The sequence below is a fragment of the Streptomyces hokutonensis genome (assembly GCF_042751305.1).
In the GTDB taxonomy this organism is placed as follows: Bacteria; Actinomycetota; Actinomycetes; order Streptomycetales; family Streptomycetaceae; genus Streptomyces; species Streptomyces hokutonensis_A.
This window is the reverse complement of sequence record NZ_JBHYWD010000008.1, coordinates 185,438-226,026: the sequence shown is the minus strand read 5'-3', so window position 1 is coordinate 226,026 and position 40,589 is coordinate 185,438. Positions and strand designations below refer to the sequence as shown.

Annotated in this window: 30 protein-coding genes; 17 read left to right on the top strand and 13 right to left on the bottom strand. The window is 67.4% G+C overall.

Annotation, left to right across the window (positions count from 1 at the left end; all coding sequences use genetic code 11):
- The first annotated feature begins 156 nt into the window (after window positions 1-156).
- The gene (locus ACFXC1_RS22805) at window positions 157-4,887 is read left to right on the top strand and encodes a DNA repair ATPase (protein ID WP_381245270.1); all 4,731 of its coding nucleotides are present in this window, start codon (window positions 157-159) and stop codon (window positions 4,885-4,887) included.
- On the opposite strand, the gene ACFXC1_RS22800 is transcribed toward ACFXC1_RS22805, so the two are convergent.
- Both ACFXC1_RS22800 and ACFXC1_RS22795 read right to left on the bottom strand, forming a co-directional pair.
- Entirely contained in the window at window positions 4,862-5,236 is a 375-nt protein-coding gene (locus tag ACFXC1_RS22800) for a hypothetical protein (RefSeq protein WP_381245269.1), read from the bottom strand. The genes ACFXC1_RS22805 and ACFXC1_RS22800 overlap by 26 nt on opposite strands.
- A 183-nt stretch (window positions 5,237-5,419) precedes the next feature.
- Window positions 5,420-6,739, bottom strand: coding sequence for a helix-turn-helix domain-containing protein (locus ACFXC1_RS22795; protein ID WP_381245536.1), 1,320 nt, complete (start codon window positions 6,737-6,739; stop codon window positions 5,420-5,422).
- A gap of 209 nt (window positions 6,740-6,948) precedes the next feature.
- Here ACFXC1_RS22795 and ACFXC1_RS22790 point away from each other — a divergent pair, with 209 nt between their 5' ends.
- Together ACFXC1_RS22790 and ACFXC1_RS22785 are read left to right on the top strand one after the other, a co-directional pair.
- Window positions 6,949-7,740, top strand: coding sequence for a DUF4232 domain-containing protein (locus tag ACFXC1_RS22790; RefSeq protein ID WP_381245267.1), 792 nt, complete (start codon window positions 6,949-6,951; stop codon window positions 7,738-7,740).
- A gap of 717 nt (window positions 7,741-8,457) precedes the next feature.
- Window positions 8,458-9,696, top strand: coding sequence for a hypothetical protein (locus ACFXC1_RS22785; protein WP_381245265.1), 1,239 nt, complete (start codon window positions 8,458-8,460; stop codon window positions 9,694-9,696).
- 324 nt (window positions 9,697-10,020) lie between these two features.
- Here ACFXC1_RS22785 and ACFXC1_RS22780 read toward each other — a convergent pair whose 3' ends face one another.
- The 3 genes from ACFXC1_RS22780 to ACFXC1_RS22770 form a co-directional block, all read right to left on the bottom strand.
- Window positions 10,021-10,320, bottom strand: a complete 300-nt coding sequence (locus tag ACFXC1_RS22780; RefSeq protein WP_381245263.1) for a hypothetical protein — start codon at window positions 10,318-10,320, stop codon at window positions 10,021-10,023.
- Window positions 10,321-10,389: 69 nt separating this feature from the next.
- Entirely contained in the window at window positions 10,390-11,379 is a 990-nt protein-coding gene (locus tag ACFXC1_RS22775; RefSeq protein WP_381245261.1) for a hypothetical protein, read from the bottom strand.
- A gap of 8 nt (window positions 11,380-11,387) precedes the next feature.
- Window positions 11,388-11,744, bottom strand: coding sequence for a nucleotide pyrophosphohydrolase (locus tag ACFXC1_RS22770; protein ID WP_381245260.1), 357 nt, complete (start codon window positions 11,742-11,744; stop codon window positions 11,388-11,390).
- A gap of 130 nt (window positions 11,745-11,874) precedes the next feature.
- Between ACFXC1_RS22770 and ACFXC1_RS22765 the strand changes: the two genes are divergently transcribed.
- Window positions 11,875-13,716, top strand: coding sequence for a DNA/RNA helicase domain-containing protein (locus ACFXC1_RS22765; protein ID WP_381245258.1), 1,842 nt, complete (start codon window positions 11,875-11,877; stop codon window positions 13,714-13,716).
- Between the two features lie 175 nt (window positions 13,717-13,891).
- Here the strand turns inward: ACFXC1_RS22765 and ACFXC1_RS22760 are convergent, their stop codons facing one another.
- The 6 genes from ACFXC1_RS22760 to ACFXC1_RS22735 all read right to left on the bottom strand — a co-directional run bounded on the left by ACFXC1_RS22760 (window position 13,892) and on the right by ACFXC1_RS22735 (window position 26,010).
- Window positions 13,892-19,045, bottom strand: a complete 5,154-nt coding sequence (locus ACFXC1_RS22760) for an FtsK/SpoIIIE domain-containing protein (protein WP_381245256.1) — start codon at window positions 19,043-19,045, stop codon at window positions 13,892-13,894.
- Entirely contained in the window at window positions 19,042-20,724 is a 1,683-nt protein-coding gene (locus tag ACFXC1_RS22755) for a hypothetical protein (protein WP_381245255.1), read from the bottom strand. The genes ACFXC1_RS22760 and ACFXC1_RS22755 overlap by 4 nt, the downstream gene beginning before the upstream one ends.
- 1 nt (window position 20,725) lies before the next feature.
- On the bottom strand, window positions 20,726-22,480 hold the full coding sequence (locus ACFXC1_RS22750; protein ID WP_381245253.1) for a hypothetical protein: 1,755 nt from the start codon (window positions 22,478-22,480) through the stop codon (window positions 20,726-20,728).
- The gene (locus ACFXC1_RS22745; RefSeq protein ID WP_381245252.1) at window positions 22,477-23,301 is read right to left on the bottom strand and encodes a helix-turn-helix domain-containing protein; all 825 of its coding nucleotides are present in this window, start codon (window positions 23,299-23,301) and stop codon (window positions 22,477-22,479) included. The genes ACFXC1_RS22750 and ACFXC1_RS22745 overlap by 4 nt, the downstream gene beginning before the upstream one ends.
- 230 nt (window positions 23,302-23,531) lie before the next feature.
- Complete coding sequence (locus tag ACFXC1_RS22740; protein ID WP_381245250.1) at window positions 23,532-24,566, bottom strand: protein NO VEIN domain-containing protein; 1,035 nt, start codon at window positions 24,564-24,566, stop codon at window positions 23,532-23,534.
- A 229-nt stretch (window positions 24,567-24,795) separates the two neighbouring features.
- On the bottom strand, window positions 24,796-26,010 hold the full coding sequence (locus ACFXC1_RS22735; RefSeq protein ID WP_381245248.1) for a restriction endonuclease: 1,215 nt from the start codon (window positions 26,008-26,010) through the stop codon (window positions 24,796-24,798).
- Between the two features lie 752 nt (window positions 26,011-26,762).
- Here ACFXC1_RS22735 and ACFXC1_RS22730 point away from each other — a divergent pair.
- Complete coding sequence (locus ACFXC1_RS22730; RefSeq protein ID WP_381245247.1) at window positions 26,763-27,380, top strand: hypothetical protein; 618 nt, start codon at window positions 26,763-26,765, stop codon at window positions 27,378-27,380.
- Window positions 27,381-27,527: 147 nt separating this feature from the next.
- A complete protein-coding gene (locus ACFXC1_RS22725; RefSeq protein ID WP_381245245.1) occupies window positions 27,528-28,436 on the top strand; it encodes a hypothetical protein in 909 nt (302 codons plus the stop codon).
- Between the two features lie 171 nt (window positions 28,437-28,607).
- Here the strand turns inward: ACFXC1_RS22725 and ACFXC1_RS22720 are convergent, their stop codons facing one another.
- A complete protein-coding gene (locus ACFXC1_RS22720) occupies window positions 28,608-29,375 on the bottom strand; it encodes a GntR family transcriptional regulator (protein ID WP_381245243.1) in 768 nt (255 codons plus the stop codon).
- 1 nt (window position 29,376) lies between these two features.
- Complete coding sequence (locus ACFXC1_RS22715) at window positions 29,377-29,922, bottom strand: GntR family transcriptional regulator (RefSeq protein ID WP_381245241.1); 546 nt, start codon at window positions 29,920-29,922, stop codon at window positions 29,377-29,379.
- Between the two features lie 612 nt (window positions 29,923-30,534).
- On the opposite strand from ACFXC1_RS22715, the gene ACFXC1_RS22710 reads away from it, so the two are divergent.
- The 11 genes from ACFXC1_RS22710 to ACFXC1_RS22660 all read left to right on the top strand — a co-directional run bounded on the left by ACFXC1_RS22710 (window position 30,535) and on the right by ACFXC1_RS22660 (window position 39,675).
- On the top strand, window positions 30,535-30,825 hold the full coding sequence (locus ACFXC1_RS22710; protein ID WP_381245239.1) for a hypothetical protein: 291 nt from the start codon (window positions 30,535-30,537) through the stop codon (window positions 30,823-30,825).
- Window positions 30,822-31,151, top strand: coding sequence for a hypothetical protein (locus tag ACFXC1_RS22705; RefSeq protein WP_381245237.1), 330 nt, complete (start codon window positions 30,822-30,824; stop codon window positions 31,149-31,151). Before ACFXC1_RS22710 ends, ACFXC1_RS22705 begins: the two co-directional genes overlap by 4 nt.
- Window positions 31,148-32,038, top strand: coding sequence for a DUF2637 domain-containing protein (locus ACFXC1_RS22700; protein WP_381245236.1), 891 nt, complete (start codon window positions 31,148-31,150; stop codon window positions 32,036-32,038). The genes ACFXC1_RS22705 and ACFXC1_RS22700 overlap by 4 nt, the downstream gene beginning before the upstream one ends.
- A 14-nt stretch (window positions 32,039-32,052) precedes the next feature.
- A complete protein-coding gene (locus tag ACFXC1_RS22695) occupies window positions 32,053-32,436 on the top strand; it encodes an RRQRL motif-containing zinc-binding protein (RefSeq protein ID WP_381245234.1) in 384 nt (127 codons plus the stop codon).
- A gap of 29 nt (window positions 32,437-32,465) precedes the next feature.
- A complete protein-coding gene (locus ACFXC1_RS22690; protein WP_381245232.1) occupies window positions 32,466-32,957 on the top strand; it encodes a hypothetical protein in 492 nt (163 codons plus the stop codon).
- Between the two features lie 18 nt (window positions 32,958-32,975).
- A complete protein-coding gene (gene traA, locus ACFXC1_RS22685) occupies window positions 32,976-33,521 on the top strand; it encodes a plasmid transfer protein TraA (protein ID WP_381245230.1) in 546 nt (181 codons plus the stop codon).
- A 14-nt stretch (window positions 33,522-33,535) separates the two neighbouring features.
- Window positions 33,536-35,587: a plasmid transfer protein TraB gene (traB, locus tag ACFXC1_RS22680; RefSeq protein ID WP_381245229.1), complete on the top strand. Its 2,052-nt coding sequence runs from the start codon at window positions 33,536-33,538 to the stop codon at window positions 35,585-35,587.
- Between the two features lie 171 nt (window positions 35,588-35,758).
- Window positions 35,759-36,064, top strand: a complete 306-nt coding sequence (locus ACFXC1_RS22675) for a hypothetical protein (protein WP_381245227.1) — start codon at window positions 35,759-35,761, stop codon at window positions 36,062-36,064.
- A 157-nt stretch (window positions 36,065-36,221) separates the two neighbouring features.
- Window positions 36,222-37,364, top strand: a complete 1,143-nt coding sequence (locus ACFXC1_RS22670; protein ID WP_381245225.1) for a DNA cytosine methyltransferase — start codon at window positions 36,222-36,224, stop codon at window positions 37,362-37,364.
- Window positions 37,361-38,200 (top strand): bifunctional DNA primase/polymerase, encoded by an 840-nt coding sequence (locus ACFXC1_RS22665; RefSeq protein ID WP_381245223.1) that lies wholly within the window; start codon window positions 37,361-37,363, stop codon window positions 38,198-38,200. The genes ACFXC1_RS22670 and ACFXC1_RS22665 overlap by 4 nt, the downstream gene beginning before the upstream one ends.
- 2 nt (window positions 38,201-38,202) lie before the next feature.
- Window positions 38,203-39,675 carry an ATP-binding protein gene (locus ACFXC1_RS22660; RefSeq protein ID WP_381245221.1) on the top strand — a complete coding sequence of 491 codons (1,473 nt, stop codon included), beginning with the start codon at window positions 38,203-38,205 and terminating at the stop codon, window positions 39,673-39,675.
- The last annotated feature ends 914 nt before the right edge of the window (window positions 39,676-40,589 follow it).

Sequence of the window (40,589 nt, the reverse complement as noted above, 5' to 3'; positions counted from 1 at the left end):
GCGCCCGTCTGGCGCTCTCTCTCGCTCTGCGCGGCGGCCGGCCTCCGGGCGGCCCGCCCCCCCCCCCCGCCGGCGCCCCCCCCCCCCCGGGGGGGGGGCCCCCGCGCCCCCCCCCCACCACTCCTGATCACCCCGCCCCAGATCCTGAGAGGCCCCATGACCACCGGCCTGGACACCGGCACCTACGAGGTCCTGCGCGACCGCCTCGCCGCACAGGCCGCCGAACTCGCCCGCCGCGCGGAGGCCCTCAACGCCCGCCGCACCGAGGAGTTCGGCTCGACCCGGCTGGAACTCACCGGCACCGGACGCCTCACCACCGAGCACCCGGCCACACCGAGGGACATCGTCGCCGTAGGAGACACGCTGCTCTTCGGCCACCGGACCTCCCTCGGCGCCACCCGGGAGACGGCGGTGGCCGACGTCCTCGCCCTGTACGACCGCCAGGACTTGCGCGGGCTGCCCGAGAACGCCGTACCCGGACTCCTCGACGACCCGGAGTTCGTACGGGAGTTCACCGCCCTGCACCGCTACTACCGGCAGGCGCGGCTCCTCCAACTTCGCCACGTCGACGGCAAGTTGCTGGCCGTCTTCCGCACCGGCGAGAAGACCGAGGACATCCGGGTACTGCGCTGGGCGCTCACGGACGACGGCCGGGCGGCGACCTTCCTGGACGCGCACGGCGAACGCGACCACGTCTTCCCGCCGCCGTACGACTTCGACTGGACGGGGACGGGCCGCGAGGACCTCGTCCCAGGCCGCCACCCCCACGTCCGGATCCAGGACGGGCTGTACGTCGACACGCTGGGCGGCACCCTCACCGTGAAGGTGGAGGACAACACCGAGACGGGGGAGGGGATCTACTCCGAACCGGTGGACGAGCCGCTGCAGTCGCCGGCCGACGCGGAGATCGCGTACGCGCGGGTGGGTGCGCTGGTGCTGCTCCGGGTGCTCCCCTACAAGGAGGAGGCCCACCGCTACCTGGTCTTCAACACCCTCACCAAGGGTGTCGTACGGCTGGACGGGATCGGGCGGTCGTGCCGGCGGCTGCCGGAGGAACAAGGGATCGTGTTCCCGGGCGGGTACTGCCTGGTCACGGGGGAGTGCAAGACCTTCGAAACGGACGTCACCGGGCTGGAGTCGGAGCGGATCGTCCACTCGCCCAACGGGGAGGACGTGCTGTTCGGGTACCGGGCGCGTGGGTCGGGGCGGAGCCTGCTGCTGCCGTACAACATGATCCGCAAGGAGGTCGCGGCGCCGCTGCCCGGTCAGGGGTGGGCGCTCTTCGACGACGGCATGGTGGTGGTACTGGGCGCTGGGGCGGGGGAGGCGGCTCGGGTTCATCCTGTGCGGAGCTGGCGTACCCCGTTCGTCTCCGACACCCATGCCGCCGCACAACTCACCGGCTCCGGGCCGCTGTTCCGGGTCGGGAACGCCGATCTCGTGCGCGGGATCTCCGACTGTCTGTCCCTGACGGGCGCGGTCGCCGGGATGGAGCCGACGGCGGAGGTGTACGAGGCGCTGGTCGCCGCGTGTGTCCGGGCTGCCGATACCCATCACTGGCTGGGGGATGCCGAACTCGGCGATCTGCGGGGGCCGTTGGAGGAGGTGCGGGGTACGGCGGAGCAGGTCCTGACCGAGTTCGAGACGGTCCGGACTCTCACCGGGCGGGCCGCCGACGCCCTTGCCGAGGCTACGGCCCGTCTCGCCTCCCTCGTCCGGCGGTTGCGGGGCGAGGCGCCCCGGGACGCGGCGGGCTGGGTCGTCGGGCTCACCGAACTCCGCCGGGCGCAGGGGCACTTGCTGACGCTGAAGGAGATGCGGTACGCCGACACCGCGCGGATCGAGGAGGCGGCGGCCGAAGTCGGGGCGGATCTGCGGTTGTTCGGGCAGCGGGCGGTGTCGTTCCTGGCGCGGGAGGACGCGTTCGCAGGGCACCACGAGCTGATCGACACCCTGGTCACGGAGGCCGGGGCGCTGGCCAAGGTCGCCGAGGCGGCCCCGGTCGCGGCCCGCCTGGACGAACTGACCGCAGGGCTGCGAACGGTGACCGAGGTAGTCGCCGGACTCGACATCGGTGACGCCACGGTCCGTACGTCGATCCTGGAACGGGTCGCCGAGGTACTGGGCGGCGTCAACCGGGCGCGCGCCACCCTGGACGCCCGGCGGACGGAACTCCGGGACCGGGAGGGCCGGGCGGAGTTCGCGGCCGAGTTCGCGCTGCTGGCCCAGTCGGTGACGGGAGCGCTCGCGGACGCGGCGACCCCGGAGGCCTGCGACACCCAACTCGCCCTGCTGCTGGTGCGGTTGGAGAACCTGGAGGCCCGATTCGGGGACTTCGACGACTTCCTCGCCGAACTGGCCGCCAAACGCACCGAGATCCACGAGTCCCTCTCGGCCCGCAAGCAGACCCTGGTGGACGAACGCGCCCGCAGGGCCGAGCAGTTGGCGCGGTCGGCGGTCCAGGTGCTGGAGACCGTGGGGCGGCGGGCGGTCGCGCTCGCCGGCGCCGACGCGGTGAACACGTACTTCGCCTCCGACCCGATGGTGACGAGGATCCGCCGCACCGCCGACCGACTCCGCGAACTCGGCGACCTGACAAGGGCGGAGGAGCTGACCGGCCGGCTCGCGGCCGCCCACGCGGAGGCGGTCCGCGCCCTGCGCGACCGCGCCGAACTCTCCACGGACGGCGGCCGGACCCTCCGCCTTGGCCGCCACCGCTTCGCCGTGCACACCGAGCCCCTCGACCTCACCCTGGTCCCCTCCGGCGACGGCCTGGCCTTCGCCCTGACCGGCACGGACTACCGATCCCCGGTCAGGGACCCGGAGTTCGCGGCCACCCGCCCGTACTGGGACCGCCCGCTGCCCTCCGAGTCACCCCGGGTCTACAGCGCCGAACACCTCGCCGCCCGCCTCCTCGACGAACACGGCGCGCAGGCCCTCGCCCAGGAACCCGACCTCGCCGCCCTGGTCCGCCGGGCCGCGCAGGAGTCGTACGACGAAGGCTACGAACGCGGTGTGCACGACCACGACGCCACCGCGATCCTCACGGTCCTGCTCCGCCGGTACGAGGACGCGGGCCTGCTGCGCCACGAACCGGCGGCCCGGGCAAGCGCGTTGCTCTTCTGGACGCACGGCACGAACCCGCGGGCGCGCGAGAACTGGACCCGCCGCGCGAGGTCCCTGGCCCGCGCCCGCGACCTGTTCGGACCCACCCCCGCCGACGCCGAACTCCGCGCGGAACTGGCGAAAGAGCTGGGCGGCGAGCCCGCCGCGGCCTACCTCCTCGACGAACTCACCACCGCCCCCGAGGGCTTCGTGATCAGCGCGAGCGCTCGCACCCTGCTCGACAAGTTCCGGCAAGCGGTGGGCAGTTCGGCGTACGACGACGATCTGATCGCCCTCGACGACGACCTGCCCGCGCGCCGCCAGCTGGTGGAGGCGTGGCTGACCGCGTACACGACGGCCTCCGGGACACGGGTCGACCCGGGGGACCTGGCGGAGGCGGTGGCGGCCGAACTCTGCTCCGGCGCACCGCGCTACGAGTCGGACGCGCGGCTGACCGAGACGGTGGGCGGACTGCTGGGCAGCCATCCCCGGCTTGTGGCTGGTGAGTTGCGTATCAGGGTCGACGAACTCATCGCGCGCACGCAGGAGTTCCGTGCTACGGACGTTCCTGGCCACCGCGCCTACCAGCGCCGCCGTACCGCCCTCGTGGCGGCGGAACGCGCCCGGCTGCGGCTCGACGAGTACCGTCCGCGTGTCCTGTCGTCTTTCGTCCGGGGCCGGCTCGTCGACGAGGTGTACCTCCCGCTGATCGGCGACAACCTGGCCCGGCAGCTCGGCACGGCGGGGGTGGACGGACAGCCGGGCACCGGCGGGCTGCTCCTGCTGATCTCCCCGCCGGGCTACGGCAAGACGACCCTCATGGAGTACGTCGCCGACCGGCTCGGACTGGTCCTGGTCAAGGTCAGCGGCCCGGCCCTCGGGCACGGTGTCACCTCCCTCGACCCGGCCGAGGCGCCGAACGCTACCGGCCGCCAGGAGGTGGAGAAGGTCAACTTCGCGCTCGCGGCGGGCAGCAACGTGCTGCTCCACCTGGACGACATCCAGCACACGTCACCCGAACTCCTGCAGAAATTCATCACGTTGTGCGACGCGACCCGGCGGATGGAGGGCGTGTGGGACGGCGTGCCGCGCACCTACGACCTGCGGGGCAAGCGGTTCGCCGTCTGTATGACCGGCAACCCGTACACCGAGTCCGGCAGCCGGTTCCGGGTGCCCGACATGCTGGCCAACCGTGCCGACGTCTGGAACCTCGGCGACGTACTGACCGGCAAGGAGGCGTTGTTCGCCCTCAGTTTCGTCGAGAACGCGCTGACCTCCAACCCGGTACTGGCCCCGCTCGCCGGCCGCGACCTCGCCGACCTGGACCTGCTGATCCGGCTGGCGAGGGGCGACGCGACGGCCCGCGCGGACCGCCTCTCCTACGCCTGCGACCCCGCCGAACTCGTCCGTGTCGTCGCCGTGTTGAGGCATCTGCTCGCCGCCAGGGACACCGTCCTCGCGGTCAACTCCGCGTACATGGCGTCGGCGGCGACCACGGAGGCGGCCCGCACCGAACCGCCGTTCCGGCTCCAGGGGTCGTACCGCACGATGAACCGGATCGCGCGGCGCATCGAGCCGGTGATGAACTCCCGTGAACTGTCAGCGGTGTTGGACGACCACTACACGGCCGAGGCACAGACCCTGGGGACGGAGGCGGAGGCGAACCTGCTGAAACTGGCGGAGCTGCGGGGCACGCTGACCGATGAACAGGCCGCTCGCTGGGGCGAGTTGAAGGCGGCGTACCGGCGGGAGGGGGCTAGAGCTGGAGCAGCCGCTGGGTGATCTCGCGGTACTGGCGGAGCGCGTTGCGGTGTTCGTCGGACTGGGACGTGAGGTCCGCGGGTTCCGCGCCTTCCGCGGCGGTGTCCTGTTCGGCCCAGGCGGTGCGGAGGAGTTCCCGCCGTGCCGCGAGGGCGCTCACCAGCCGGGCGGTGGCCTCGTCGTAGGCGCTCTCCGCCTCCGCCAGGGCGTCGCGCGGGGTGTCGGCGAAGGTGTTGAGGGCGTGCCGCAGCCGCTGGAGGACCTGCTCCCGCTCGGCCGACGGGAGCAGTGGCTCCGGGCCCGGTGTGCGGCGTTCGGTGGGGGTCCGGTTCTGGCCGGCGGGCTGCTGGGCGCGTGTCTGGTCGTACATCAGGATGCTGTTTCCGTTCCGCCTGAAGGCGTTCGTGCCTCGTCGGTCTTCTCGACGGCCTGTTCCAGGCTCCCGGAGACCCGGTCGGTCGTACCCTTCAACGACTGCGCAGTACTGCCAGTCAACGTCCGGCGCGAGTCGGTGTCAACGCGGGGTCGGGCGGGGCACGCGGTTGCCCGTGGCTCAGTCGGCCTGGTGGGGCACCCACTCGCTGTCGTCCAGGGAGTAGCCGTACTGCGGACGTCCGCTCATGCCGCTGGTGCGGAACGGCTTCCCCTGGTCGTCGATGCGCAGCACGCCCTTGCGGTCGCCGCTGGACCACCCCAGCTCCAGATACCAGCGCACGTCGTGGGAGGCCGCGGCTGCCGTGATGTACAGGACCTCGGGGTCGCTCTCGCTCACCTTGTACGGCAGACCCGTCTGCCCTGCCTTCGGCGTGGCCACCGGGCGGACCGCGTCCAGCCCGATGCCGAAGGAGTGCGTGGGCACCCCGCCGCCGCAGCCGACCCCGATGTACCCCATCGCGTACGCGTTCCAGGCCAGTGGCGCACCGCTGCCGACGACACGCACGTTCAGGGTCTGCAGCACCACGGTCTCCTGGCCGGTGCCCTGCACGGTGAGTTCGAGGTACTGGCTGTCGGCCGAGACGGCCCCCAGCGCGCTCACCCAGCCCGGCGCGTCCTGTTCGGTCGGCGGCGGCGGCACCTTGGCCGCGTCCCGGTCCACCAGATAGGTCTGGCTGCACGGACTCTCCCAGGCATACGGCCGGGTCGTCACCGTCAGCGGAACGGCCGCCGCCCCCACGTCCGCGGCCCCACCGGCCTTCGCGCCCGGGGAGGCGGACGCCCGGCTCTTCGCCGTAGCGGACCCGGAAGGACTCACGGAGCCGGAGGGCGAGGCGGACGCGGACGGAGACCGACTCGACTTCGCGGACGCGGACGAGGAGGGGGTGCCGCGCCCGGTGGAGGTCACGGATCCGGCCTCCTGCTTACGGTCGCTGCCGCCGCCGTCGCCGGACACGAGCCGGGGGACGAGGGCGGTCGCCGCGAGTACTACGGCTACTGCGGCGGCGGCGAAGAGGGCGGTGCGGCGGCGGTTGCGGGGGGTGGGCGCGGTCACCGGTACGGCGGGTTCGTGCGAGGGGGCGGGGAGGTCTGTTTCAGGGGTGGGGGTGGTGGCCGCCGCGGTGGCTACTTCTGGGGCCGTGGCCGTGGCCGAGGTCGCGGTCGCGGTTGTCGTGGCGGCCTTCCGCTCGCGCTGGCGGGCGCCGTCGGCCAGGATCCAGCGGCGGTGGGCCTCGACGAGTTCGTCGGGGGTCGCCTTGCAGAGGCGCGCGAACCGCTCCACGGGGGCGTACTCGGTGGGGACGGCGTCGCCGTTGCAGTAGCGGTGCAGCGTCGACGTGCTCATGTGCAGCCGCTTCGCGAGCACGCCGTAACTCAGCCCCGAACGGTCCTTGAGCTCCCGTATCAGCGCCGCGAAATCGGCCGTCTCGTCCACCACTGCCACCGAGCCCCCATTCCAGTCCAGCGTTCCAGGGGAACCCTGTTCCCCCAGGTAAGAGCCGGTGCGAACGTTCCAGGTTCCCGTAACTCCCGGCTGCCGTGGCGGGTGGGACGGAAAGCGGCACAAGCTCTGGTCATCAAAGCACGCCGCCCGCCGACCGGTTGGCCGGCTGCCGACTTCCCGCCTCTCCGAAAGGGATCACAGCCATGTCCGCGTTCACCGCCCGTCCCCGTACCCGCCTCTTCGCCGCCGCGACCGTCGCACTCGCCGCGCTCTCGCTCACCGCCTGCAACGACAAGCTGGGAGTACAGGACGCCGGCGCGGTCTCCCCGAACTCCTCCACGGTGACAACCCCGGCACCGTCCGGCACGAAGACGGGCCAGAGCGGCGGCAGCACGTCGGGCGGCTCCTCGACGGGGGGCTCCTCCACGGGCGGTTCCTCGACGGGCGGCGGCACGGGGTCGGGCAGCGGCAAGACGAGTGGCGGTTCGGGCTCGACGAAGGGCTCGACGTCGGGTTCGGGCTCCGGCTCGGGCTCCGGCTCGGGCTCCGGTTCGAGCAGCTCCACGAAGAGCGTCACCTGCAGCGGCGCCAACACCAAGGTGACCGCACAGCCGGTCAGCCGCCCCATCAACCACATGCTGCTCACCGTCACCAACACCGGCTCCAAGACCTGCGACCTCTACTACTACCCGGCCGTCAACTTCGACGACGCCCAGTCCGTACCGCCGGTCATGGAGGACTCCCAGCCGCAGGCCGTGACCACGCTCGCACCGGGCGAGTCGGGCTACGCCGGTGTAGCCCTCTCCGGCGGCGACGACGGCACCGGCACCAACGGCCGCACCGCCAAGTCCCTCTCCGTCTACTTCTTCGACCGCAACGAGAACAGCATCAGCCCGGCGGCGACTCCCGCTCTCCCCACCAAGGGCGTCTACATCGACGACTCGCTCCGGGTGACGTACTGGCTGACCAGCGCGCAGGATGCGTTGACTTACTGAGACGGGGGCGCGGGGCTGGACACGCAGCAACGCCAGAGGGCCCTCACCAATCCGGTGAGGGCCATCTGAACTGCTATTTGGCTGTCGGGGTGGCGGGATTTGAACCCACGACCTCTTCGTCCCGAATTAGGCTCTGGAAGATCGTCGGCCTGGGGGACAGGCCAAAGGCGCAGGTCAGGCTATCGGTCTGTGTCGGTCTCTGGCGGTGCTTTGGAGCTGCCATCTCAAGATCGTCTCCAGGATTTCTCCAGGGAGCCGTGGCAAAGGTGCGTGTGGGCTCGCCGAATCTGCGCTTTGGGCGCCGACATTCGAGGAGCGAAGAGAGGGTAGGAGCGTGGCCTACGAAGTGTGCGTCAGTGCTCTCCGGGGGAACAGGCGTCTGCCTTCTGCCCGCGTGAACCCGTGAGGTGGTGGCGAGCTGGCTTGAGAGCTATCGGCAAGATCCCCTCCACCGACTAAGCCGGGGGTGGCCGGGCGACCGCGCACCAGGTCGTCACGCGCCTCGCATTGATTGGAGTTGGCCTGCAACGGGGCGCCAGCGGATGAGCTAGCGGGTCGGCTGCTCGGCCTCCCGATCGAAACCCCTACGACAGCCCGGCCGTATTCGGTGGCGTCCCACCCGAATGAAACGAGACGATGGTGTAGATCATGCGACGTCGAGGTCGTGGCAGCGGTGGCCAACCAGCATCGGCGTAGTCGAAGTGGCAGGAGGCCATCGTGTGGGAACAGGACATTGGCACCTTCCCAGTCGCGTTCACTGAAGACGGTAATGAATGGGCCCACCACCTTGAGAAGGCCATGGGTGGCACCGGATTTCGTAGCGTCAGCGGAACTGACGGCGCCGGGGGGCCCGTAGAGATGGGGCCACCCCTCGATGGATCTGTGACGAGCATGCTGCGAGTTCACCCGCACCCCGACGGCATCACCTGCACTGTCGTCGGCGACGGAGGCAGATCCTCACCGGACCAGGTGGAGCCCTGGCGGGCTGGCGTACAGACCGCAGTGGGCGAGGTCGGGCGCCACCAGCAGTCTTACGTGTGGGATGCGCTGGTAGGTGTCACCCCGTCGGTCATCTGTGGACCGGAGCTCATGGGACAGCTCAGCGCGAAGAAGGTAGGGCCCCTAGCCCTAGCCCCGAGTGGCGTCTACATGCGCGAGTTCCGAGGGCCGGAGCGAGTCGATTCGGGCTTCACCACGATCAGTCGCACTTTCCCAGTGATGGTCACCGGCCAGGTTTCGACTTACGACTGGGATCATGTCATCCCAGTCGCCCAGGCCCAGTTGCACCGTGCGTGCGCTCTGCTGACGCTGAGTCGGGCCCTGCTCTGGGAGCCTCGGTCGCATCCATGGCCCCGGGACGCCACGGGTCCGACCTTGAAGATCCCGATCTCAGTCGGCCCTGAGTTTCCGAGCCCGGGAGGCCAGGAATGGACCGGTGAAGTCCCTCCAGGAACAGCGAACTGGAGCTTGCCGCGGTGGGTGGACCAGGCATGGAAGCGGCTTGAGAACGACTCCGAACTGAACACCGCGCTCAACGCGTACTACGAAGCCATGCGCCTACGGAGACGTCATCCCTCGCTCGCGCTGCTCACCTTTGTCGCGGCAATTGAGGGCGTCGGTATGAGGTTCGTCCCCGACGCCCTCTGTGAGTGCCATCCTGAGTGCAGCCATTACAAGGGAGTTGCCGAGAAACGGTTCCGGAAGGCACTCAAGACGGTGCTGACCCAGCGTGAGGTGAAGGAGCTCGCTGCCCCGTTGTATGACAAGCGCTCGCACACGGGACACCGTGGAACGCTGTTCGGCTCGGAAGAGGTCTTCGGATACGCCCCCACTGGGCCGTTTCAGGTCGATCCGTACTTCAAATTCGAAGCGGTGCTGCTTGGCCAACTAGCTCTGGTTGCCAACGCCGTTCTGGTCAAGGCGTTGAGTGGGCCAAGCAACGAAGAAGGGGAATGACTGGCTAGTTACTCTGCCCGCTGGCGCCGCTTCTCATGGCTGTAGGCTTCCGCGCACCGACAGCAGGAACAGGAGACCAGCCGTGTTCGAGAAGATTCGGCGGGCGCTCAAGACTGCTGTGTCGCAGCCGGGCACCGCGTCCGGCGGCCCACGCAGTCGGACGCGCTATCACTGGCGCTGTGTGTGCGGCGCTCACTCCCGGCCTCCCGGCAGTCTCATCCCGTCCGACGCGGAGCACCTTGCCCAACGGCAGAGGCTGAATCAGCGCGCGGGACATCCGACGCCCGAGCTCTACTCCACCGAAGAGCTCGAAGAGGATTTTGTCTAGGCCAGCTCGGCCTCCGGGCCTCTGTGCAGCTCCTGTCGTACGAGTGTGAGATCAGGCGATGTGTCCTTGAGCCCTGTCCATCGCTCCATCACGGCGGCCTGGGTGTCGCACTGTTCGACGGCGGTGCGGTGGCCGGCGGCCGAGTAGGGGTCCGGCGCGGCCAGTTCGTGGAGCAGCGGGGCAGCCTTGTCCTGCACCGCGGCCGGGGTGGCCGCGGTCAGCAGGCGGTGAGTTGGTCGGGTCGTCGCGCAGCGCGTGCAGCCGGGGTGCGCAGCGGCCGCCCGCACGTCGCGCACCCAAGGCTCTCGCTCCTCGTGATGGGGCGGCTCTTGACGGAGGCGCGTGATAAAGCGACGGATGAATCGTTATTGCGGTGGAACATTCTTGAAGGTGTGGGTGCGGTGCCACAGGTAGTACGGCTCTCGGCTTGGCGTCCACCAAGTGACTGTTCGGCCAACTAGCCTTTCCTCGATATAGGCCTCGACTTCCGGGATTCCTACGACCAACGGACTGACCTGGATCGCTCCGGCGGCGATGGTCACGTAGCCGTGCTCGTACACGGCGTCGCATCCGAGAGTGCAGGCCAGCATGGCGATGTTGGCCAGGTCTCGTTTCTCGTCGTCGCTGCACATCGCACGCTTTTTGATGTGGGCGGCGATCAGGAAGGTGCCGGGTAGGGTACGTCCGCACAGGGCGCACTGGCCCGTCGAGCCCTTGAGGAGGCGCCGTTTCAGCGCGGCCTGTTCGCCTCGCTGGGCGCGCTGTGCCTTGCGTTCCAGTTCTCCGTCGAAGGCCGCCACGGCGGCCTCCTCCTCGGCCGTGTCGACCGGTTCGATGGAGGCTGTTGCAGCGTCGAGGGTCAGCAGGGTTTGGAGGGTATCGCTCTCCTCGTCGCTGAGCACGGTGATGCCCATGATGTTGCGGTTGGGGTTCCAGCCCAGCAGGCTCCGGACCTCCTCAACAGGTATGTCGAAGCCGCGGGTGCCGGAGAGGGCATACATGTACTCCCAGGTGCTGTCGTTGTGGTCCGTGCCCCACAGCCTTGTGGCCAGCTCCTTGTTACGCCACATCAGGGCGATGGTCCCGCCGAGGTAGACGCGCTTATCGCCGCTGAAGAACACCCAGTCGCCCGGCCGCATCTTGTTGATCTTGGAGACGTTGACGTTCTTCTTGCCCGGGACAATGCCCCACATCTGGGCCTGGCCCTCGGGGAAGAGCTCCTTGAGCTGGGCGACGGTCGAGGTGTCGAGGAGGTCCGCGTGGTCGTCGAAGACCACGGGATTCACGATGGTGTCCTGGTAATGCTGGTCGACGTCCTTCTCTGACCGGCGAGCCGGCTGCATCACGATCCGCATGTCGTGGATCATCCCCCCAACTGCGTGTACTTGTCGGCCTTGCCCCGTGCCAGGTGCACCGGGTACTTGCGACGGTTCTTCTCGATCTTCTCAGCCAACGCCTGCTCCAGGTCGACGTCCAGCACGTCCGACAGTCTCAGCAGGTAGGCCAGGACGTCCGCCATCTCCTCGCGGACCTGCACCGCGCGCTCGTCGTCCTGCATCACCTGGGTGGACTGTTCCGGCGTCAACCACTGGAAGATCTCCAGTAGTTCGCCGCTCTCACCGGCCAGCGCCATCGCGAGGTTCTTCGGGGTGTGGAACTGCTCCCAGTCGCGTTCAGCGGCGAACTGGGCGAGGGCACGTTGCAGGGACGAAAGCGTCATGACAACAGCTCTATCAGACGCCACCGACACCACCTATTCCGGCAATGCCCATGGATCGCTTGTCAGTTGGGGTTGATATAGATCAGGTATGCATCTCTACGGGGGAACGTTGGCCGAGGCGGCCCCACGCGTGAGCGATGAGGCATTCCTCGCAGCGATGGAACGACGCTTCACGACCATGTTCGGCCTGGCGCCCAGCCCGGAAGAGGTACGCAGCTGGCGCCGCAGTTGGCCGGCCCTCGTCGACATTCTTTGCTCCGCGGGCCTGGATGCCCTGCACCTGCTGCTGGAATACTCCCTGCCTGCCACGGGAGAACGTGTCGACGCCCTGCTCCTGGGCCGGGACGCCGGAGGGCGTCTGTGTGCCGTTGCCATCGAGCTGAAGCAGTGGACCTACGCCTACCTCAGCCCCTTGCGGCCAGGGATGGTCCGCATCAACGAGCGCGTCGTCCCGCACCCTGCCCGGCAGGTCGGCGGATATGTGCACTACCTGCAGCAATGGGTCAGCCGGGACGAGTTCCCACTGACAGTTCGCGGCACTGCCGTACTCCACGACGCTCCCCCCGACCTGATCGCCGCCCTCCGAGCTCCCGTCGAACATGGACCGGCCAGCGCCTACCCCGTGCTGGGGCGGGACGACCTCACCCCGCAGCCGTCTCCAAAAGCTCTGGCCCAGCGGCTCGGCTGCGCCGAACTGAGCTCCGCTGGCCGGGACGACATCGAACGTTTTCTCCAGGTCAAGCACCGCCCCTCATCGGCGCTCCTGGCGCGAGCTGGGAAAGTCATCGAGGGCCGAGACGCCTTCGTCCTCATCGGCGACCAGGACCTGGCCCGGCAGGAAGTCCGGCACGCCGTGACGGCCGCACGCGAGCGGAGCAACAAGAGCATCGTCGTTGTGACCGGCGGACCCGGCACCGGCAAGACCGCCATCGCCTGCCGTCTGTTGGGCGACCTGTGCCAACAACCCCACGGCAACCCGCGCCTGTTGTCCCCGTCCGGAACTCTCACGCGGCAGCTGCGCAGGACGGTGGGTGAAGACTCCCGAGGCCTCATCACCACGTTCCTCGACAAAATCCCGGCTGGCATCACCGACACCAGCGTGGTCCTCCTGGACGAGGCCCACCGCGCTCGTACCTACCCCGACCACCAGCGGGACGCGTTCCCAGTGACCCTCGGGAATCTGCTGAAACGAGCTGCCGTGACGGTCCTCTTCCTCGACGAACGACAGATCGTGCGACCGACGGAAGGCCTCACACTCCAGCAGCTCCGACAGCACGCACAGGCCAGCGGACTCTCATTCGCCCACATCGACCTGGTCAGTCAGTTCCGCTGCAACGGCTCACACGCCTACCAGCAGTGGGTCGATGACCTCTTCCAACCCGAGGGCCCCGTCTCGGTCTGGGAGGGCAGCGACTACGACCTGGCCGTCGCAGACGATCCCGAACAGCTTGAGCAGTGGGTTGCCGACCACGTCCGCGGCGGCCGCACCGCGAGGATGACCGCCGGCTTCTGCTGGCCATGGGACTCTCCACCGACTCCACCGCTGCTGGCCGAAGTAGAGATTCCCTGGAGGGGCCCTGCAGGACCGCGCATCTGGGCCCGTCCGTGGAACTCCCGCGCTGATGAGCCCGCATTCGACCACCCCGACGTGCCTGCCCGCCCCTTCTGGGCCACCGACACCGGCGGGCACGACCAGGTCGGCTGCATCTACACAGCCCAGGGGATGGAGTACGCCTACAACGCCGTCATCATGGGCGGAGACCTCGTCCGGAGGGGCGAGCAGTGGATCGCTCGTCCCGAGGAAAGCCAGGACCCCCAGCTTCGCGGACTCCCGTCGCATCGCTACCTGCGATATGCACTGAACACGTACCGCGTGCTCGCCACCAGGGGCAGTCAAGGCACACGGTTCTACTCAACGGACGCGATCACGCAGGACTTTCTCCAGACGCTGATCCGCCCATACGGCCGTTAGAAGATGTCCCTTGACGGCCGTCAGGCAGTCGGACTTGCTACGCGAGGGCGAGAGAGCAAGCGAAGGGCAGACCCTCTTGTATCGGCGCGCGCTGAAGTCTGGCAGCAGGCATTCAGTCGGCAAGTAGGACGTGGCCCCGGCGCCGATGTTCCAGCCGGGGCCTCGTCAACGGGTTCTACCTCCACAGGGCCGTGACTGCGCGAACGTCGTTCAGAGTTGTGAAGAAGGCTTGGAGGCGCTGAGTGGTCCCACCGTGATCGAACAGGAGGTCTCCACGGTCTCGAAGAGACTCCGCTCCGCCGCGGCCGAGAATGGTGGTGCTGTCCACAGCAGATTGCATCTTCAGCGCGACGCGGGCAGTCAAGTTTGCTTTGATATCGCCGGTGATGACCTGGACGCTCGGCCGTTGCGTCGCCAGGACGAGGTAGATGCCAAAGGCACGTGTGAGCTGCCCGAACCGCTGGATGAGCTCCATGAACGACTGTCGATCTTTTCGCTTGAGGCTGCCTGCGAGGTCGGCAAACTCGTCGACAAGGATCACCATTTGCGGGAGCTCTTCGAGTGAATGGCCCATCTCGTAGTACTCGAGGACGCTCGTCGCCCCGACCGCCTTGAGCTTGGCGCGTCGCACGGCCACTTCACGTTCCAGGGTCTCCGTGAGGATGGCGATTGCCTCGGCGGGATCGGTGACGATACGTCGGTCCACCAAGTGGGCCAGATCCTCGAAGGGCATGAAGTCGACCTGCTTGGGGTCAACGATCATGATCTGCAGCTGTTGCGGACTGCGGACGCGCGCCAGGCAGCAGAGCAGCCCGCGAAGCAGAACGCTCTTGCCGGAACCCGTTGCGCCGGCCACCAGCAGGTGCGGCAAACGGGCCAGGTCTTCTACACGAATCTCGCCGCTGGGCGCAACGCCGAGCAGGAAGGGCAGCGCGCCCGGTGCCGTTACGCTCTGGAGCCTGTTCAGCGAATCTGACAGTGGTACCACCACCCGTTCGCGGCGCGGTACATCTACCGTCAGGTAGTAGGGCTCCTGATCAACCAGGACACCCTCCGCCACGCCGATTTCGCGGCCGAGGTCGAGGGCCTTGCTGCGTACACCAGCGATCGTCTGTTTACCCAGCAGCCGGGTGCGGTAGCGGATCACTGAGGGACCGACCTGGGCCGCGGCGGTGTCGAACGGGGCAAGGTTCAGTTCGTACTTGGCTGCGGCCTCATCCAGTTCGGCTGCCTTGTCTGCGACCTCACTGGCAACGTCGACCGAGTCATTCGCTGGGAATTCCAGTGGATCTTCGGGGGCGTCATCGGTGCCGCCTTCTGGCGGTGGCTCGGCAGCTGAGCCTCCTCCAGGCTTTGCAGGGCCTGCATCGGAGGGTTCTGTCGCGTCGTCCTCCGGGGGTGTATCCCACCCGCCTGGGAAAGTTACCCGAGGCCATCCGCTCGGCGGCTGCAGTGGTTCGCCCTTCGCAAGCCGCTGCAGCGCGGGGGCGCCGAGCCGGATGTAGCCCAGTGGTGCTGGGCCTTGTCCGGGGAGCCTCTGACGGTGCGCGAGCAGTGGGCTCTCTAGCTCAAGGCTGATGACATCGCCGCCATACGGTTCGCCGGAGGCAGTGAACTCCAGGGTCAGGTCGAAGCGGCCCTCTGCGATAGCCGTCGCGATGTCTTCGATCGCGGAGCACTGCGGTGACAGGCCGAAACTGGTGTTCCTGGCTGCCGCGGTGCGGATGAACTCCGATAGGTCCCGTGCCCGGAAGGGCCGCGCGGGGCCTGGAGTGTTGTACACCTCGTCCAGCCACTGGCGCGTGGCTTCGATCTCGTTGCGGGCGATGGCCAGGTCGGGGCGTCCCACGGTTGCGTATTTGACCTCGATAATGCGGCCGTGCAGACGGACACGGTCATCGGTGCCTGTCCTTATGCGCAGATACAGCAGGTCGTCGCATAGCCGTGTTGTCGGCCGCTTGACGCCGCTCGCCTTCAGGAGCTGCAGCAGCTCCTGAAGTGACAACAGCACGGAGGCCACGTGATGTGGGCTGTCTGCTGGCGCGAAGGCGTCATCGAGATCGCGAAGAGCTGCGATAGCGGCTAGAACGCCCACCCTCTCCCGGATCCGGTTGTCGTCAAGGGAGAGCAGGTCCATGTTCCATCTGCCGCTCACTGCATTGCCGATATCGATCAGCCCTGGGAGAGCGCCTGCTGTCAGGGCTGCGCCTGGCGCGAAGGCACGAGTGAGAGCAACGCGGTACGGCTCCATTCGGGCCGTCACGGTGACGCTGTCCAGTCCTGCTTGCCCATAGTCGCTGCGGTCGTCGAAATCGACGATGCTTGGGGCCTGCCCGGGTACGGAGGCGAAAGCTTCGGGGCCGAGGAGCCGGTCGGCATGGGTGGTCCAGACGCTGGTCTCATAGAGGCCGTCCATGGCGCCGCGGCCGATAACCGTCGTGGTCGCCTGCGTGGTGTTCACACTGATCTGGCCGCGTGGCTGGCCACCCACCAGTTCCAGGGTTCGGCCCAGCAGAGCACCAAGCGGGCCCTGGCTGGGTTCGATGAACAGCCCGGAAGTGAACTCCAATTCGTTGGTGTCGACGCGGGCATGGCGACCTGGAGCGGTCGCCAGACCGCCGACCCATGCTGTTGGTGCGCGTTCATCCAGTTGAGCAACCCGTGGCTCGCGCTGGGCCGGTGATCGGAACACGAAGGAGAGATGAGAGAAGCGTGGCCGGGCATCGAGAGGTTGGCAGGTGAGGTTGATTCGGCTGCGGATGAACTTGTCAAGGTCGTTGTCGTTGTCAGGGGCCACCAGAGCGGCCAAATGCTCAGGCGCGTGCCCGCCTGCTGTATACACGGAGACGTCTAGGGCGGGCTTGACCTGGTCGGCGCCGGGTCGGCTCTCACGGCGATAGAAGTCGCGCAGAGCTCCTACGACGCTGTCGCCGTCTCCGGGCTCGTATACGGCAACGGCGAGGCGCTGTTGTGGGTTTCTATAGGTCTCGAAAATGGCCAGGAACTTGTCCAGGCGCCTGGTGATGGTGCGAGGGTCTCCGGCCCCCACGGCCAGAGAGGCGCCAAGCGGCTGGTAGCGGCGCCACAGGCGAGGAGAGCGCGGATCGGTCTCCCACCAGGTCTCGTCGTGGTGGACGAGAGGCAGCAGGAAGGCGGGGGTGAGCGCTTGGAGATCACGCTGCGGCAGTTGAGCGCTTTGCTGCACCCATGCCGCGGTTTCCGCTGCCAGGTTCAGCGCCCATGCCACGGTAACCGGGTTGGCGGGCGCCAGCCAGCGTTGTCCCTTCTGCGGGTCTGAGACAAGGTCACAGAGCAGCAGGCGGTCGTACTCAGGCTTGTAGCGGCCGGGCACGGGCAGCGAAAGCAGAAGTGCCTGATAGGCATCGACGTAGTTTTTGGCCTCTTCTTGCCCGGCGCCGCAAAGCACCGCATGGACGGAGCCGTGGCTGCTGAGGCAGGAGAAGAATGCCTGCCGTGCCGCGTAGAAGGCCTCCACATGCGCAGTGTTGAGCCCTTCGAGGCTCAGGGACTCAAGGGTGCGGTCGGGAACGAGTCTGGGGACGCTTCCGTCACGGGTGACGGTGTAGGCCAGGGCGGCAGGCTGGTTGAGGATGGCTGCTTCAAGTGCCAGACCGTCCAATCCGGCGCCAAGGGTCTGGTCCTCCAAGGGCCGGTAGATCCCGCCGCCGCTGAATTCGGGCACATCGGCGTTGCTGAATTTCAACTCCGCGCCGGAAACCGAGAGGCTGGTGCTGGCGCGGGCCGCGGCGAACTCAAGCAGCGCGTGGGCGCCTGTGGCGACGGGGCCGGACGGCGCCGTGCGGGGGCTCTGGTTCCCGTCTCTGTCTTCGGGTCCGGGGTCAGGATCGTCCCACGGCTTGGGGTCTTCCTCCTGGGGACCGTCATCACCTACTGGCCCGTCGTCCCCGCCAGGCTCTGGTGTCACTTCCGGGGCAGTGTCGGTCAGGAGTGGGATGAGCTGCTGCTGGCCGGCATACTCGACAGGCACGATGGTCCGTGCGGCGGAGCCGCCGTCCTCCGGGTTGTCGACGGGCAAGGCGCTGCCCAACACCACGCCGTCCGGCCCTACGGCTGCGATGCTCGGCGGATCTGAGGAGATAAACGCCTCCGCCAGCTGATCCAGGTAAAGCTCGCGCTCCACAGGGAACCACGCTCCTGTACCCCGGAAGACGGCCAGATCGAGGTGCTGGCCGCGGCGCAGTTCCAGGCGTCCGAACTGCCACCCTTCTGTCCCTGCACCGGGAACCTTCAGATGCACGAGCAGTGCAGCCTCATCGACAGTCGTTTCCTCGGGGCTGCGGCCGGCCCAGCGCACCGATGCAGCTCTTTGCAGCCCCTGCGCGGCACCGGTGAAGGACACTGCCAGGGATTCGTCGTCGGGGCCGATCCAGGCAGCCACTGCATCGCCCTCTGGCAGGAAGGAGCGCACTCCATGCAGCTGGGGCGGCAGGACAAGGGCAGCCCGTGACCGATTAAGCCGCTCAGGCAGGTCATCGAGGGTGAACGCGTGCCAGTCGAGACCGCTCACTTTATGGGCTTCGAGGACCTTCTTGACGCCTGGCGTGATCTGACCTGCGTGACGGGTGAGTTCTGCTGCCAGATCGCGGTCGGGTCGGCTGCGGATCTCAAGCCAGTGGCGCCAGTCCCGCGACGTTGCGAGCCTGGCTGTTGTCGGCTGTGGGTCTGCCAGGTACAGGGGCAGGTCGGCCAGGGCAAGGCCGGCTTCTTCGGTTCCGGCCCAGGTTTCCGAGGCGAACGCGGCGAAAGCATCCAGCAGGCTTCCCCCTCGGAGCTCTTCCGCAATGCCGGATAGGTCGGCCGCCACGTCGGTGATCACCTGCATTGCAGGCCCGGACGCAGCCTGGGCGATCATCTCGACCAGTTTCCTCCAACGCAGGCGGGGGAGCTGGGAGGCGTCTTCGGCCGCTGTGAGAACGGTCTCGAATGGACGTTGATCCAAAACGAGCAGAATGCGCGGGGGTCCCTGTTCGTCGTGCGCTGCAAAGTCAGTGCGCAGGGTGCCGGCGTAACCCCGCAGTCCGCGGTTGGGGCCTGGCTGCTCTGGATCCACGAGGTATGGGATGAGCAGGGCGTTGCCTGCGGGGACAGCGGCCATTCGCCTCGGGGTGTCAGCGCCGACCGTGACCTCGTGAGTGAGACAGGGTTCCAGTGCAGCGAAGACTGCCGCCGGGGAGATGGACAGGTAGTCCCGCAGGAAGAGGCGCCGGTGTCCGGTGCTGTGCTGTGCATCGTCGATGAGCCCGGAGGCGATCGCGGCGGCCGCTGTCGTTGGCTGGATACCGGTCACAGCTCCTCCTGGTTTGCATCCGAGTGATGGACGTAGGCGCTCTCGCCCGCATCCGAGTAGCGCTTGAGCATGCCCAGCCGAGTGAGGGCCTTCTGCAGCAGTTGTTCTTCTGCAGAGTTCTGCGGCGCAAGGCCGTAGCGCTGCAGCCCCCGCAGGAAGTCGTCCCATGCCACGAGCTCGTTACCGCATACCAGACGCACCAGCAGGTGCAGCATGTCTTCGTCGAGCTCGAAGAACACAGCGGCATTGCCGTTGCTGGCGATCAGGCGGCCCGTGCGGACATCCTTGACAAGCTGGTGCACTACGTCGCGCCCCTCGCGCCGCATAACCGTCCTGCGGCTTTGCAGGAGAGCCGACCGCAGGGCGTGCAGGCCAGGCATGTCGTGGGGTGCCTCAGCCCCGACTGCGCTGTTTCCGCGTAGCTGGTAGAGGCGACACACTGCAAGCAGCCGCGTGACTGCGTCGAATCTGTGCCGCAAGGCGTCGTCGGGGGTGAGCGCGGCGTGCAAGGCCACCAGGTCCGTGGAAGGGATCTCAGGGCCCCCGGCGGCGCGCAGCGCGTCGCGCGCAAGGTTGGCGGTGTTGATGGTCACCGGCAGGGGCAGCAGGTACTTGCTGGTCAGGTCCCGGTAACTGGTCACGCACGGTTCGGCCAGCTTGACCCCGCGAAACGATCCGGACCCCGTGCGGAAGAGCATCCTGCCGGACAGGTCGCAGCCCTCGAGGTCACCACAGCAGTCCTTGACGCAGGAAACCTCGTTCGGGCCGGCTTTGTCACCGCCCGGGAAAAGGGCGATGCACTCGTCGAGTCGCAGACTAAGCACGAGGCCTGCTCGGTAGAGGCGGGTGGCGAGGTGCAGAGCCAGAAGCATCGTCAGCTGGTGGATGAGGTCCCTGCGCGGCAGATCCAGCGACAGTACTTGCCCGAGGTCACGACGGAACTGTTCCAGGGAGGCAGCGCAGAAAGCTCCCCCGGCCTCCTGGAGGCGCTGCAGAACCGCCTGTGAGCTCGAGATCAGCGTGTCGGCCTGCAAGTCGTCCGGTCCAGGGGAGATTTCAGCAGCGATCTCCAGGACCTTCTTGTCGAGCACCGTCAGATCCTGGTCATCTGCGAAGACTTCGAGGAAGCGTTCCAGGAGGCCGCGGTCAACGTCCCCGGATGGTGTGCTGAGGAGGAAAGGCAGGACCGTCCCGCGGAACATCTTGTAACGGAAGGGCGTCTTGCTGCCCTCAGCTGTTGTCTGCACAAAGGACAGCGGCAGGCGGGAATGCAGGGGAAGAAGGTAGTGCGTCCGCTTCTTGGTGGTTCGTCTGCCGGTTGCGGTGCCCCAGAACTTCGAGCGCATGGCTGCCGCCAGGGCCTGGTGCTGTTGTGGGGAATCGCCCGGCAGCTTCTCGTCGAGGACAGTTTTCAGCGTGGTGTCCAGCGGCAGGTTCGCCCGTGTTGGGCCGGCATCTTTGACGATTCCGAAGAGGAGTGTGGGTCGGGCCTCACCGTGCGGGGTGTTCGGCCAGACCGTCGGGGCCTGGTGCATCAGCCAGTCCGCAGGCTCCTGCGGGATCGGCATTCCGGGTGCACCGGAGACGAAGATCCGGCTGCCTTCCACCGTTACGCCGAGCGCTGCGCCCGGCAGCTGGTCGGCCAGGCGCTTAAGGGCTGAGGGGTCGCTGCTGGTCATCTCACGCAACCTTTTCGATCTTCAGGCGCTGCTGACCGCGGCGCTGCTGTGATGTCACCAGGAACGCCGTGCCCTGGGCCTCGTCCGTGACAAGCAGCGGACGGCTGTCCTGTCCCGAGTGGGCGCGGCCAAGGCGCTCCGCCGCGTAGCGCAGGGAATGGAACCGCTCCATGTCGACTGTTGCGGGAAGGGCACCTTTGGACGCTCGCTGCAACAGCTCGTAGAGCGGAAGGTCCAGGTCAACAACCGACCTCCCGATCTTCAAGCGCGCCGTGAGTGGCCGCCAGCCGACCACGGCGCAGCCGAAGGGGTTAAGCGTCTTGGCGCGCTGTGGCCAGACATCGACTTCGTCCGAAAGGCTGATCTGCACGAGGACCCGTGCCGTGCGGCTCTCCGTCAGGCTCTCTGTCGGCAGGAAGAACTCGTGACTTGTCTTGCGGCCGAATGCGCTGACCAGGCCATCACACACAACGTCAATGACCTGGTTTACAGCGTCATCCTGCTGTTCGACCGCAGCCTTGAACTCTGTGGGCACCACGACTCCGAGCGGGATGCGTCCGGTGAGCCAGTGTGCGCGTACCAGGCCCCGTGCGGCGCCTGGAGGTGTGCGGTCGGCCAGCGCCCGAGCCCCCGTGTTGACGGCTTCCCGGCTCTCGTCGCCCTGGCCGAGGACGCTCGTGAGCAGGCCGGCATCCGCCTGAGGGTCGATCCCTACGGATGCGATCACGGTGTGGGCCTCATCGCTGGCCCGGTAGGACGGGTCGAGTCCGGCCAGTTCCCTGATTAGTTCGCTGTGCGGGGAGATGAAAGCGCCGTTGGGAAGGAGGCCTTCCCACACGGCCGCGGCATCCGCTGCCGCAGCGATGCGTGCGACGGCCTCACACGGGTCCCCCTCGGTGCTGATTCCCCCGAGCGCGAGTTCGGCAATGCCGTCCCACAGCTGGCGGGGCGCCACGTCGCGGCCACGCCGGAGGGCAACCTGCTCAACTGCCTCGTCCAGCGAGCTGCCGATCTGCGGATCGGCCAGCAGCGCAGCATTCGTTCGGGGCGCACACCACGCCGTGACCGTGCATGTGCGGCAGCGCTCGGCCCCCCCAAGCACGCCAGCAGGGTCCTGCGGGGAAAGGGTGGCAAGCATCCTGTGCAGCAAGCGTCCCTCTCCTCCTGAAGTAGGGCGCTGGTCGAGGTCGACGACAAGCACAGCTTGATCCAGTTCCTCTTTGCGTGCCGCGTCGAGCGCCCGGTTTCCGGGAACGCCGAGCACCTTGAGCGCATAGGCCACTACTTCAGCCTGGGCATGCTGCTTACGCTCGGTGAACTCGCGGTGCAGTTCGAGCAGTAGACCTGTGTTGGCGGCGATGAGGGTGAGATCCCCTGCTGGAGGAACACCCTGCTCGAATCCCGCCAGGACGCCGGCGAGCCGTTCCGTCTGGCGCTCGCTCGGGCTGTCGGCGTGCGTGGCGTCCTCCACCACGCGGGTCAGCGCCTCAGTCGGCAGACGGCTCTCCAGTTGCCGGATCAGCGCGCTTTTGCCTCCCCCTGCACTCCCTGTCAGAAGCACCAAGCGGAGCAACGAGTCCGTGCTGATCTTGTCGGCCAGAGCCTCATCCACCGATGTCGCCACGTACATAGCCTGCTGCCGTGACGAGAGCCGTCCGGTAGCCACCACGCTTTCTTCGCCGGAGGCCCGTAGGGCGGCCAGGCTGGCCAGCGGGCTCGGCAGTGACCGGTCGAAGGGGTCAGGGGATACGGTCATGCGGGTTCCTCGTCAACAGGTAGAAGCTGAAGGTGGATACCGGGGAAATCGCCGATCCTGTAGGCGGCAAGCCAGCCTGGTATCAGGAGATAGTCGGCCACCGCAGCGATGAGTCCGTCGGCGTCCGCCTCCCATGGATTCAGCCCGGCGCTGAAGGCTGCTCTGACGGCCTGGGTAAGAGGTCCTGGGGGTGTAAGCAGCAGTCCTCCCAGTTCGCTTGCCTCAGTCTCGGATTCGGATCCGATGTAAGGCCACCTGCACTCGGTCTCCAGCAGGAGGTGGGCTGTGGCATGTGAGATCAAGAATCGTCGAGCGACGAGTGTCTGCGCATGCCTGCCTGGCCCCACCTCCGGCGGACGCGCGGGGTCCAAGCCTGACCGATCGCGGACGGCTTTCCACAGCCTGACGACGTCTACGGCCCGTCCATCAGGCACAAATAGGGGACCGGCTACAGAGGCGGCGATTTCCGCCAAGTGCAACTTGCGGAGGGCACGGTGGGCGGCCCCTGGGTTCGCGAGAGCCCTAGCGAGCGCAGGATCAGTGATGAGCTTCTGGATAGCCGGCGCGGGGCGGCCGGCGACTTCAAAAAGGGCGTCTCCGCAAGTGAGGGCCGCACTCAGGTCCGTGAGGATGCGTTCGCTGAGGCGGTGCCGGTATTGACCGCGCTCCAAACGTGAGAGCACGCTGCGGTCGATGTCAGCAGCACGTGCCAACTGTTCCCGAGTCAGCCCGGCTTGGTCGCGGAAAGCCCGCAGGGCTTCGCCAAACTCAGCGGCAGGCCATCCTTCGGTACCCGCATGCCGAGTTCCGTCGCCAGTCACAGGGAACACGGTCTCAGGTGAGTGGAATCTACTTCAACCGCTTCGTTGTGTCTTGTGCGCACAAGACACAAGTGATCGGCTAGAGATCAGGAAGCAGTTTGCCTGTGATACGTCCACCTGCGCTATGAACAGCATGGCTACTGGGCCCAACGAGTCGCCGTCGACAGCAAGACCCGAGGCCCTCGTCGGCAAGAAACCCTGCCGCGTCAGCCAGCACACTCTATTGATGGCTACCGCTGCGGGCGCTCTGCCAGTCCGTCCTCTGGCAGGGGATAGCGGTAGGCGGTAGCCACAAGCTCTTCGCGCTTCGGCGTCCAGTCAGCCCACATGCGCCAACGCCCGCCATGGCAGCGGAGGTTGTCGTCAAGATCAATCTGGTCTATCACTATCAGGTGGGTCCCGACACCTTCAGCGTGTCGGACCTCACCTTCCGTGAGATCGATTGCCTCGCGACTGGTGGTGCTGCCTTTCACTTCAATGTGCGTCTCAGTTCCGTCTCTTCGGACGGTGATGTCCCATGGTGAGCGGTCACCCACGTCCTCCGCCTCATAGCCCAGCGATCGGTAGTGATCGAGCACCAGATCCATCGCGTACCGTTCCACGGCTCGTCGCCGCCGGGCGTCTTGCTGGCGCCCGTACCCGCTGGACGCTGTCGGCTTGGACCGGGACGTGGGAGAACGGTCAGGTACTTCCGGTTCATGAGGTTCAGAGATCGCTGTCTGGCGCAGCTCCAGCAGCTCAGGAAGCTCCTCCACCAACGCCCGTGGCAGTTTGGTGAGATAGCCCTGCGCCGCTCGAAGAGGTCGGGTCTCGGACAGGGCGAAGGGAAAGTAGACCGGGCCTTCGACTGACTCCGTGAGGCGGTCGCGCAGCGACCGGATGTGAGTTTCGATCTCCCGCAGACGTGCCTGTGTGACCGGCTGCTTCAACTGCCGGTACCCGCCCAGCGGCGCCTGCCAGGCGGCCTCCGGCCCCGACGCATTCCTTTGGCGGCCGTACGTACCTCGGCTCTGCCACGTGATGGTGGATGCGAGCGGCTCGCCCAGCACGTGGGAGTAGCCAACGATGCCGGGCCCGTGGTTCTTGTCCCAGTGCAGGACCAGGTCGCCAGGCCGTACCTCACGGACGAGGGCGTACGACCAGTACTCCACACCCTGGTCGTTGACCTGCGGCGCAAGCAGATTGGTGCCGATGTCGTCGCGGTTTGTGATCTCCAGCCAGTAGCGTTCGCTCGGATCTCGTCTCCACCACCGGTTTACAGGCATGCCCTCACCCCGACTATCGGCTCGGCTGGCTGCCGATCATGCCAGGGGCAACCGTTGCCCCGAAGCCGAACGCAGCCATTCACCCCGGCAGCTATGCCCCGATGGCAGGCACCGGTACTGATCGGCATCCCTATAGCTTTTGTGATGGTTGGTCCCCTTACTGATGGAGCGGATCAGGAACCGACAGATTTACAGCGGGCTGACTGAGGTGGCTCTGATCAGGTAGTTTTCATGGGAGATGGGTGAAGCTCTGCTCCAGCCAGTGCTCCACTGCGGCGACCGTGGTGTGCCCGTGCTGCCTGAGCACGTCCACGATGTCTTTGCCGCAGACAAGGGCAATGGGGTGGCCGTCCTCGTGCACCTCGTCCTGGACCTGCTTGTGGAAGTAGGAGGTGGTGACGAGAACGCCGAAGTTGCGGTGCCGCAGGCGGGAGATGAGGCGGGAGACTTCCCGGACGCCGACGGAGTTGGTTGGGGCATAGCACTTGGCTTCGAGGGCGAAGTCGATGGTGATGGTGGCGGCTGCGGGCCCGAGGATGTACTGGCCAACGGCGTCGCGTCCTCCGTCGCGGCTGGGACGGGTCAGATCGCAGGCTCCGGTGCGAGGGGCGACCAGGCGCCAGAGGGCGACGGCGCAGGCCTCGAAGTCGTGCTCGCGGCCGTGGAAGTAGCTGCGGATGGCATCCAGAATCGCCCGGCCTTCCTGGTCGTCCGGTAGCTGGTCGGCCTTCGACCGTATGGTCGTCGTCGAAGGGGCCAGCAGCGGCGTATAGGCGCGTCCCTTGACCCAGCTGCGCCATGCCGGCGGACATCCGCCGTCCAGAGAACTGCCGCCGTTCAGCAGATGCTCGACCCATTCCCTGCTGATGCGGGCTTCGTCAAGGACCGTGAACCTGGCCCGGTAGTTCTGGAAACGCTCGCCCGAAGTAGCCCGCCAGATCGCCGCCAGTTCGTCGTCTGGGCTGAGTGCCGGACCGCCGGGTGCGAGCAGGCCGCGGAAGCGCACCGCCCGTCCGGTGCTCGAGGCTTTCTCAAAGAGCAGGAAGGGCGGCACGCCGGTGAGCCGGTCCGTCTCGGTGCTGTGAGAGGCGGCGAAGGCGTCCCGCAGCAGGATGTTGCCGCCGCGGGGAGTGCCGTGGAGGTCCTGGCCCGGCTTCTTGTTGTCGCCGTAGTAGGTGAACGTGCCTGTATCCAGGTCAAGCTGGTCGGGCCAGTCCACGTCAACGCCGCTTGTGTAGAGGACGGCCAGGCGGACCGTCTGTTTGGCCGGTGAGCCCTTGTAGCGGAAGCCGCCCTGGTTCCCAACCCCCTTGATGAGACGGGCAATCGGGTCGTCTCCCGAATGCCCGTTGGAACCGCCGGCGTAGACGGTATCCACCGCGAGGTCGGCGGTTGCCAGACCGGCAAAGGGCACATGCGGCTCAAGGGCTGCTGCAGGAGTCATGCTGTAGATCTAGCATCCGCCGCTGACACTGCTGTCGCAGTAGGACGACAGCAGTGTCAGGCGCAGGAGGTGCCTGACAGGGGGCTACGCCGCTGCCTCTGGGGCGGAGCTGGGCACTACGAGTTGTCCGATCTTGGTCCGGGGGCGTCTGCGAGCGTCCGTGCAACTGCCTACGTCCCAGGTTGAGCGAGGGTGTGGACGCTCACGGACCAAGCCAGACACCAGCAGATCGCTTGATAATCGAGACCACGAGTGAGACCAGGTGCTTGCATCACGCGGCCCAAGAACCCGCCCCCCATACACAAGGCACTCAACTAGCCTCAGCGGTTAAGCAGGAGCAGCTCGCTTTGATCCTGCAAGGTCGGATCATAAAGCGTTCGGACCAATAACGCGCAAGTTCCGTCTGTGGGCTTGGGCGTTGCGGTAGTGCCCCGCGGATCTGCATAAACAGCAGTTGGACCAGCAAGCGGGGCTGGGGTGTTGCTGATCTGCACGCCCTAAGTGTTCGAATTTTCCCTACGCAACCAATCCGTACCGGGGTACGTCGTAGATGTAAATCCTCCAAACGAGACGGAATGGCTTTACATCAAGTGACTCAAGCAACTCGCCCGAACGAACCAGACCCTCCCACCTCACCCCCATCACAAGTGCCCTCGCCACAGCCAACTCCCGATCCAGGCCAGACTCCAAGTCTCCGACCTTCAAGGAGGCTGCGGGCTCGACAAGCTCTGCACAGAACAAACTGGGAAAGGTTGGCCACCATTACGGCGGCGGCCGCTGCCGCCGTAGGCCTCGTGTTCAGCGCATGGACCACTTACATTTCGCAGGAGGTAGCACGAGATCAGCTAGCGCACTCTAGAGATCAAGATGAAGAATCAGAGCGCTCCCAGGCAGCTTCAGCAGATGCGTGGGTGGAACAAAGGTGGACGAGCGCAGTCACGGTATTGGTCGTCGCAAACAGATCCCCCGACCCACTTAAGGATGTAGTAGTCGGCATGATAGTTGAAGGGAGCGCCGAAGCAGGGAAAAAGTATTTGAAGGTCGCCATTATTTCAGCAGCGGACTCAATTCCGCCGTGTTCGAAAGTGGAACTACATCTAAACAGCATCTACGCTGCCGATGGAAAGGAAAATGTCCCATTGGAAGGTGTCACCGTTTACGACTACTTTCTTTCATTCAGGGATGCGAACGCCAGGAAATGGGAGCGCGATAAACATGGCAGCCTCCACCAAATCCCTGGAAAGTCCGACAACTCCACCCAGGATGAGTACCTGTCTCTCGGAGGAACTCCGGAATACGATGGACCACATCAAGCAAAAATTGACGAGGAGCTCAACTCTTATAAGCCTCTTGACTGCGGAGATAAGTGATCCACGGTTCACTTTGCCCCGCTGCAACCTCCCGGCCCCGAGGAGCGAACGAGATCGCCACGTCTTAGCCAGCACGGTTATTCGGTTGCTCTCACAACTAACGCATGGCATCCTTTAAGGCTCTGCTCCTCCACTTTAAGGATGCTCGTGAACAGACCTGAAGCGATCGAATGGCACCTCGGCCATATGGCACGAGATGCCTCCACTGGTAAGCACTCCGAATGGAGCGTAGGGGCCCCGGTCAGCGCGGACGTCGTACAAGAACATCAGCGGCACGCCAACTTCCTGATAGCGCTATTCTCCGAATCGCCTTACTCAGGACTGGAAAAGCGCTACCTGGAACTCAAGACGGTCTTGACGTCATTGCAGAATCCGCACACCAAAAATGGGACGCTACCCTATCTTGGCAATGAAATCCGGACACGACTAGACGACCTCCTTTCAGCACTACGCGCATTCGACGACCGAACTTCACACGACCTGAAGAAGAGTTTCGGCGAGAATTCCGAACCCTTCCGAACCTTCAAAGAGGCTCTCTCGCACGAATACGATAACGAGTTCGCCTACCGGTTCATGTTCAAATTGAGAAACTACAGTCAGCACTGTGGCCAACCTGAAATGGCAGGCCAAGTAAGAAGCAGTCGAGCAGCTGACGGAACCACCGTGAGGCTCGCATCGCTCGCTTTTGACTCTAGAGAGCTACTGCGCCGCTTCAACAAGTGGGGAACTCAGGTAAAGGAAGAGCTAAAGGAGATTGACGGAAGATTCGAAGTCGAACCAATCGTAGACAGGCTAATGTTTTCCTGCGGCCAGGCATATAGCAAGATGCTGGTTTCACAGGAATCTGCCATTCGATCCGCCTCTGCATTCATTCGCACTTGCGACAGGCGCCCCGACGGAATTGACGCGCTCCCGTGTTTCTTTGGACTGGAGCGCGGCCAAGGGATTAAAAGCGGCACTACGGATTGGTCGGTTAAATTCGTACTGCTCGAAATCGCCAATCACGCAGAGGTGACTCTAAATTCCGCGAAAGCAGTCACGGGAGGGAACTGTTAAGCGCGGTGAAATATGCCCACAAGAGCTAACAGGCACAATCTCTTCGACCTAAGAATTAAGCGCTTTCCGTAGGCCTCAGGGCTTCGCAGCAGTAGCATTGGCCCCGCACTTCTCTGACGGCGGTAGCCTGCAGATCTGCCCGTGCCTGACGCTGTCGGGGGAATGCTCGGGTCAGACGAACTCGTACTGAAGCTCGTAGAGATGCCCCGCTTTGGCCATCACTGTGACCTCGATCGGACGTTCGCCGTCGCTGTAGACCACGCGGAACGTGCGAAGTACGGGTAGGTCGCTGGGCAATTGCAGCGCCTCGAACTGCTCCTGAGTGGGCACACGGGCCGACACCCGGTCCACCGTGTGGCGCGGCCGGTACCCCATCTCGGCAAGCAGGGCAGGCGTTCCGCCGCGGATCTTCCGCTTCTCAGCCATCGCTGTCCCTCGGGCAAGCTCGACCGGGTAGTAGGACTTCACCAGTTCAACCGGCACGTCGTCGTACGAGAGAACCTGGCTCCTCAGGACGGCCGTTCCCCCCTCGCTCAACCCCAGCGCTGCGGTCACGTCCGTCGGCGGCTGCACTTCGGTGACCTCCAGCAGCTCGATGCTTCCGCGCTTGCCTCTCCTGCCAGCCACGGTGAGCCACGAGTACTGCTCACCAGGGGGAGCCGGCTGCCCGGTGTCGGCGGGTCGGATGGTCTCCTGCCGGTGCTCCCGAACTGTGACGCTCGCGCCGGCGCGGCCGATGACAAGGCGTTCGTCCTTCAGAACCTGGAGGGCCTTCTGCACGGTGGCGTTGGAGGCTTCGAACCGATCCTTGAGCCGCTGCGTTGACGGGAGACTGGCTCCGGGCTGAAGGTCGCCCGACATGATCTCGTCGCGCAGATCGGCTGCGATGCGCTCGTGAAGGGGACGCCGATCGTACGCGTCTTGCTCTGCCTTAGGCATGTCAGATCCTCGGTTCGAGTTCGTAGCGAAGTCGCTGCCCGCTCGCGGGGAAGACGGACGCGTCAACCTGGAAGGGCCGACCGGCGGCGTCCAGCGTTACCCGGGTCATGCACAGAACGGGGTCGGCGTCTGTGAGGCCAAGCACTTGCCGTTCGGCATCCGTCGGCATCCGTGCTGAGACTTCCTCTCGGACGCGATGCGCGGTGTGGCCCAGTTCGGCGAGAAGCGTGACCGCGCCACCCCGAATCTTGGCGGTCCCCTCCAGTCGCGTGCCACGGGCGATATCCACCGGGTAGTAGGTGTCGGTCAGCTCGGTCGGCTGGTCATCCAGGTAGATGACCCGCTGTCGCACCACAACGTCAGTGCCGTCTTCGATCGACAACAGCGCCGCCACCTCCGCGGGCGCGGGCACCTCACCGGCCCGGACGATGCGCTGACGGCCGACGCCTCCCTTGGCAGCGGCTTCGTCCTGCCACGCGTCCCCCTCCCCCTCCGCCCTGGGCACCACGTACGGCACCGAGCTACTGACCCAATCGCTGCTGCTCACTTAGTCCCCATCTCAGTCCGTTCGGCTGTCGACCTCACCGCTTTACACAGTAAGCGATACAGCCCTCATCCCGACCTTGCTGCATTTCGCGAATAGCGATACGGTCAGCGCATCGCCGACGCGCAAGCGGAAGCGGTGCGGAGGGGCCTTCTTTGGGCTGCTCTGTGGCAGAGGGCGGGGACGCTGCAATCCCGCTAAAGGCCAGGTGGAGCAGGGTTTCGGCCCGACTGGCGAGGTGGCCCGGTGACCGCGAGCAACGGCCGGCGTGTGGGGACACGGTCCCCCTTGCAGTGCGTATCCCCTGGTCAGTAGGACAAAGGAGCTTCAGTGAGTCGACGAATGTGATGGGCGCGGCCGTGACCGACCGGCACGGCGGCGCCGCTCCATCCCTGGTCCGCAGGCACCGCAGGTGCCGCGCCCAACCGGTCACCTTCCACCGAATCGCGGCGGCTAGCGCCGCGCCGGTTGCTCGCCCCGCCCGTCCGGCCCGCGCGGTCGTACGGACGGGGTTGAGGGGAGCCGGAGGATCTGGTTTCCAACGGCGCGCGGCCCCGGTGTTCGAGCACCGGGGCCGCTGTTCTGGGCCGTTCCCATCTGAGAGGAGCACGACCCATGAAGTACATCGTTGCAGGCCATCAGGCCGTCACCGAATCGGAGTTCGCGGAACTGGCGCTGGGTACCCCGGTTGAGCTGTGGCTCGGGGTCGACGGCGAGAGCGACGAGGAGCGCGCGGCCCGCCTGGACGCGGCCCGCGACATCCTCACCGACCCCGAGTTCCGCAGTCTGCCCGACGACCTGGTTCGCCTGGCCGCGCAGGTTGTCGAGAACCACCCGGACCTGTTCAACGTGGTCCCGCTGGCCCGCCCCGGCCGGCGCTGTACTGCCCGGACGGTGGCCGCGTGAGCGAGAACGTGTCGCTGGACGACCTGTCCGTGCCACTGCGCGCACTGCGCCTGCTGGCCGGCGACTTCGGGCACCTGCCCGCACCGGACGTGCACGTCTCCACGATCTACCCGGAGCAGTTGGAGCTGACGTTCTACGACGACCTGACCGGCTTCGAGATGTGGCGCGAGGCGCTGAGGATCGCCCCGGACGCGGTGACGTGCCGGGAGCAAGGCAACGGTAGTACGCGACGCCTGCGCGCGAGCGTCGACCACGCGGGCGCCACAGTGCAGTTGATCGCCTACGCGGACGTCGTCACCCCGGTCGTGGTCGGGGGTGCGGCATGAGTGCCGCGGCCCGCGTCGACGTGCGGTCGACGCCCGTCGAAGCACCGTTGACGCCCGTCGCCGTGGACTACGCGATCACCACGTTGGCGAGCGTTCTCACGGTGGTGCTGACCGCGGTGGCGTTCTGGCTCTCCTACGAGCACTTGCAGGAAGTCGCCGCCGGACACGGCATGGCGCAAGCGGTGGCCCGCTCGTGGGCGTGGCCGGCCACGGTGGACCTGTTCATCGTGATCGGCGAGTTGCTGATCCTGCGTGCCTCGCTCGCCCACCGGGTCGACTGGTGGGCAATCGGCCTGGTCACCGCCGGAGACGGCGCCTCCATCGGCCTCAACGTCGCCGGAGTCGGCCAGGACGCGGGCGCCCTCAACTACGTGGTCGCCGCCGTTCCCCCGGTGGCCGCGCTGCTCGCGTTCGGCGCCCTCATGCGGCAGGTCCACGCCTACCTGGCCCGCCGGGCTTCGACGGGCGTCACCCTCCCGCCGCCGGGCGTCGAAACCCCGTCGACACCCGTCGAAGTGAGCGTCGACCGCCCCACGTCCACTCCGTCCACGGTCCCCCTGAACGAAGGGGAGTCGGTGCCGGAACTCCCGGCGTTCGTGCCGGAAGCCGCGCCCGCGTCGACGCCCGTCGCCGTGGAAGCGGTGCCCGTCGCGATGTCGTCGACGGCCGTCGACCTGTGCGCCCCGGTGGTCTACCCGAACCGGGTGGATCAGTTGGTGCGGGCCCTGTACGGGAGCGACTTCACCCAGCCGAGCACCACCCGCATGGTCATGGCGATGGACGCGGCAGGGCTGGGCACGTCGCAGTCCACGGCCCGCACCGCGCGCGGTCGGGTCAAGGCGCGGGAGCCGCACCTGGCCAACTTCCCTGCCGCGATCGCGGGCTGAAGGGGGAGCGGGTCATGTCGCTCACGTTCGCCAAGTGCCTCGACCCGAACGGCGCCCGCTACGGGATACCCACCTTCCCCTGGCGCCACGTCCCCGACGGCTACGCCACCCGCCGCCAACTCCGCGCCCGCGGCCTGCGCCCCGGCGGCCAGCAAGTCGCCGCCCAGGCCTTACGCCCGCGCTACCGGCGCGGCCCGCTCGTCGCCTACTTCTACCGGCTCGACCACGCCAAGCCCGTCCGGCCCATGACGCCGGCCAAGCGGGCCGCGCTGGCCAAGGCCAATCTCGCCCGCCGCACCTGCCCGAACTGCCGGACGGATGCCGGCTACGTCATCCCCACCTCACTCGGAGTGTGCGTGCCCTGCGCCTACCCCGACGACGAACAGCGCGCCGCCTGAACACCCCTACTGCACTTGGGAGTTTCGCTGTGTCCAGCCGTACCCGAGCCCGCGGCACCGCCGGGGTTCACACCGTCCGTATCCCGCACCAGCGCGGACGCCGTTCCGCTCAGCCATTCGTCGTGGTCGTGCCCGAACGCCCCTCGCTCACCCGCGAGGCACTGACCGCGATCGGCGGTCTGCTGTGGCGCTTCCGCCGCCCGCTCATCCCGACCGCGCTGGCCCTGCTCGCGTGGCCGGTGACCGCACTCCTGCACGCGATCGCCTGGTGGTCGGGCCTGCTGCTCGCCCCCGCCGCGGCCGTGCCGGTGCTGTGGCTGCTGGTCATGCAGCGCCGCCGCCCGGCCCGGAGCTCCGTGCTGGCCTGGCGAGCCGGCCTGGCCCTGCTCGCCACCACCACCGCCGCATGGGCCGCGTTCGCCGCCGGGTTCGGCCCGCTGGCCGGTCCGCTCCCGCTGCTGTGGCTGCTGACCTGGCTGATCGCGCAGACCGCCTGGCTCATCGTCCGCCGCTCCCACTGACCTGAGGAGACACCTCTGATGGCAACCCCTCCCCGCTACGCCAAGGGCGCTCCGGGCGCCGGCGCCAACGGATCCCAGACCAAGGGACCCGTCAACAAGACCAAGAAGTTCGGTGCCACGTTCGCACCGGGCTTCACCATCAACGTCAACCAGGGCGGCCAGATGGCCACCTCCGGTGGCGGCGGGACCGGTCGCGGTGGTGGCCGCGCCGAATCCCTGCTCCCTGCACCGGAGTTCACCTCCCCCGCGCAGGTCCGCAACTACTGCAACACCCTGCGCGCCGCCGGCGTCACCCTCTCCATCGAGGTCGCCATGGCCGCGGAGATCCTCAAGAGCGTGCTCACGGCGGTCCCCGACCCCGAGGGACGGCCGTTCGGCTCCCGGGTCCGCGCCGCGAAGGTGGCCCGCAAGATGCAGAAGTCCGCGGACGCGCTGCGGGACGCCGCGAAGAACGCCGCGGCCACCTACTCGGTCTTCCAGCAGCAGTACGAGGAAGAGATCAACCGCGTCCGTCACCGCGCCCGCAAGCCACAGCAGCCCGTCATCAACTGGGCACAGCAGTAAGGAGGTTGAATCTGATGGCTGAGCGCAGTCAACAGCAGCAGCTTGCCGAGCTGCTCGAAGTACAGCTCCAGGGCGGCTCGGACGCCGGCGGGGTCGGCAAGTACCTGCTGCACCGGGCCAAGCCCCACCTGCCCCCGTGGCTCGCCTGGGGCGGCACCGGCCTGGCCGGCGTCCTCGGCAACGCCCGCTGGGACGGGAGCGCCGCCGCCGGCGTCGGCCTGACCCTCGCGTCAGTGGCACTGACCGGGGCAACCTGGTGGGCGGGCCGGACCACGAGCCAGCAACGGCAGTTGCACTCAGCCATCACGGTGGCCTGCGGTTCTGCCTGGCTCACCGCCGCCTGCCTCGCCGGACCCACCGCAGGGCCGATCGACGACCTCTACCTGATGGCCGGCCCGGCGCTGGCCCTGTCGTGGAACATTCGCATGGTCCTGCGGCACAACCCCGACGCGACCGGCCAGAGTTCGGACAAGGGGCTGCTGGAGAAGGTGGGTCTGGCGCGGGCGCAGATGGGTGCGGCGAAGGTGGAACCCAACCGGGTCACCGCCCCCGTCGCGCTCGAAGCGGGCGTGCAGACCAACGACGACATGGCCAAGGCGCTGGGCAACATCGCCTCCGCGCTGGACCTGCCGACCTCCGCCGTCCGCTACAACCCCGACCCGGGCTCCGCCCGCCGCGGCGAACTCGTCATCGTGCCCGAAGACATGCTCGCCGAAGTCGTCGAATGGGAAGGTCCCTCGAACCTGGGTGGGTCGATCGCCGAGCCGCTGGTCATCGGGCGCTACGACGACGGCTCGCTGCTGGTGATGTGGCTTCCGGGCGACCCGGACGCCGGCCGCAACTCCACACACGGACTGATCGCGGGCCAGTCCGGATCCGGCAAGGGCGACGCCGCGCTGAACCTGCTCACGGAGATCCTCTCCCGCAGGGACGTCATCGTCTGGTTCTCCGACCCCAAGGCCTTCCAGGACTTCGCCACCCTGCGCCCCGGTCTCGACTGGGCAGTTGAGGGCGGCACGTCCACCGAAGTCATGGTCGCGGCGGTTGAGGCCGTCATCCCGGCGCGGACGCGCTGGCTGGGTGCCCATGGCTACCGGCAGTGGGTCCCCGCCGCCGCACAGGTACAGAACAGCCCGGAGCACAGCTGCCGTACGGACGGCAGCGCGTGCGGGTGCGCGGGGATGCCGTTCCTGGTGGCCTGGTTCGAGGAGGCCGCGAACACCCTGCGTGCGCTGGGTGACGACGCGTTCACCGGCATCGCGCAGGAAGCCCGGTCGGCCGGTGTCTCACTGATCGTGTCGCTTCAGCGTCCGTCCTACGACCAGATGTCGACCAGCACCCGCGCCTCCCTCCCGTCCGTGATCGCGCTCGGCTGCGACGCACGCGATGAGGGGTTCGTCCTGCCCGACGAGGTGCTCGCCGCGGGCGCCCACCCGGGCGCGTGGGCCAACCGGCGACCCGGCTACTGCTACGTCGTCTCGCCAGGTATCCCGGAGGACCGCTACGCCGCCCCGGGTCGTACCCGCCGCTTCACCCACCGGGCGGTGCCGGTCATGGAATTGCTCGCCACCTGGGCACAGCGCAACGGCGCCACTGCCGACCCCGTCACCGCCGGCGCAGCCTCCAGCATCGCCGGCCGCGCCTACACCGGCCGCACCGCACCCGGCACCGAGCAGACGACGACGGTACTGCGGGCCGTCGACGAGGAGGACGACGACATGGAATCCGCCGGTCTGCTCGTCGACCCCGAGGACCAGCACATCGACCCGGAGGCCGAACTCCCGGACCCGGAGCAGGGGGACGACGTTCCGCTGTTCGGTCAGGAGACCGGGCGCAAGCCGTCTCCGGCAGAGGCGCGGCGGCTGTTCGCGGACGCGCTCGCAGAGTTCGAGTCGACCGGACAGATGATCGTGGGCCCGAAGGACTTCATGGACTGGTGCGACCGGCACAGCCTCTCCCGCCCGTGGGTGTCCGAGCGGCTCAAGGAAGCCGCGCTGGAGGGCCGGCTGGAGGCGACGAACACCACCGGGCGGTGGCGGATCGTGCCCGTCCTGACGGCTGCCTGACACCTGACACCGTCACGCCCCTCTGACACTCAAACCCCTAGGCAGACCGGGTGTCAGAAACGCGTGACGCCCCCTCGTGACACCCCTGACACCCCCGCCTGACACCCGCCCCGCGCGCATCCGCGCCACCTGCTGGCGCGGGCCCGCGGCACACCCGAAGGGAGCCAGAAGATGAGCCAGCACACCCCGCCCGGCCAGATGGCCCCGCACATTCCCGCCGACCTCTACCACCACGCCCAGGCCACCGGACAGCCCGTCGTCATCGTCGTCACGGCCACCACCCCGCCCGGCTTCCCGTGGCAGAAGTTACTGATTCCGTTCGCGATCGCCGGGGCCGCCGCGCTCGGCACGTGGGGTGTGGTCGCCGCGCTGTGCTGGCTGATGGATGTCGCCTCGCACACCGCGACCGTCATCGCCGGGGCCGCCGGACCGGTCGGCGCCGGCGGCATCACGATCAAGCTCTTCTCGAAGAAGTAGCTACGCCAAGGGCGGCCCCCTCGTCTCGCCAAAGTCGCGGGGCCGCCCTTGTCAGCCAGCACCTTCAACAGGACTGGAGACATCCAGCATGACCGAACCGACCGACATTCGGCGAGCACGGGTCGTGTCCCGCCCACTCAGGGTTGTGGACGCGTCCTTGACCAAGAGCGCGACCGGAGCGGGCAGCCGACTGTTCCCTGACGGCATCGTTGAACTGTTCCGTGGACCGGGTGGCTGGGCTGAGGGCCTGCGCATGCTCGGTCTGGCCGACATCGGCCTCGAGTGGGACACAGCGGCGTGTCAGACCGCGCACGCCGCCGGCCACGCGACCATCCAGACCGACGTGGCTGCCTACCCGACCCACCCGTTCAAGAAGCGCGTCACCGGGCTCATCGCGTCGCCGCCGTGTCAGGCCTGGTCCCGCGCCGGGAAGCGCGGCGGGCTCGCCGATCAGCCGCTCGTGCACCAGGCCGTTCACGACCTCGCCCATGGCCGCGACACCCGTACCCGACTCCTGGCCCAGTGCAAGGACGAGCGCTCCCTGCTTGCCGCAGAGCCGATGCGCTGGCTGTACGACCTGCGCCCCGAGTGGGTGTGCCTGGAGGAAGTCCCCGACGTCCTCCCGCTGTTCCGGCAGATCGCCGCCGTGCTCCGGGCGTGGGGATACAGCGTGTGGGCGGGCGTGGTGAACGCCGCCGACTACGGCGTCCCCCAGAGCCGGCGCCGCGCGATCCTCATCGCCTCCCGGACCCGGCCGGTCACCGCGCCAGTGCCGACCCACAGCGAGCATGGCGCCGCCGGCCTGTTCGGCGACGACCTGCCCCGCTGGATCACGATGGCCGAAGCCCTCGGCTGGGGGGCCACAGACCGTCCCGCGCCCACCGTCACCGCCGGCGGCGGCAAAACCGGCGGCCCCGAGCCGTTCCCGTCCCAGGCACGCGCCGCACTGCTCGCCGCCCAGCGGCGCGGCGCCTGGGTCCTCCACACCAACCGCAACCAGCAGCCCGACGGCAGTCGGCAGACCGCCGACCCCTACGCCGGTCCCGCCCCCACCTTCACCGCCAAGTCCGGCGGACAGTGGGTGCTGCGCCGCGGCTCCCAGGAAGAGCCGGACACCGTCCGCATCACCGTCGCTGAGGGCGCCGTACTCCAGTCGTTCCGGGCCGACTACCCGTTCCAGGGCACCAAGACCAAGCAATTCGAGCAGGTCGGCAACGCCGTGCCCCCACTGCTCGCCGCGCACATCACCTCCGTGACCACCGGCATCCCGGTCCACGCAGCCCTGGAGATGGCCGCATGAACGAGCACCTGCGGACCGCGCTGACGCTCGCTGCGAACGGCGTTCCGGTGCTGCCGCTGCGGGCAGGGAAGGTCCCGTTCGGCAACTGCCGCACCTGCGCGAGGAACACGTGCGGCGGCCGGCCGAATATGAAGAACCCCGGCCCCTGCACCTGCCCGCACCCCTGTCACGGCTGGGCCGCCGCCACCACCGACCCGCACGTCCTCAGCTCCCCCCACTGGGAGGCGGCATGGCGACAGGCCGCGGCGGTCGCCTATCACCCCGGGGGCGCCGGACTGACCGTCGTGGACCTCGACAACGCAGACGCCATCACGTGGGCCCGTGCCAGCCTGCCCGCCACACGGACCGTGCCGACGACGCGCGGAGAGCACTGGCTCTACCAGGGCGCCATGCCCTCCGCCAACGCGGTACGGCCCGGCGTCGACGTCAAGTCCCTCATGTCCTACGCCCGTTGGCTCGGACACGGTACCGGGCACACGACTGCGCTGCCGGACGTCGTACGCGCCCTGCTGGTGAAGGAACCCTCCCCGGTCCGGCCCACAGTGCAGGTCGTCACCGTGCCCGCGCTGTCCGGGGGAGGCGAGTGCCGCCATCGCACACCGACCTACCTGGACCGTGGCATCGCCATGGCCGAGCAGCAGATCACCGGGGCTCGTGAGGCGGTGCACGCCACCGTCTACCGGACGTTCCTTGCCGTGCTGTCCACGCACGGCCGGTGCGGCTGCCTCACCGACGCCCACATGGAGCGGCTGTTCACCGCAGCTCAGACCAAGGGCGAGTCCGTCCGGCACTGCACCGACGCGTGGACCAACGCCCGCACCACGTTGGGACTGTGACCGTGTCTGACGACGATAACAATCCGGCCCGCAAGGCCATCGCGGACTACGCGCAAGAGCACTTCCGCTACTTCCGTACCGCTGACGGAACCGTGTACGCGCAGAAGAACGGCCACCCCGTGGCCCGCCCGATCCGCTCCCAGGGCACCTCAGGCAGCCACCGGCAGGAACTCATGGTCGGCCTGTTCAAGGACGGGCTTGGCGTGTTCAACGGGACCGCCCTCAAGGAGGCGTTGGACTTGATCGAAGCACTCGCGATGAGCGAGAACGTGCAGCCCGTCCACATCCGCGTCGCCCCCGGCTTCGACGGCGCGACCTGGCTGGACCTGGGACGCAACGACGGACAGTCCGTCCGCATCCACCCCACCGGCTGGGACATCCTCACACCCGACCCACAGGAAGTCTGCTGGCGGCGCACCCAGCTCACAGGCGAACTCCCCCTGCCTGCCAAAGACACCGACGGCAAGGGCATCGACCTGCTGCTGCGGCTGTGCAACTTCGCCAACGCGGAGACCGAGTGCCTGGCCGTGGCGTGGCTGATCGGCTGCCTGGGGCCGTCCGTACCGGTCCCCGCGCCATTCCTCACCGGCCCACAGGGTGCGGGCAAGTCCACCGGCGGACGCATGCTGGTGCGGATCATCGAAGGGATGAGTGGCGACCTGCGCCGGGCCCCGAAGGACGAAGAGAACCTGATCGCGGCCGTCGCCGCAGGATGGGTCACCGCCCTGGACAACCTCTCCCACCTCGCCCCGGACCTGTCCGATCTGATGTGCTGCATCGTCACCGGAGCGGAAACCATCAAACGCGCCCTCTACACCGACGGCGACGTGGTCCGCGCCCGCTACCGCCGACCGCTGCTCCTGACGGGGATCGACGTGGGAGTCATCCGGCCCGACCTCGCCGAACGCCTCCTGCCGCTGCGCCTGGAACGCCCCCGCGTACGGCGGACCGAGGCGGAGCTGTGGACGGAGTTCGAAGAGGTTCTTCCCGTCGTGCTCGGGTCGCTGCTCGATCTCACCGTCAAGGTCCGTGCGTCCGAGGCCGACATCCCCACCGACCTGCGCATGGCCGACTTCGCCCACCTGTGCGCACAGTTCGACGCAGCAACGGGGCTCGGGGCGCTCAACGCCTACCGTGCCAGCCTGGATGACCTCAACGACGACGTCATCGAGGGCGACCTGTTGGCGCAGACCGTGCTCAAATACGCGGCTGGCCTGGACGCTGGCATGGAGCAGCGGATGACCTCGACGGAGTGGCTGCGCTGCCTCACCCGCCTATACACCGGCGAGGACTCCCAACCCCTACCCAAGGGCTGGCCCACCACCGGCAAGGTCCTCTCCGACCGCCTCAAACGCCTCCAACCTACCCTGGCCGCCCGCGGCGTCCTCATCGACTCTGGCCGCACCAAAGAAGGCCGTTACATCGAGATGACCCACTCGTCGGCCCTGCTCCCACATGAGCAGCAGGCGTTCTGACCGACGACCGGCAACCGCCTGCACAAGCAAGAGGAGCACCACCGGCGCTGGGCGTGCTCCTCTTGCTGTTCGGCGCTCGCGCCGCCCCAAGGTCGCGCCGCGCCGCGGCTCCTTTCACGCCGTGAGGGGTACGCCATCACCACAGACACCCCCTCCTCTTTTTCCTAAGAGAGGAACGCTGCGTCACCTGCGTCACCGAGGCCCGGAAAACGACGGGTGACCTGCGCATACAGCGGTGACGCAGACGGCCATCGGCTGCGTCATCCTGCGTCATCCTGCGTCACCGATGACGGACAGCCTGCGTCACCGGTGACGCACCCCGAAGCCCTGCGTCACCAAGAAACCGCAGGTCAGGCACATCGGATGACGTAGATGACGCGGTGACGCAGAAATCCGCACCTCGGACAGGCGCAGGCCTCTGAGAAGACCCCGAGCGAACTCCAGAGGAGACATGAAAGTGAGTCAGAAGACCACTGCCCTGCCTCAGCTCCACTCCGCTGCAGACGTGGCCCAAGCCCTTGGTTGCTCCGAGTGGTGGGTGAAGGAGCAGGCTCGAAGGGGGCGCATCCCATTCACCAAGCCAGCAGGCAGCTACCGGTTCACGTCCGAGCATTTTGCAGAGATCATGCGCATCTTCGAGAGCCGTCCCACCGAAAGTAGCAACGCTGCTGTAACTGTCTCACCAGGGCCGCGCCGCCGGGTGACCACAACGGCGGTGCCCGTCACCCCGCTGAAGGCAAGGACGCCACGCAGGGCGCGACACGGCCAATCGCAGTCCACGGCAGCCTGATTCCGTGTGCCGCCCCGCCCCCCCCCCCGGCGGCCCCCCCCGGGATAAGGGGGGGAAGTTTGGGTTTTACGCGAACCACGGCCGCTAAAGGGGCGGGCCGTAAAAACAAGCGCCCGGGCAAGAC

What these genes read in the sequence shown, in the direction of transcription:
- ACFXC1_RS22805 (WP_381245270.1), top strand. Translation starts at nt 157, where the DNA reads ATGACCACCGGCCTGGACACCGGCACCTACGAGGTCCTGCGCGACCGC.
- ACFXC1_RS22800 (WP_381245269.1), bottom strand. Translation starts at nt 5,236, where the DNA reads ATGTACGACCAGACACGCGCCCAGCAGCCCGCCGGCCAGAACCGGACC.
- ACFXC1_RS22790 (WP_381245267.1), top strand. Translation starts at nt 6,949, where the DNA reads ATGTCCGCGTTCACCGCCCGTCCCCGTACCCGCCTCTTCGCCGCCGCG.
- ACFXC1_RS22775 (WP_381245261.1), bottom strand. Translation starts at nt 11,379, where the DNA reads ATGCGGATCGTGATGCAGCCGGCTCGCCGGTCAGAGAAGGACGTCGAC.
- ACFXC1_RS22770 (WP_381245260.1), bottom strand. Translation starts at nt 11,744, where the DNA reads ATGACGCTTTCGTCCCTGCAACGTGCCCTCGCCCAGTTCGCCGCTGAA.
- ACFXC1_RS22755 (WP_381245255.1), bottom strand. Translation starts at nt 20,724, where the DNA reads ATGACCAGCAGCGACCCCTCAGCCCTTAAGCGCCTGGCCGACCAGCTG.
- ACFXC1_RS22750 (WP_381245253.1), bottom strand. Translation starts at nt 22,480, where the DNA reads ATGACCGTATCCCCTGACCCCTTCGACCGGTCACTGCCGAGCCCGCTG.
- ACFXC1_RS22740 (WP_381245250.1), bottom strand. Translation starts at nt 24,566, where the DNA reads ATGCCTGTAAACCGGTGGTGGAGACGAGATCCGAGCGAACGCTACTGG.
- ACFXC1_RS22735 (WP_381245248.1), bottom strand. Translation starts at nt 26,010, where the DNA reads ATGACTCCTGCAGCAGCCCTTGAGCCGCATGTGCCCTTTGCCGGTCTG.
- ACFXC1_RS22720 (WP_381245243.1), bottom strand. Translation starts at nt 29,375, where the DNA reads ATGCCTAAGGCAGAGCAAGACGCGTACGATCGGCGTCCCCTTCACGAG.
- ACFXC1_RS22710 (WP_381245239.1), top strand. Translation starts at nt 30,535, where the DNA reads ATGAAGTACATCGTTGCAGGCCATCAGGCCGTCACCGAATCGGAGTTC.
- ACFXC1_RS22700 (WP_381245236.1), top strand. Translation starts at nt 31,148, where the DNA reads ATGAGTGCCGCGGCCCGCGTCGACGTGCGGTCGACGCCCGTCGAAGCA.
- ACFXC1_RS22695 (WP_381245234.1), top strand. Translation starts at nt 32,053, where the DNA reads ATGTCGCTCACGTTCGCCAAGTGCCTCGACCCGAACGGCGCCCGCTAC.
- traA (WP_381245230.1), top strand. Translation starts at nt 32,976, where the DNA reads ATGGCAACCCCTCCCCGCTACGCCAAGGGCGCTCCGGGCGCCGGCGCC.
- traB (WP_381245229.1), top strand. Translation starts at nt 33,536, where the DNA reads ATGGCTGAGCGCAGTCAACAGCAGCAGCTTGCCGAGCTGCTCGAAGTA.
- ACFXC1_RS22675 (WP_381245227.1), top strand. Translation starts at nt 35,759, where the DNA reads ATGAGCCAGCACACCCCGCCCGGCCAGATGGCCCCGCACATTCCCGCC.
- ACFXC1_RS22665 (WP_381245223.1), top strand. Translation starts at nt 37,361, where the DNA reads ATGAACGAGCACCTGCGGACCGCGCTGACGCTCGCTGCGAACGGCGTT.